Source organism: Bradyrhizobium sp. SZCCHNS1050 (assembly GCF_032484785.1).
Classification (GTDB): Bacteria; Pseudomonadota; Alphaproteobacteria; order Rhizobiales; family Xanthobacteraceae; genus Bradyrhizobium.
Map to the genome: position 1 here is coordinate 2,188,840 of NZ_JAUETR010000001.1, position 56,352 is coordinate 2,245,191.

At 65.8% G+C, this 56,352-nt stretch carries 53 protein-coding genes and 1 riboswitch (2 of these 54 cut by a window edge); of the genes, 27 read left to right on the forward strand and 26 right to left on the reverse strand.

All coding sequences use genetic code 11. The features are described from left to right. A protein-coding gene (locus tag QX094_RS09980; RefSeq protein WP_315717125.1) for a putative urea ABC transporter substrate-binding protein crosses the window boundary here: on the reverse strand, nt 1-529 show its start. The gene continues 542 nt to the left of window position 1, outside the view; the window shows 529 of its 1,071 coding nt (coding positions 1-529); it begins with the start codon at nt 527-529; its stop codon lies beyond the left edge, outside the window. A 74-nt stretch (nt 530-603) separates the two neighbouring features. Further along, a riboswitch (guanidine-I (ykkC/yxkD leader) is annotated at nt 604-705 on the reverse strand. 221 nt (nt 706-926) lie between these two features. Here QX094_RS09980 and QX094_RS09985 point away from each other — a divergent pair. After that, nucleotides 927-1,262: a hypothetical protein gene (locus tag QX094_RS09985; RefSeq protein WP_315717124.1), complete on the forward strand. Its 336-nt coding sequence runs from the start codon at nt 927-929 to the stop codon at nt 1,260-1,262. 342 nt (nt 1,263-1,604) lie between these two features. Here QX094_RS09985 and QX094_RS09990 read toward each other — a convergent pair whose 3' ends face one another. The 8 genes from QX094_RS09990 to QX094_RS10025 all read right to left on the reverse strand — a co-directional run bounded on the left by QX094_RS09990 (nt 1,605) and on the right by QX094_RS10025 (nt 9,530). Further along, nucleotides 1,605-2,309 (reverse strand): ABC transporter ATP-binding protein, encoded by a 705-nt coding sequence (locus tag QX094_RS09990; protein WP_315751202.1) that lies wholly within the window; start codon nt 2,307-2,309, stop codon nt 1,605-1,607. 16 nt (nt 2,310-2,325) lie between these two features. Further along, complete coding sequence (locus tag QX094_RS09995; RefSeq protein ID WP_315717123.1) at nt 2,326-3,096, reverse strand: ABC transporter ATP-binding protein; 771 nt, start codon at nt 3,094-3,096, stop codon at nt 2,326-2,328. Further along, nucleotides 3,089-4,036, reverse strand: a complete 948-nt coding sequence (locus QX094_RS10000) for a branched-chain amino acid ABC transporter permease (protein WP_315827950.1) — start codon at nt 4,034-4,036, stop codon at nt 3,089-3,091. The genes QX094_RS09995 and QX094_RS10000 overlap by 8 nt, the downstream gene beginning before the upstream one ends. After that, complete coding sequence (locus QX094_RS10005; RefSeq protein WP_315717121.1) at nt 4,033-4,950, reverse strand: branched-chain amino acid ABC transporter permease; 918 nt, start codon at nt 4,948-4,950, stop codon at nt 4,033-4,035. Before QX094_RS10005 ends, QX094_RS10000 begins: the two co-directional genes overlap by 4 nt. A 145-nt stretch (nt 4,951-5,095) precedes the next feature. Further along, a complete protein-coding gene (locus QX094_RS10010) occupies nt 5,096-6,265 on the reverse strand; it encodes an ABC transporter substrate-binding protein (RefSeq protein WP_315717120.1) in 1,170 nt (389 codons plus the stop codon). 418 nt (nt 6,266-6,683) lie between these two features. Then, the gene (locus QX094_RS10015) at nt 6,684-7,904 is read right to left on the reverse strand and encodes an ABC transporter substrate-binding protein (protein WP_315717119.1); all 1,221 of its coding nucleotides are present in this window, start codon (nt 7,902-7,904) and stop codon (nt 6,684-6,686) included. 70 nt (nt 7,905-7,974) lie between these two features. Next, nucleotides 7,975-8,298, reverse strand: a complete 324-nt coding sequence (locus QX094_RS10020) for a 2Fe-2S iron-sulfur cluster-binding protein (RefSeq protein WP_315717118.1) — start codon at nt 8,296-8,298, stop codon at nt 7,975-7,977. 8 nt (nt 8,299-8,306) lie between these two features. Continuing rightward, nucleotides 8,307-9,530: a cytochrome P450 gene (locus QX094_RS10025; RefSeq protein ID WP_315717117.1), complete on the reverse strand. Its 1,224-nt coding sequence runs from the start codon at nt 9,528-9,530 to the stop codon at nt 8,307-8,309. Between the two features lie 77 nt (nt 9,531-9,607). Between QX094_RS10025 and QX094_RS10030 the strand changes: the two genes are divergently transcribed. From QX094_RS10030 to atzF, 3 genes are all read left to right on the forward strand, one after another. After that, on the forward strand, nt 9,608-10,114 hold the full coding sequence (locus QX094_RS10030; RefSeq protein WP_315717116.1) for a MarR family winged helix-turn-helix transcriptional regulator: 507 nt from the start codon (nt 9,608-9,610) through the stop codon (nt 10,112-10,114). Between the two features lie 349 nt (nt 10,115-10,463). Next, nucleotides 10,464-11,003, forward strand: coding sequence for a DUF805 domain-containing protein (locus QX094_RS10035; protein ID WP_409977918.1), 540 nt, complete (start codon nt 10,464-10,466; stop codon nt 11,001-11,003). A 247-nt stretch (nt 11,004-11,250) separates the two neighbouring features. After that, nucleotides 11,251-13,038 carry an allophanate hydrolase gene (gene atzF, locus QX094_RS10040; RefSeq protein WP_315717112.1) on the forward strand — a complete coding sequence of 596 codons (1,788 nt, stop codon included), beginning with the start codon at nt 11,251-11,253 and terminating at the stop codon, nt 13,036-13,038. A 111-nt stretch (nt 13,039-13,149) separates the two neighbouring features. Here atzF and QX094_RS10045 read toward each other — a convergent pair whose 3' ends face one another. The 11 genes from QX094_RS10045 to ugpB all read right to left on the reverse strand — a co-directional run bounded on the left by QX094_RS10045 (nt 13,150) and on the right by ugpB (nt 24,098). Continuing rightward, nucleotides 13,150-13,881, reverse strand: coding sequence for a GntR family transcriptional regulator (locus QX094_RS10045; RefSeq protein ID WP_315717111.1), 732 nt, complete (start codon nt 13,879-13,881; stop codon nt 13,150-13,152). A 2-nt stretch (nt 13,882-13,883) separates the two neighbouring features. After that, a complete protein-coding gene (gene hpxZ / locus QX094_RS10050; protein WP_315717110.1) occupies nt 13,884-14,276 on the reverse strand; it encodes an oxalurate catabolism protein HpxZ in 393 nt (130 codons plus the stop codon). Then, nucleotides 14,257-15,657 (reverse strand): AtzE family amidohydrolase, encoded by a 1,401-nt coding sequence (locus QX094_RS10055; RefSeq protein WP_316173638.1) that lies wholly within the window; start codon nt 15,655-15,657, stop codon nt 14,257-14,259. Before QX094_RS10055 ends, hpxZ begins: the two co-directional genes overlap by 20 nt. 10 nt (nt 15,658-15,667) lie before the next feature. After that, nucleotides 15,668-15,847, reverse strand: a complete 180-nt coding sequence (locus QX094_RS10060) for a DUF4089 domain-containing protein (protein WP_316173232.1) — start codon at nt 15,845-15,847, stop codon at nt 15,668-15,670. Nucleotides 15,848-15,873: 26 nt separating this feature from the next. Then, a complete protein-coding gene (locus QX094_RS10065; protein ID WP_316173234.1) occupies nt 15,874-17,688 on the reverse strand; it encodes an ABC transporter ATP-binding protein in 1,815 nt (604 codons plus the stop codon). Next, nucleotides 17,685-17,861 (reverse strand): hypothetical protein, encoded by a 177-nt coding sequence (locus QX094_RS10070; protein ID WP_315751188.1) that lies wholly within the window; start codon nt 17,859-17,861, stop codon nt 17,685-17,687. The genes QX094_RS10065 and QX094_RS10070 overlap by 4 nt, the downstream gene beginning before the upstream one ends. A gap of 4 nt (nt 17,862-17,865) precedes the next feature. Continuing rightward, nucleotides 17,866-18,768, reverse strand: a complete 903-nt coding sequence (locus QX094_RS10075) for an ABC transporter permease (RefSeq protein ID WP_315717106.1) — start codon at nt 18,766-18,768, stop codon at nt 17,866-17,868. Continuing rightward, nucleotides 18,765-19,778 (reverse strand): ABC transporter permease, encoded by a 1,014-nt coding sequence (locus QX094_RS10080; protein WP_315717105.1) that lies wholly within the window; start codon nt 19,776-19,778, stop codon nt 18,765-18,767. Before QX094_RS10080 ends, QX094_RS10075 begins: the two co-directional genes overlap by 4 nt. 195 nt (nt 19,779-19,973) lie before the next feature. Continuing rightward, nucleotides 19,974-21,596, reverse strand: coding sequence for an ABC transporter substrate-binding protein (locus tag QX094_RS10085; RefSeq protein WP_316187879.1), 1,623 nt, complete (start codon nt 21,594-21,596; stop codon nt 19,974-19,976). A 223-nt stretch (nt 21,597-21,819) separates the two neighbouring features. After that, nucleotides 21,820-22,770: an aminoglycoside phosphotransferase family protein gene (locus QX094_RS10090; RefSeq protein ID WP_316187880.1), complete on the reverse strand. Its 951-nt coding sequence runs from the start codon at nt 22,768-22,770 to the stop codon at nt 21,820-21,822. Between the two features lie 2 nt (nt 22,771-22,772). Continuing rightward, nucleotides 22,773-24,098, reverse strand: coding sequence for a sn-glycerol-3-phosphate ABC transporter substrate-binding protein UgpB (ugpB, locus tag QX094_RS10095; RefSeq protein ID WP_316187881.1), 1,326 nt, complete (start codon nt 24,096-24,098; stop codon nt 22,773-22,775). A gap of 520 nt (nt 24,099-24,618) precedes the next feature. On the opposite strand from ugpB, the gene QX094_RS10100 reads away from it, so the two are divergent. The 10 genes from QX094_RS10100 to QX094_RS10145 all read left to right on the forward strand — a co-directional run bounded on the left by QX094_RS10100 (nt 24,619) and on the right by QX094_RS10145 (nt 36,139). Continuing rightward, nucleotides 24,619-26,604 (forward strand): ATP-binding protein, encoded by a 1,986-nt coding sequence (locus QX094_RS10100; protein ID WP_410052903.1) that lies wholly within the window; start codon nt 24,619-24,621, stop codon nt 26,602-26,604. Next, the gene (locus QX094_RS10105) at nt 26,574-28,319 is read left to right on the forward strand and encodes a DUF3369 domain-containing protein (protein ID WP_315717101.1); all 1,746 of its coding nucleotides are present in this window, start codon (nt 26,574-26,576) and stop codon (nt 28,317-28,319) included. Before QX094_RS10100 ends, QX094_RS10105 begins: the two co-directional genes overlap by 31 nt. After that, the gene (locus tag QX094_RS10110; RefSeq protein WP_315717100.1) at nt 28,316-29,059 is read left to right on the forward strand and encodes a response regulator; all 744 of its coding nucleotides are present in this window, start codon (nt 28,316-28,318) and stop codon (nt 29,057-29,059) included. The genes QX094_RS10105 and QX094_RS10110 overlap by 4 nt, the downstream gene beginning before the upstream one ends. 231 nt (nt 29,060-29,290) lie before the next feature. Continuing rightward, on the forward strand, nt 29,291-29,902 hold the full coding sequence (locus QX094_RS10115; RefSeq protein WP_315773723.1) for a sigma-70 family RNA polymerase sigma factor: 612 nt from the start codon (nt 29,291-29,293) through the stop codon (nt 29,900-29,902). Between the two features lie 368 nt (nt 29,903-30,270). Then, complete coding sequence (locus QX094_RS10120) at nt 30,271-31,677, forward strand: cytochrome ubiquinol oxidase subunit I (protein WP_315827940.1); 1,407 nt, start codon at nt 30,271-30,273, stop codon at nt 31,675-31,677. After that, nucleotides 31,674-32,684 (forward strand): cytochrome d ubiquinol oxidase subunit II, encoded by a 1,011-nt coding sequence (gene cydB / locus QX094_RS10125; RefSeq protein WP_315751177.1) that lies wholly within the window; start codon nt 31,674-31,676, stop codon nt 32,682-32,684. Before QX094_RS10120 ends, cydB begins: the two co-directional genes overlap by 4 nt. Further along, nucleotides 32,684-32,809 (forward strand): DUF2474 family protein, encoded by a 126-nt coding sequence (locus QX094_RS10130; RefSeq protein ID WP_315827939.1) that lies wholly within the window; start codon nt 32,684-32,686, stop codon nt 32,807-32,809. Before cydB ends, QX094_RS10130 begins: the two co-directional genes overlap by 1 nt. Nucleotides 32,810-32,920: 111 nt before the next feature. Then, the gene (locus QX094_RS10135; protein WP_315717095.1) at nt 32,921-33,514 is read left to right on the forward strand and encodes a L,D-transpeptidase; all 594 of its coding nucleotides are present in this window, start codon (nt 32,921-32,923) and stop codon (nt 33,512-33,514) included. A gap of 66 nt (nt 33,515-33,580) precedes the next feature. Then, nucleotides 33,581-34,618 carry an amino acid ABC transporter substrate-binding protein gene (locus tag QX094_RS10140; RefSeq protein ID WP_315827938.1) on the forward strand — a complete coding sequence of 346 codons (1,038 nt, stop codon included), beginning with the start codon at nt 33,581-33,583 and terminating at the stop codon, nt 34,616-34,618. A gap of 1,065 nt (nt 34,619-35,683) precedes the next feature. Then, on the forward strand, nt 35,684-36,139 hold the full coding sequence (locus QX094_RS10145; RefSeq protein ID WP_315717171.1) for a fasciclin domain-containing protein: 456 nt from the start codon (nt 35,684-35,686) through the stop codon (nt 36,137-36,139). Nucleotides 36,140-36,354: 215 nt separating this feature from the next. Here QX094_RS10145 and QX094_RS10150 read toward each other — a convergent pair whose 3' ends face one another. Then, a complete protein-coding gene (locus QX094_RS10150) occupies nt 36,355-37,494 on the reverse strand; it encodes an acyl-CoA dehydrogenase family protein (RefSeq protein WP_316187882.1) in 1,140 nt (379 codons plus the stop codon). A 152-nt stretch (nt 37,495-37,646) separates the two neighbouring features. Further along, nucleotides 37,647-38,831 carry an acyl-CoA dehydrogenase family protein gene (locus QX094_RS10155; protein WP_315717091.1) on the reverse strand — a complete coding sequence of 395 codons (1,185 nt, stop codon included), beginning with the start codon at nt 38,829-38,831 and terminating at the stop codon, nt 37,647-37,649. Nucleotides 38,832-38,984: 153 nt separating this feature from the next. On the opposite strand from QX094_RS10155, the gene QX094_RS10160 reads away from it, so the two are divergent. Then, complete coding sequence (locus QX094_RS10160; RefSeq protein ID WP_315827936.1) at nt 38,985-39,530, forward strand: carboxymuconolactone decarboxylase family protein; 546 nt, start codon at nt 38,985-38,987, stop codon at nt 39,528-39,530. A gap of 303 nt (nt 39,531-39,833) precedes the next feature. On the opposite strand, the gene QX094_RS10165 is transcribed toward QX094_RS10160, so the two are convergent. Then, nucleotides 39,834-41,051 (reverse strand): MFS transporter, encoded by a 1,218-nt coding sequence (locus tag QX094_RS10165; RefSeq protein ID WP_316187883.1) that lies wholly within the window; start codon nt 41,049-41,051, stop codon nt 39,834-39,836. 210 nt (nt 41,052-41,261) lie between these two features. Between QX094_RS10165 and QX094_RS10170 the strand changes: the two genes are divergently transcribed. Further along, nucleotides 41,262-43,328 carry a prolyl oligopeptidase family serine peptidase gene (locus QX094_RS10170; protein ID WP_316187884.1) on the forward strand — a complete coding sequence of 689 codons (2,067 nt, stop codon included), beginning with the start codon at nt 41,262-41,264 and terminating at the stop codon, nt 43,326-43,328. Between the two features lie 120 nt (nt 43,329-43,448). On the opposite strand, the gene QX094_RS10175 is transcribed toward QX094_RS10170, so the two are convergent. Continuing rightward, entirely contained in the window at nt 43,449-44,126 is a 678-nt protein-coding gene (locus tag QX094_RS10175; protein ID WP_316187885.1) for a DUF938 domain-containing protein, read from the reverse strand. 189 nt (nt 44,127-44,315) lie between these two features. Between QX094_RS10175 and soxX the strand changes: the two genes are divergently transcribed. From soxX to QX094_RS10220, 9 genes are all read left to right on the forward strand, one after another. Continuing rightward, nucleotides 44,316-44,609 carry a sulfur oxidation c-type cytochrome SoxX gene (gene soxX / locus QX094_RS10180; protein WP_315717170.1) on the forward strand — a complete coding sequence of 98 codons (294 nt, stop codon included), beginning with the start codon at nt 44,316-44,318 and terminating at the stop codon, nt 44,607-44,609. A gap of 18 nt (nt 44,610-44,627) precedes the next feature. After that, on the forward strand, nt 44,628-45,122 hold the full coding sequence (gene soxY / locus QX094_RS10185; protein ID WP_316173245.1) for a thiosulfate oxidation carrier protein SoxY: 495 nt from the start codon (nt 44,628-44,630) through the stop codon (nt 45,120-45,122). Between the two features lie 15 nt (nt 45,123-45,137). Further along, on the forward strand, nt 45,138-45,449 hold the full coding sequence (gene soxZ, locus QX094_RS10190; protein WP_316173247.1) for a thiosulfate oxidation carrier complex protein SoxZ: 312 nt from the start codon (nt 45,138-45,140) through the stop codon (nt 45,447-45,449). Beyond that, a complete protein-coding gene (gene soxA, locus QX094_RS10195; protein WP_315827932.1) occupies nt 45,446-46,294 on the forward strand; it encodes a sulfur oxidation c-type cytochrome SoxA in 849 nt (282 codons plus the stop codon). Before soxZ ends, soxA begins: the two co-directional genes overlap by 4 nt. Nucleotides 46,295-46,317: 23 nt before the next feature. Next, the gene (locus QX094_RS10200; RefSeq protein ID WP_409977916.1) at nt 46,318-46,620 is read left to right on the forward strand and encodes a hypothetical protein; all 303 of its coding nucleotides are present in this window, start codon (nt 46,318-46,320) and stop codon (nt 46,618-46,620) included. A gap of 137 nt (nt 46,621-46,757) precedes the next feature. Beyond that, nucleotides 46,758-48,506, forward strand: a complete 1,749-nt coding sequence (gene soxB, locus QX094_RS10205; RefSeq protein ID WP_316187886.1) for a thiosulfohydrolase SoxB — start codon at nt 46,758-46,760, stop codon at nt 48,504-48,506. 105 nt (nt 48,507-48,611) lie between these two features. After that, nucleotides 48,612-49,649: an MBL fold metallo-hydrolase gene (locus QX094_RS10210; RefSeq protein WP_316187887.1), complete on the forward strand. Its 1,038-nt coding sequence runs from the start codon at nt 48,612-48,614 to the stop codon at nt 49,647-49,649. Nucleotides 49,650-50,065: 416 nt separating this feature from the next. Then, entirely contained in the window at nt 50,066-51,283 is a 1,218-nt protein-coding gene (locus QX094_RS10215) for an MFS transporter (RefSeq protein ID WP_316187888.1), read from the forward strand. A gap of 176 nt (nt 51,284-51,459) precedes the next feature. Continuing rightward, nucleotides 51,460-53,175: an N-acyl-D-amino-acid deacylase family protein gene (locus QX094_RS10220; protein ID WP_316187889.1), complete on the forward strand. Its 1,716-nt coding sequence runs from the start codon at nt 51,460-51,462 to the stop codon at nt 53,173-53,175. A 4-nt stretch (nt 53,176-53,179) separates the two neighbouring features. Here the strand turns inward: QX094_RS10220 and QX094_RS10225 are convergent, their stop codons facing one another. Then, nucleotides 53,180-54,055, reverse strand: coding sequence for a tetratricopeptide repeat protein (locus QX094_RS10225; RefSeq protein WP_316187890.1), 876 nt, complete (start codon nt 54,053-54,055; stop codon nt 53,180-53,182). Between the two features lie 60 nt (nt 54,056-54,115). Continuing rightward, on the reverse strand, nt 54,116-55,420 hold the full coding sequence (locus QX094_RS10230; protein WP_315717076.1) for an MFS transporter: 1,305 nt from the start codon (nt 55,418-55,420) through the stop codon (nt 54,116-54,118). A gap of 256 nt (nt 55,421-55,676) precedes the next feature. On the opposite strand from QX094_RS10230, the gene QX094_RS10235 reads away from it, so the two are divergent. Both QX094_RS10235 and QX094_RS10240 read left to right on the forward strand, forming a co-directional pair. Beyond that, a complete protein-coding gene (locus QX094_RS10235) occupies nt 55,677-56,336 on the forward strand; it encodes an ABC transporter ATP-binding protein (RefSeq protein ID WP_316187891.1) in 660 nt (219 codons plus the stop codon). Next, nucleotides 56,333-56,352 carry the beginning of an ABC transporter permease gene (locus tag QX094_RS10240; protein WP_316187892.1) on the forward strand. It continues 2,443 nt past the right edge of the window, so only the first 20 of its 2,463 coding nucleotides appear in the window; it begins with the start codon at nt 56,333-56,335; its stop codon lies beyond the right edge, outside the window. The genes QX094_RS10235 and QX094_RS10240 overlap by 4 nt, the downstream gene beginning before the upstream one ends.

Consider the following 56,352-nt stretch of genomic DNA (forward strand, 5'->3'; position numbering starts at 1 on the left):
CGGCGACGATGTCGGCGTCCGAGGTGTTGACGGTCTTGATGTTCTTCTCGGACAGTTTCGCGGTCTCGAGGCCGCGCGCCAGCAGATAGTGCGACACCGAGAGCTCGACGAGGTTGACCTTCTGGCCCTTGATGTCGGCCATGGTCTTGCCCTTCTTCAGCACGACACCGTCATTGCCGTTGGAGTAGTCGCCCATGATGATGGCCGACGTGTCGACGCCGCCGGCAGCGGGGATGGTCAGCGCATCCATGTTGGTGACGGTGACGCCGTCGAACTTGCCGGCGGTGTACTGGTTGATCGACTCGACGTAGTCGTTGATCTGCGTGATCTTGATCGAGATGCCGTATTTGTCCGCCCACTTCTTGACGATGCCGGACTCGGCCGCATAGGGCCACGGCATCCAGCCGACATAGATCGTCCAGGCGATGTTGAATTCCTTCTTCTTCTCAGCTGACGCGGATGACAGCGATGCGGTCGCCAGCGTCGATGCAGCGAGCAGTGCAACAAACAGATTTCGCGCTTTTCCCATGTCCAGTCCCTCATCGGTTTTCTGACCGCGGACTGGCATGAAGAACCTCGTGCCTGCCAAGCGCGGCCACTGAGGTCTCCCGGGTTTTTATCCCGCCGTGCACCAGGGCTCTCCCCTGGCGGCTGCTCTCGGACCAGCATTCTCGATGGAGAACCGGAACCCTAGCTGCCAACTCTGAGCAACGAGGGGAGCAATCCGCGTGCCAGGGAAAAATGCTTGCGATTCAACGGAACCAGCGGCACGCTGTGCTCAAAAATTCGGCACACAGAATTCTTCTTGGGCGAGGTGGCGCGTCAGCCGACGCCGGCCATGCAACGACAGCATGAACCGTCCGGTGCACGGGGGGCGACATCATCAGGCAGGCCCGTCAGTCGCAGTGGCTTGGAGTCTCGTTGATATGATCAGGTCTTCCGGGATCGCATTGGCAACCATTCTGGCTCTCAGCCTCGCCGCCGAGGCAGCCTTCGCGCAGAGCGCGCCCGCTCCCGATGCGCCGGCGCAACCTGCTCCCGCCGCGAGCCCCACCCCGACAGCCACTCCGGCACCAGCCGCCTCGGCCGAGAAACCTGGCGACGCCAAGCCGGCCAGCGAGGCGGCCGCGCCGAAGAAGAAGCGGACGAGGACCAGCACGCGCAAGGAAGTCGAGGACTCCCTGCGCAGCGGCACGGTGCCGTCGCGCTATCGCAGCCGGGTGCCGAAGGAGTACCAGAAGTACATCCCGTTCCGTCGCTGAGGTCTAGAGTGGCGGTGTCATTTTCACGATGACTCCGACGATCAGCATGAAGGCGAGACACAGCCCCGTCTCAAGGTCGGAATGAACAGACCAGAAGCCGCGCAGGCCGGCCACGGCTTTCTGCGGTGATTCGATTCGGATACGAGGTGCACGCATTTGTTCAACCTCTGATAAAAGGAAAAACAAACTACTACCCTGGAAAAATAGTCCCGTCCAAGCCGCGCCTCAATGCGAAAAATCAGCGCATGTCGGGGCAGCTAGCAAAATCTACGCCCGACGCCCGACGCGATCTTGATTTGAGTCAATCCGCTTCCACGTCGGAATAGCCGGCAGCGCGCCGCCTCAAATACCCAGATAGCGGTGCTGCAGCTCCGGCTCGGCCATCAGTTGCTCCGACGTGCCATGCCACACGGTGCGGCCACGCTCGATGATGTAGTGGCGGTCGCAGATGCGGGTCAGATGCTCGACGTTCTTGTCGATCACCAGGATCGACTGCCCGCGCGATTTCAGCAGCGACAGGCAGTTCCAGATCTCCTCTCGGATCAACGGCGCCAGACCCTCGGTCGCCTCGTCGAGAATGAGGAGTTTCGGGTTGGTCATCAGCGCCCGGCCGATCGCCAGCATCTGCTGCTCGCCGCCGGAGAGCTGGTTGCCCATGTTGCTGCCGCGTTCGGCGAGCCGCGGAAACAAGGCGTGGATCTTGTCGAGCGTCCAGGGATCGGACGCGCCGAGCCGGTTGGCCGAGGCCGCCACGAGATTCTCGGTGACGGTCAGATTCGGAAAGATCTGCCGTCCCTCCGGCACCAGGCCGATGCCGAGCTGAGCGATCCTGTAGGACGGCAGCTTTCGTGTCTCCTGACCGCTGAAGCGGATCAGGCCGGCGCGCGCCTGGGTCAGACCCATGATCGAGCGGATCGTGGTGGTCTTGCCCATGCCGTTGCGGCCCATCAGCGAGACCATCTCGCCGGGACGGATCGCCAACGACAGGCCGAACAAGACCTGGCTCAGGCCGTAACAGGTCTCGATGCCGTCGACCTCGAGCAGCATGGCGCTTGTCCCCAGATCAACCATGGCCGACCACCACATGCTGATCGCCGAGATAGGCGCGCTTGACCTCCTCGTTCTGCCGGATCTCGTCCGGTCTGCCCGAGGCGATGATGCGGCCATAGACGAGGACCGAGATGCGGTCGGCGAGCGCGAACACCGCCTCCATGTCGTGCTCGACCAGCACGATCGACACTTCCTTGCGCAGCTCGTTCAGCAGCTTCACCATGCGCTGCGACTCGGTCACCCCCAGGCCGGCCATCGGCTCGTCGAGCAGCAGCAGTTGCGGCTTGGTCGCGAGCGCGACGGCGAGCTCCAGCTCGCGCTGCTCGCCATGGCTGAGCTTCGACACCAGCACGTCGGCGCGATGGCCGAGACCGACGCGCTCCAGCGCGGCCTGCGCGGCGGCACGCAGCGGCTTGTCCTTGCGCGCGGCGGCGAAGAAACGGAACGAGTGCTTGCCGTCATGGGCTTGCGCCGCAAGCGCGACATTGTCGGCTGCGGTGAAGTCGGTCAGCAGCGAGGTGATCTGGAACGAACGTGCCAGCCCCAGCGCGCTGCGCTTATAGGCGGGGAAATGCGAGATGTCGCGGCCCCCTAGGAAAATGCGACCCGCATGCGGCGCCAGGTGGCCGGTGAGCTGGCTGATCAGCGTGGTCTTACCGGCGCCGTTCGGCCCGATGATGGCGTGGATCTCGCCCTTGGCAACGTCGAGACAGACGTGATCAGTCGCGACGATGCCGCCGAACCGGCGCACGAGATTGTCGACGCGAAGCAGAGGTTCAGCCACGGTTCAACCTCCCGAGCATGCCCATGATGCCGCCGCGGCCGAACAGCACGATCAGGAGCAGCAGCGGCCCCATGATCAATGCCCAATATTCGGTGATCTGCGACAGCACCTCTTCCAGCACCAGGAACACGACCGAGCCGACGACCGGCCCCATCAGGGTGCCCATGCCGCCGAGGATGACCATCACCATGAGGTCGCCGGAGCGGGTCCAGTACATCACGGCAGGGCTGACGAAATCGGTGTTGTTGGCAAGCAGCGCGCCGGACAGGCCACAGAGCATGCCGGCGATGACGAAGCACGCCAGCTTGTAGCGCTTCGAGGGGAAGCCGATCGCCTGCATGCGCTGCTCGTTGGAGCGCAGGCCCTGCAGCACGAGGCCGAAGCGCGAATTGACGATCCGCCAGATCAGCACCACGACGGCAAGCAGGCAGAACAGGCAGAGATAATAGAACTGCACGCGGTTGCCGAGATTGATCAGGCCGCCGAAATCGCTGCGCTTGTAGACGGTGAGCCCGTCATCCCCGCCGTAACGGGCGAGGCCGGACGCGACATAGTAGGCCATCTGCGCAAAGGCCAGCGTGATCATGATGAAATAGACGCCGCGGGTACGCAAGGAGAGCGCGCCGATGACCAGCGCATAGAGCGCCGAAACCGCGATGGCGACCGCGAACTGGGCATAGCCGGAGCCGATGCCCTCCTGCGCCAGGATGCCGACGGCGTAGCCGCCGATGCCGAGATAGGCGGCATGGCCGAAGCTCATCATGCCGCCATAGCCCATGATCAGGTTGAGGCTGACGGCCGCCAGCGCCAGGATCACGATGCGGGTGAACAGCGTGAGGATGAAGATGTTGCCGGAGAGGTTCGAATAGACCGGCAGCAGCACCAGGCCGGCCACGACGATGATGGCCACGATGGTCGAAACGTTGAGCGAGGATTTCATCTGCGGTTGGCCGGAAACAGACCTTCAGGCCGCGCCACCAGCACGATCGCCATCAGGAGGTAGATCAGCATCGACGACATCGCCGGCGCCGCAGTGGAAGCTGCCGCCGAGTTCAGCACCTGGCGCAGCAGATTGGGCAGGAAGGCGCGGCCCATGGTATCGATCAGGCCGATCATGATCGCCGCGATGAAGGCGCCGCGGATCGAACCGATGCCGCCGATCACGATGACGACGAAGGCGAGGATCAGGATGTTCTCGCCCATGCCGATCTGCACCGTGAGGATCGGCGCCTGCATCAGCCCGGCCAGGCCGGCGAGCGCGGCGCCGAGGCCGAACACCAGCGTATAGAGCAGCTTGATGTTGATGCCGAGCGCACCGATCATCTCGCGGTTGGAGGCGCCGGCCCGGATCAGCATGCCGATCCGCGTCCGCATCACGCCGAGATAGAGCAGCAGCGCCACCAGCAGCGCCACGACGATGATCGCGAGCCGATAGGCGGGATATTGGATGCCGGGCAGGATCGTGACCGGGAAGGCGAGCCAGGACGGCAGCGGCAGCGCCAGTCCCGCCGGGCCCCAGATCAGCCGGACCGCCTCGTTGAAGAACAGGATCAGACCGAACGTCGCGAGCACGTGGTCGAGATGGTCGCGCCCATAGAGATGGCGCAGTGCCGTGAATTCGAGCACGATGCCGAGCAGAAGCGTGGCTCCCAGTGCCACGACGGCGCCGAGCACGAAGCTGCCGGTCCAGGCTACGAAGGTCGCCGCGAAATAGGCGCCCATCATGTAGAGCGAGCCGTGGGCCAGGTTCACGAAGTCCATGATGCCGAACACCAGCGTCAGGCCGGCGGCCAGCAGGAACAGCAGCAGTCCAAACTGCAGCCCGTTCAGGAATTGTTCGACGACGAGAAGCATGCCCCTCACTTCACGCTCAAAAAGACGGCGGCAGAACCCGTTCCAGGCGCTGCCGCCATGTCCGTCCCGATCTTAGGCCGGAGATGTTTTAAGCTTCAAGCAAATTCCAGGCCTGTTTCGTCCTCTGGCTCGGAATTCTTTTCGCTCACTTCATCGGGCACTTGTCGTGGAAGCGGTCCTGGTCGTTCTCGACGATGGTGGCGACCGTCTTCAGCGAGAGCTGGCCCTCGGTGTCCTTGACCACGTCCTGCAGGTAGAAGTTCTGGATCGGGATGTGATTGTTGCCGAACTTGAAGGAGCCGCGCAGCGACTTGAAGTTGGCCTTCTCCATCTCGGCCTTCATCGCGTCCTTCTTGGACGTGTCGCCCTTGACCGCAACCACGGCGCTGTTGATCAGCTGGGCCGCGTCGTAGGCCTGGGCGCCGTAATAGGTCGGACGCAGGCCGGTGTATTTCTTGCGGTAGTCGGCCACGAACTTCTTGTTCTGCTCGTTGGGCAGGTCGTTGACCCATTCCTGGGCGCCGGGCACGCCGATCGCATTGTCCTTCTGCAGCGGCAGCGACAATTCGTCGACGGTGAAGGCGGTGTAGAGCGGCATCTTCTCCTTGAGGCCGGCCTGCGAATATTGATTGAGGAATTGCACGCCGGCCGCGCCGGGATAGAACACGAAGATCGATTCGGCGCCCGAGGCGCGCGCCTTGGAGAGCTCGGCGGAGAAGTCGAGCTGGCTCGGCCATACCGTATATTCCTCGCCGACGACCTGGCCCTTGAAGGTGCTCTTCACGCCGGCCAGCATGTCCTTGCCGGCCGCATAGTTCGGCCCGATCAGGAACACCGACTTGACGCCCTTCTGGTTCATGTAGAGGCCCATCGCGGCGGGCGTCTGGTCGTTCTGCCAGGAGGTCGAGAACACGTAGGGCGAGCACAATTCGCCGGCGAGCTGCGACGGGCCGGCATTGGCCGAGATCAGGAAGGTCTGGGAATCCACCGCGGTCTTGAGCGAGGCCAGCAGCACGTTCGACCAGATGTAGCCGACGATGAAATCGACCTTGTCGGACTGCACCAGCTTCTCGGTCTTCTGCTTGCCGACGTCAGGCTTCTGCTGGTCGTCCTCGTAGATCACCTCGACCGGCTTGCCGTCGATCTTGCGGCCGAGATGGTCGAGCGCGAGCTCGAACGAGTTGCGCATGTCGTTGCCGATCACGGCGGTCGGACCGCTGAACGTCGAGACGAAGCCGATCTTGATGGTGTCGCCGGCAAAGGCGGTGCTCGAAAACAGCAGCGCTGCGGCGCTCGCCAGCCAGAAGCTCTTCATGGTCTTCCCTCCCCTCAAACAAATCGTTCTTATCGTTGTTTTGTCGCCGCCACGCAGCAGCACGACCAGCGGCGGCGTTTCGCCGCAGCATTCGTCGCGCGGTGCTGATCCTGCGCGCCATCGATCCATGCACCATAATTCCCGGAAACGGGCAAAGGCAAGAACTATAGTGCGTGTTAAGGATACTGCAGCACAGCAGACGGCAGGGTCGGGAAGAAGGTCATGAGAGGAAGTCGCCTTCCCCGCGCCGTCATGGCCGGCCTGTCCCGGCCATCCACGCGGCTCGATAGTCGCCGCTCGACGTGGATGCCCGGGACAAGCCCGGGCATGACGGAGCAACTGAAGAGCAGCGGCTCTCGCGGCATCTACTTCTAGATGTCACTCGTGGATATCACTTGCTCGCTACCCCACGAACGCATCACTTCACCAGCGCACACCCGCCATCGGCGATCGGGCGGAACGCCTGCTCGGCCGGAATCGTCGAGACCAGACGATAGTAGTCGTACGGATATTTCGACTCCTCCGGCTTCTTCACCTCGAACAGATACATCGGGTGCACCACGCGGCCGTCGGCCCGGATCGTCACATCGCCGAATAGTTTGTCCTTGCCCTTCACCGTCTTCATCTGCGGCACGACGTCCTTGGCATCATCGCTGCCGGTGGCGGCGACCGCGTTGAGATAGGCAAGCGTCGAGGCATAGACGCCGGCCTGGTTGCCGCTCGGCATCTTGCCGTTCATGCCGGGGCGCGCTGCGAAGCGCTTGGCGAAGGCGCGGGTATCGTCGTCCATGTCCCAGTAGAACGCTTCGAGCAGTTGCAGGCCCTGCGCCGCCTTCAAGCCCATGCCGTGGATATCGTTGATGAACAGCAGGAACGCGACCAGCGACTGGCCGCCCTGCTGGATGCCGAACTCGGACGCCTGCTTGACCGCATTGATGGTGTCGCCGCCGGCATTCGCCAGGCCGATCACCTTGGCCTTCGAGCCCTGCGCCTGAAGCAGGAACGAGGCGAAGTCCGTCGTGCCGAGCGGATGCTTCGCCGAGCCCAGCACCTTGCCGCCGTGCTTCTCGATGTAGTTGGTGGCCTCCGCCTCGATGCCCTGGCCGAGCGCATAGTTGACCGTGATGAAGTACCAGTCCTTGCCGCCGCGGCCCATCATCGCAGCCGCCGTGGTGTTGCCGGTCGCCCAGGCGTCGTTGACCCACTGGATGGTGTTCGGCGAGCAGGCCTTGCCGGTGAGATCGGAGCTCGCGGTCGACGACGCCAGGAACGTCATCCGGCTGTTGCGCAAGAGCTCGTTGACGGTGAGGCCCACGGCCGAGTTGGGCACGTCGACGACGGCATCGACCTTGTCGACATCGAGCCATTTGCGCGTGATCGCCGAGCCGACATCGGCCTTGTTCTGGTGATCGGCATAGACGATCTCGACCTTGATGCCTTTACCGCCGCCGTTGAAATCCTCCGCCGCCATGCGCGCGGCCTCGACCGAGCCCATGCCGTTGGTGTCCTGGAAGATGCCGGAGATGTCGTTGAGCACGCCGACGCGTACGACATTGTCCGAGATCTCGCCGGCCCGCGCCGCGCCTGCAAGGCAGACTATTGCGACCAGCGCCAGCGCGCACGAATTCAGCTGCTTCATGATGTCCTTCCCCGTGTGTTGCTTGTTTGATTGTTGTCGTTGCGGCTGGAGGTCGTCTCCAGTTGCGAAATCAGCTCTGCCGATCCGGAATGCGCACCACCAGTCCGGCCAGCGCCGGCTGCACCTTGATCTGACAGGACAGCCGGCTGTTCGGCCGCCGTTCGGCTGCGGTGCCGTCCAGCAGCGCATCCTCATCGTCGGACACGGGATCGAGCTTCCCGGTCCAGGCGTCGTCGACATAGACGTGGCAGGTGGCGCAGACGGCGTTTCCGCCGCATTCGGCGACGATGCCGTCGATGCCGTGGGTCAGCGCCGCCAGCATGACGCTGGCGCCGTCCTCGGCCTCCACGCTTTCGCTGCGGTTGTCGGGATGGATGAAGGTGATCGTGGTCATGGTATAGCTCAGGCTGGAGTAAAGGTGACCGGCAGGCTCTCCAGCCCGCGCAGCGTGTTGTTGTAGCGGCGCTTCGGCTCGCCGCTCATCGTGACGCTCCCGACCTTGCGGGCGAGCGCCGTCAGCACCGCCTCGCCTTCGAGCCGCGCGACGAGCTGGCCGACGCACATGTGGATGCCCGAGCCGAAGCCGACATGGCCGGATACTTTTCGGGTGATGTCGTAGCTGTCCGGCTGCTCCCAGCGGCGCGGGTCGCGATTGGCGCTACCTAAGAACATCAGCACCTTCTCGCCCTCGGGAATCGTGACGCCGCCGAGTTCGACGTCACGCGTGGTGGTTCGGAAGAAGGTCTGCACCGGGCTTTCGAACCGCACGGCCTCCTCGAACGCGTTGCGCGCCAGCGACGGATCGGCGCGCAGCCGCGCCCATTGATCGGGGAAGCGCGCCAGGCAATACACCGCGGCGCCGATGCCGTAGACGGTGGTGTCGAGGCCGGCCGACAGCAGCGAGCGCACCAGCAACGGCGCCTCGGCCGGCGTGATCTCGCCGCTGTCGCTGAAGGCGTGGATGCAGGAACCGAAGCCGCCGGGCGTGAGATTGTCGCGCTGGCACTGCTCCGTGACATAGGCCTGGTGTGGCGCCGAGCGCTCGATCGCCTGCTGGCGCAGCTCATTCGGCGGACCGAACGCGTTGAACACCAGGCTCGCATAGGGAATGAGATGCTCGCGCCCCTCCGGCTTCAGCCCGAGCGCATCGGGAAACACCGACAGCGGATAGGCCTCGGCGAGATCGGGGATGGCATCGAACGAGCCCCGGCCTACAAGCTCGTCGATCTTGGCCTCGGCCGCCACCATGAAGCCGTCGCGCAGCCGCTTCATGACGGCGGGCGACAGCACCTTGCTCAGCACGGCGCGGGTGCGCGTATGCGCCGGCGGATCCGCCTCGAGGATCAGGCTCGGCGGCCGCCACGGCTTCTCCTTGGCGAAGTCGCTCAAGCCCACGCCGCGGCTGGAGCAGAACGTCTGGGGATCGTTGAGGACGGCATAGACCTCGGCGTAGCGGGCGACGCCGTAGACGTTCCATGCGTCCAGATGGATGACGGGGCCGGCCTCGCGCATCTCCTGATGCGCTGGATAGGGATCGTCGAAGAATTCATATGAGAACGGGTCGATGGCGAGGTGCGGGATGACCGGCGCCACGCCGGCAGCGGGGGAAAGACCTGTTGGGTTCATGCGGAGCTCCCGAAGTTTGGCCTTGTCATGCGGCTTTTCGTATCCGTATGAGTGGCGATGCATGGACGCTGGGGATCATGAGCGAGAAATCCGGGACGCCGCGCAAGGCGCAGCCGCGCGAAGCTGAGGGGCACGGCCTCACGCTCGATCTCGACCGCTATGTGCCGGCCTTCATCACCTTCATCGCCAACAAGCTGTCGAACAGCGCCACCGCGTTCTATCAGCGCAATTTCGGCGTCAACGTCACCGAATGGCGGATCATGTCGCTGCTGGCGATCGAGCCGGGCATCCCGGCCTCGCGCATCTGCAGCGTGATCGGCTTCGACAAGGGGCCGGTCAGCCGCACCCTGGCGCTGATGAAGAGCCGCGGCCTGATCGCGATCCGCAACGACCCGGAGGACGGCCGCAGCCATTCGATTTCGTTGACGGCCAAGGGCCGCGCGACCCACGACAAGGTCATCGTCGCCGCGCTGGAACGCGAGCGGCGTCTGCTCGCCTGTCTCGACAAGGATGAGCGGGAAGTCCTGATCACCCTGCTGCGCCGAATCCACGACAATCTCGACGCCGTCACGGGCGCGAGCTGAGCCACTCAGGCACGAGCCGCCGAACGGCTGACCCGTCCGCTGCGGCAATCTGTTGGCGCGCGCGCAAGCGGCCGCGCCTGCGGCGAGCAGGCTGCGCATGACGTTCCCGTCCCTTCTTCGAGACGCGGATCATCCCGCGCCTCCGTTGCTGATCGGGTCGATCGTTCCACAGATTAGTTGCTTTAGCAACGATATATTTTCGAATGCATGAGATCCCGCAGCGCGAAAGCGCCGCCGCACTCGGTCCTTCAAATCCTAACTACCGGCGAAGGCGCGCGGCAATTTCGCCCTGATATGCCGTGTCGGCTGCGCTCCCGATTGCGGCGCGGCCTGCGGGGAGAGGCGGATGTTGGGGTTCATTTTCGGTTTCAATGCGCGTCTCGGCCGTCTGCAATATTTTCTCGCCTCGCTCGGTCTTGCGCTGGTTTCGGTGGTCCTGATCGTGGTTGTGGCCGTCGGTCTTGCCGCCCTCGCCCCGCAGACGTCGGAGCTGACGGTGAGCCTGCCGATCGTGGTGCTGATCGGTCTGTGCCTGGTGGCGAACCTGATGCTGCAGGCGATGCGCTTTCGCGACATCGGCTGGGACCCGGTCTGTGTGATCCCGGCCTGGATCGCCGTCATGGTGCTGGACTACGTGATCGCCGGCCGATTTCCCGAATACGCGGCGACATCATCGCACCACGGCACGTGGGTGGGCGCCCTGGTCAATCTCGGCCTCAGCGTTGCGCTGCTGTTCTTCCCCAGCGGGGCTGACGACGCGCCATCGTCGGGAGCCACGGTGACCCGCCCGACGTCTGCATCGTTCCGGACAGCCCGTGGCGCCAGCTCGGCCACCGAGGCACGACTTGCGCGCATCACGGGCGGGGATGCCGATCGGCGCGGGTACTAGGCGGCTGCGGCGCCCGGCCTGCTCACCAATTAGGCAAATCGCCTTCGGCAACCACATCCGACCGCCCGACGGCCTGTCGGATGGCACAGCAACCCACTGACTCTCAAGATTTTTCCTTATCAGGCCCGCATCCTCGCCGTGTACACAATGGCACATGGCTTGCTACGTTCGCAGCCGGATTGGGCGAAGCGGAGCGCAAGGAAATGGCAGGCCAGAGTTTGGGCTCGGACGAGACGCGGAGCGCCGCGTGACCGAGACCATTGCCGAGATCGTCGCCGCCCATCGCGCCGGCCTGACAACGCCAAGCGACACGATCGCGCGCTGCTACGCCGGGATCCGCGCGCACAACGACCCCGCCATCTTCATCAGCCTGCGCGGCGAGAAGGACGCGCTCGCGGAGGCCGAAACCCTCGCCGACCGGGACAGATCGCTGCCGCTCTACGGCGTGCCCGTCGCGGTGAAGGACAATATCGACGTGGCGGGCCTGCCGACCACCGCCGCCTGCCCCGCCTTCGCCTACACGCCATCTCGCGATTCCACCGCGGTGGCGCGGCTGCGCGCGGCCGGCGCGATCATCATCGGCAAGACCAATCTCGACCAGTTCGCCACCGGCCTCGTCGGCGTGCGCTCGCCCTACGGCATTCCGAAAAATCCGGTGCGCGCCGATCTCGTTCCGGGCGGATCGAGCTCGGGCTCGGCGGTCGCCGTCTCCGCGGGTCTCGTGCCGCTCGCACTCGGGACGGATACTGCGGGCTCCGGCCGCGTGCCGGCAATGCTCAACAACATCGTCGGCCTGAAGCCGAGCCTCGGCATGATCTCGACGTCCGGCCTGGTGCCGGCCTGCCGCACGCTCGACTGCATTTCGGTGTTCTCGCTGACGGTCGACGACGCCGTCGCGGCGCTCTCGGTGCTGGCGGCGCCGGATCCGCTCGATCCGTTCTCGCGCGACCGGCCGCTTGGGGCCGTGACGGCATTTCCCGAGGGCGTGAAGCTCGGCATTCCCCGCCCCGGGCAGTTGATCTTCTTCGGCGACAAGGCGGCGGACGCCGCCTATGGCGCTGCCGCCGCGCGCTTCGTCAAGCTTGGCGCCGAGCTGGTCGAGTTCGACCTCGAGCCGTTCTACGAGACCGCGCGGCTGCTCTATGAAGGCCCCTGGGTCGCCGAGCGCTATCTCGTGATCCGCGATCTGCTCGCCTCCGATCCCGATGCGATCCACCCCGTGACGCGCGAGATCACCATCGGCGGCGCGCGCGGCAGCGCGGCCGACACCTTTGCCGCGCTTTATCGTCTGCAGGCGCTGCGCAAGGTGGCCGAGCGTACCTTCGCCGATATCGACGCGCTGGTGCTGCCGACGGCGCCGACCGCCTACACCACCGCGGATGTGCTCGCCAATCCGATCGAGCTCAACAGCCGGCTCGGCACCTACACCAACTTCGTCAACCTGCTCGATCTCTGCGGGCTTGCGGTGCCGGCTGCGATGCGCAGCGACGGCGTCCCGTTCGGCATCACCCTACTGGCGCCAGCCGGCCGCGATGCGGCGCTCGCCAGTCTCGGGCGCGCCTTCCATGCCGACACGGCGCTGCCGGTCGGCGCCAAGCCGGTCCCGCTGCCGCCGCTCGCTCCCGTGTCTCCGGCACTGCATGGCGACGAGATCGCCGTCGTCGTCGTCGGCGCGCATCTCTCAGGGATGGCATTGAACCACGAGCTGACGAGCCTCGGCGGACGTATGCTCGAGGCGACGACCACCGCGCCTGACTACAAGCTCTACGCGCTGTCGACCACGCCGCCCAAGCCCGGCATGCTGCGGATCGACGACGGCCAGGGCACGGCAATGGCCGTCGAGCTCTGGGCGCTGTCGGCCGCGAGCTTCGGCAAATTCGTCAACCTCATCCCGCCGCCATTGTCGATCGGCACCATCCGGCTCGCCAACGGCCGCAGCGCCAAGGGCTTCCTTGTCGAGCCTGCCGCCCTCGATGGCGCGCGCGACATCTCGGAGTTCGGCGGCTGGCGCGCGTATATGGCGCAGAAAAGCTGATCGCCTCGCGACTTCGTCACTGCGAGCGCAGCGAAGCAATCCCAGAGCTGCGGTCAGGCCTCTGGATTGCTGCGCGGGCAATGACGGCAACCCGGAAGACGGCGAGCTTAGCTATACCGACACCGCGTAGATCTCGTATTCGCCGCGCACCAGCTCGATGTGCGCCTTCATGGCACTCGCCGCGCCGGCCTTGTCGCCGCGCAGGATGGCCACGACGACGCGGTCGTGCTCGGCATGCGACTTGGCGAGGCGGCCGAGATTGCGGAACTGGGCGCGGCGGAACGGCTGCACGCGCACCCGCGTCGCCAAGGTGATCTCGGCGATGTAGGCATTGTGCGCGCCGGCATAGATCGCGTTGTGGAAGCGCTCGTTCACCTCGTGGAAGCGCTCGGGGTTGCCGGCGTGGCTGAGATTGCGCAGCTCCTCGTGGATGGCTTCCAGCCGCTGCCGCTCGACCGGCGTCATGCGCTGCGCCGCGAGACCAGCGCACAGGCCCTCGAGCTCGGCCATCGCCTCGAACATGCCGGTGAGACGGTCGGCCGACGGCCGCGCCACGACAGCGCCGCGATGTGCACGCGCCTCGATCAGCCCGGAAGTCGCCAATTGACGCAGCGCTTCGCGCACCGGCGTGCGCGAGACGTTGAAGCGCTTGGCGATCTCGGTCTCGTCCAGCGGCGCGCCCGGCGCCAGCGCGCCGCGCACGATCTCATCGGCCAGCTGCAGGCGCAGCTCCTCGGCGCGCGTGATTTTCGCGACGGCAGGCGGCGCGCGGTCGATGCGCTTGATCTCCGAGTCGCGGGCGGACCGCTGGCGCGTTCGCGGCGGTAGATCGTCCAGGCTCATCCTTAGCCGCCCTTTGCTTCATCGATGATGCTGACATGGGCAGCAACGATTCTCCAGCCTTCAGGAAACCGGACCCAGGTCTGCATCTGGCGTCCGACCTTGCCGGGCGCGGTGTCGCGATAGAACAGCGTCGAGGCGACCGCGGCGTCACGGCCGTAAGTGGTGATCACGGTGCGCGCGGTCCGCCGCATCAGTCCAGCCGGCGAGCGCGCGGCGCGAAATGCAGCGATCTCGCCGTAGCCATAGAGGTTCTCGCCGATGCCGTAGCGCAGCGTACGGGAGTCCTGCTTGAACAGCTCGTCGAGCACGGCAACGTCGTTGCCGACCAGCGCCTGTTCGTAGCGCTGGAACTGCGCGGTGACTTCCGCGACGACGTCAGGCAGATCGACTTCCATTCTCCAGAACTCCTCGCGGGGCCGGCGCAGCGGCGACGCCAAGCTGTTGCAAGGCGTGGGCCACACGCAATGCGACATGTTCGCACCAGGGCGCCGCGATGATCTGCACGCCGATGGGCATCGGCGCGAGCGGAATCGGGACGGCGACGACGGGAAGCCCGATGAACGAGATCGGCTGGGTATGAATGCCGATATTGGCACGCACCGGCAGCTCGACGCCGTCGAGCACGAAGGTCGCCTGCCCGAGCTTGGGTGCAACGCAGGGCGTTGCGGGCGCGATCAGCACGTCGACGGACTTGAACAGCTCCAGCACCCGGGCGCGGTACCAGCGGCGAAACTTCTGCGCGCGGTCGACCATCGGTGCCGGAATCATCGCCCCCGCAATCAGCCGATCGCGCACCGCCGGATCGAAATCCTGCGGCTGCTTGCGCAAGCGGTCGAGATGCAGCGAGGCGCCTTCGGTCGTGCTGATGACATAGGCCGCGGCGCGAGCACGCGCGGCTTCGGGCACCTCGACGACGTCGGTCGCCTTGAGCGCGGTCGCCACGCGGCTGACCGCCTCGGCGGCCTCCGGAAACAGGTTCTTCTGAAAGTGGCCGCCGGCAATGGCGATGCGCAGGCCATCGAGCCCTTGCGACAGCGAAGCTGAGACCGGCTCCGGCGCACGCGTGGTGCACGCGGCATCGTCGGCATCGGGCCCCTGCATCACGTCGTAGGCAAGCGCGAGATCCTCGACCGAGCGTGCGAACGGACCGAGATGATCCAGGCTCATGACGAACGGAAACGAGCGCGCCCGCGACAGCCGGCCATAGGTCGGCTTGAGGCCGAAGATGCCGCAGAACGACGACGGCACACGGATCGAGCCGTTGGTGTCGGAGCCCAGCGCGATCGGCACCAGGCCGCCGCCGACGGCGCTGCCCGAGCCGCCCGACGAGCCGCCGCTCATCCGCGTCGGATCATGCGGATTGCGCGACGGGCCGTCGTGCACGTTCTCGCCGGTGAAGTCGTAGGCGTATTCGCCCATGTTGAGCGCACCGACGAGGACGGCGCCGGCCGCCTCCATGCGCTCGATCAGCGTCGCGTCGCGCGTCGCGGGCGCTCGATCACGGTTGATCTTGGAGCCGGCGCGGGTCGACAGCCCCGCGACGTCGAACAGGTTCTTCACCGCGAACGGCACGCCGGCGAGCGGACCGACGGGCTTGCCCGCCGCGATGTCGGCATCCACCGCACGCGCCTTCGCACGCGCCCGCTCGGCGGTCACGTCCGTGAACGAGTTGAGCACACCATCGCGGACCGCAATCCGCGCCAGCGCGGCGTCGGTAGCCTCGACGGCCGAGAGCTTGCGGGTGGCGACCGCGGAGGCGATGGCGCTCGCGGTCATCTCGGGAGAACTAAGCGGTGAAGACACTGGCAGGCTCGGCTTCATCAGGCAGGGAGAATTCGTCGACCAGCTCCGCCATCTTCAGCGAGACCTCGAGATTGGCGCGGATGGCCGGGCGCCACGCGTCCTCGATCGGCAGAGCCAATGCACGCCCGACGGCGTCGATGTAATCGTCCAATGGCTCCGCCATCAGCTTTTCTCCTCAAGCTTTCACGCTCAATGCGCCGGCAATGGCGGGTGCGGAATCGCCGTCAGCAACTCCCGCGTATAGTCATCCTGCGGATGACCTAGCACACGTTCGGAGGTGCCTTCCTCGACGATTCGACCCGACCGCATCACGATCACACGATCGCACAACAGCCGCACGACATTCAAATCATGGGAGACGAACAGATAGCTCATACCTAACTGCCGCTTGAGGTCCTGCAGGAGATTGAGCACGACCGCCTGCACGGAGACGTCGAGCGCCGCCGTGGGCTCGTCGAGGATGACGAGCTTCGGGTGCAGTGCGATGGCGCGCGCGATACCGACGCGCGCCTTCTGGCCGCCCGACAATTGGTGCGGAAAACGGTCGAGCAGATTGAGCGGCAGGCCGACCATGGTGGCGAGCTCCTCGCAGCGGGCACGAAGCGCGTCGCGGCCCTTGATGTCGCCGAGCTGCAGGATCGGATCGGCGATGGCACGCGCCGCGGTGAAGCGCGGATTGAGGCTGTCGGTCGGATCCTGGAACACCATCTGGATCCGGCTGCGCAGCGGCAGCCGGGCAAAGGCCTGCGGCAGGATGTTGCCGATCTCCTCGCCATCGAAGCTGATGCGCCCCGAGGTCTGGTCGAGCAGCCGCATCACCATCATCGACGCCGTCGACTTGCCGCAGCCGGATTCGCCGACCAGGCCAACGCTTTCGCCATGACCGACCGTGAAGCTGATGCCGTCGACGGCGCGGAACATCTCCGGCTCGACCGCCGGCCTCCGTCCGAACAGTTTCGACAATGTCGCCGAGGCGCCCTGGCGCGGATATTCCTTAACCAGCTTGTCGACGAGGAGAAGCGGCTTGGCGCTGCTCGCACTCCGCTCGCCCTCCGCACTCCGCTCGTCACCCCCGGGCTTGACCCGGGGGTTCATCACCTGGAGCGACTCTTGCGAAGATGGATGGATGGCCGGGTCAAGCCCGGCCATGACGGAGGCTGTGTGTGACGGGGCTGCCACATCCTCCTCCGGCAGCAGATCGCGCAAGGACACGCCGAGGCGCGGCGTCGCGCGCATCAGCTTGCGTGTATAGGGATGCTGCGGGTTGGCGAAGATGTCGGCGGCCCTGGCGGTCTCGACCACCCGGCCCTTCTCCATCACCACGACGCGATCGCAATAGGCAGCGGCGAGACCCAGATCATGCGTGATCAGGATCGTCGACATGCCCCGGCTCTTGGTCAGCTCGAGGACCAGGTCCATCACCGCCTTCTGCGTGGTGACGTCGAGGCCGGTGGTCGGCTCGTCGGCGATCAGGAGCTGCGGGTTGCAGGCCAGCGCCAGCGCGATGACGACGCGCTGGCACATGCCGCCGGACAATTCGAACGGATAGGCGTGGTAGCGCTCGCGCGGACGCGCGATCTTGACCTGCTCGAGCGCGGCGATCGCCTTCTCGGCGCGATCGGTCGCGGCCGCCTGGACGTGCTGCTTCAGCACATCCTCGATCTGCTGGCCCACTTTCCGGATCGGATTGAGCGCCGCGCGCGGGTTCTGGAAGATCATCGAGATTTCGCGGCCGCGCAGATCGCGCATCGCGCTTTCCTCGGCCGCCCTGACGTCCACGCCGGAGAACATCACCGATCCCTCGGCGATGCGCCCGGCGCGGTCGAGGATGCGCATCACCGCATAGGACGTCACCGACTTGCCCGAGCCGGATTCGCCGACGATCGCGAGCGTCTCGCCCTTGGCGACGGAGATGTCGACATGCTGCACCGCCTTGACGATACCGCGGCGGGTGGAGAATTCGACCGTGAGATCGCGAACGTCGAGCAGCGGCTGGGCGGTCATCCGTGGCTCCGCTTGTTACGACCGTCATGCGCGGGCTTGACCCGCCTGCGGGGCCGAAGCCCCTTCGGCGCGGCGAAGGCCCGCGCGTCCATCACACTGACGAAGGTGTTCTTGAAGGGATGGATTGCCGGGTCAAGCCCGGCAATGACGGAGTCGTTTTGTGGTGCGCTCATCGCCTTACGTCCTGCGCTGCGGGTCGACGATGTCGCGCAGGCCGTCGCCGAGCAGGTTGAAGCAGAACACCGCGATCATCAGCGCGAGACCCGGGAACAGCGCGATCCACCATTCGCCCGACACCATGAACGAGGCGCCCTCGGCAACCATGATGCCCCATTCCGCCGTCGGCGGCCGCACGCCGAGGCCGATGAACGACAGGCCTGCGGCATTGAGGATGGCGTAGCCCATGGTCAGCGACATCTGCACGATCATGATCGGCATGATGTTCGGCAGGATGTGGCCGAGCAGGATGCGCAGCTCGCTGTTGCCCGACAGCCGTGCCGCCTGCACGAAGCCGGCGTTGCGGCGGACATTGGCCTCGGCGCGTGCCACGCGCGCATAGAGCGGGAAATTCACGATCGCGGTGGCGATGATGATGTTCTGCACGGTGTTGCCGAGCGCGGCGACGATGCCCATCGCCAGTACGAACAGCGGGAACGCCATGATCGTGTCGGCGATGCGGCCGACGATGCGATCGGTCCAGCCGCCGAAGAAGCCGGCGGCGACGCCGGCGAGACCGCCCAGGAAGAACACCAGCGCGACCGAGGCGATCGCGATGAAGGTGTCGAGCCGGGTCGCGACCACAACGCGGCTGAAGATGTCGCGGCCGAGCTGATCGGTGCCGAACCAATGCGCCGCCGACGGCGGCTTTAGCGCGGACGCGGTGTCGCTGGCCAGCGGATCATAGGGCACGATCCACGGGCCGAAGATGGCTGCAAACAGGATCACGACCAGGAGGCCGAAGGCGAAGCCCGTCACCTTGTTCTCGGCCAGGACATAGCGCGTGTGGCCGATCAGGGCTGTCAGTCCCGACGTCCGCGAGGGAACGGCGGCAGGCTCGACGGTCGGCGCGACAGTGCTCATCCTTCCAGCCTCACGCGGGGATCGATGACGCCATAGAGAATGTCGATGACGAGGTTGAGGACGACGTACATGATCGCCATCGTCAGCACGAAGCCCTGCACCGGCGCGAAGTCGGAGGCGATCAGCGCCTCGACCGCATAGGAGCCGATGCCGGGCCAGGCGAACACCTTCTCCACCAGCACGTTGGCGCCGAGCAGGAAGGAGAACACCATCGATAGCGTGGTGATGACCGGCAGCATGGCGTTGCGGAACGCATAGGTCACGGTGACAGTCGCGGGCGACAGGCCCGAGGCGCGCGCCGTGCGGACGAATTCCGACGACAGCACCGACAGCATCGAGGCCCGCGTCATGCGCGCGATCGGAGCCAGCGAGAAGATCGCCAGCGTCGCGGCGGGCAGGATCAACTGGCTCAGCGCCGAGCGGAACGCCTCGCCGTCACGCGCGATCAGCGTATCGATGAGGTAGAAGCCGGTCACGGGGTTCGGCGCGCTATAAAACACGTCGAGCCGGCCGAGCGGCGCCGGTGACCAGCCGAGCCGGAAGTAGAACACATACACCAGCACCACCCCGGTGAAGAACACCGGCAGCGAGACGCCCGCGGTCGTGACGATACGGCAGGTATGGTCGATCCACGACCCCGGCCGCGTCGCCGCGAGCACACCGAGCGGCAGCGCGATCGCGACGGATACCAACAGACCGAGCAAGGTCAGCTCGGCCGAGGCCGGCAGGCGGTTGCGAATCTCGCTGGCGACCGGCTGGCCTGTGGTCAGCGAACTGCCGAGATCGCCATGGGCGAGATCGACGGTGTAGCGGAAGAACTGCTCGACCAGCGGCTTGTCGAAGCCGAGCTTCTTGCGGATCTGCTCCACCGCCTCCTTGGTGGCGGCGGGGCCGGCAAAATACGCCGCGGGATCGCCGGGCAAGGCGCGCGTGAGCAGGAAGGTGACGATCACGACGCCGATCAGCGACGGGATCGCGAACGCGAGGCGCTTGGCGATGAGGCTCAGCATGAGCAGCCCCCTGCCCGAATTGGCCCAGACCTGTCCGCGCGGCGCACTCGGCTCCCTCCCCCCTTGTGGGGGAGGGCTGGGGAGGGGGGTGGACCCAGACGGCAGTGGGTGTGGCTACCCCCCTCCCTGCCCCTCCCCCACAAGGGGGGAGGGAATGAGAGAGCTCGGCCCATATTACATCCCCCCATCACTGTCTCACCCCTTCACCAGAGCCCGATAGTCGAGCCTACGGTGGAACCAGTACTGATAGCCGGAGATGTTCTTCTGCATCGCGACGTTGACGAACGGCTGATACAGCGGAATGCGTGGCACCTCGGCGAAGGCGAGATCGACGAAGCCCTTCACGTCGGCATCGTACGTCGCCTTGTCCCCGGCCGCGGCGGCGTCACGCGCGCCGTTGATGAGCTTGTCCATCTCGGGCGACTTGTAGCTCATCGTGTTGAACACGGAATTGTTGCCGTGATAGCACCAGTAGAAGAAGTATTCGGGGTAATCGAGCCAGCCCGAGAAGATGTTGGTGAAGAGCGGCATCTCCTTCTTGTTCAGCTCGGTGCGCCAGTTCGCGCCGGGCACCTTGTTGATGGTGGTCTTGATGCCGAGCTGGGCGAGGCTCTCCTGCACCAACACGCACAAGGGCTCGTTGACCTGTGCGAAATTGAGATCGAAGGAGATCGTGGTTTCGAAGCCGTTGGGGTAGCCGGCTTCCGCCAGCAGCGCTTTTGCCTTCTCCATGTCGGTGAAGTACTTGGTCGGCTGCGGCCACGCCACCTCGGTCGCCTTATCCGCCGGCGCACCGAACATCGGATTGGCAAGGCCGAACATCACGGCATCGATGATCTTCTGATAGGGCATTGCATAGGCGAGCGCCTGCCGGACCTTGGGATTGTCGAACGGCGGCTTGGTGACGTTCATGCCGATATACTGGATGCCGTTCGAGATCGGCAGCGAGATCACGGTATGCTTGCCGTTCGACTTCATCTCCTGGAAGTCCTTGTTCGGCAGCTCATAGGAGATGTCGGCATCCCCGCGCTCGAGCAGCGCGCGCCGGTTGCCGGCCTGCGGCACCATGCGCCAGATCACACGCTTGATTTTCGGCAGCGGACCGCACACCCAGTCGTCGTTGCGCTCCATGATCACTTCGGTACCGGCGGTCCACTTCGTCACCTTGTAGGCGCCGGAACCAGCGGTCTGCTGCTTGGTATATTCGAGCCCCCACGGGTCTTTGTCGGTCGCGTTCTTCTTCACGAGCTCCGAGTTGACCACGCAGGGGACGATGACGGCGAGATCGGGGATCGTCAGGCGGTCCTTCTTCAGAAAGTCGACGCGCAGGGTGTGGTCATCGACGATGACGAACTGCTCGGTCTTGGTCAGCGAGCCGGCGCTCATCTGGAAGGTCGGGAAGCCACCGACGCTGACGGCACGATCGAGCGACCACTTCACGTCCTTGGCCGTGACCGGCGTGCCGTCGTGGAATTTGGCGTTCTTGCGCAGCTTGAAGGTGGCGGACATGTCGCCGATGGTCATGTCCTCGGCGAGTTCGGGCTTGAACTTGTCGCGGTCGTAGTACGGCACCCCGCCCGGGCCGCTCTTCATCTCGTGGCTGATCAGGCGGTCATAGCAGTTCCAGGACACCTCGTAGCCCGGCACGTTGGTGCCGACGCCGTGGATGTCGAGGTTGTTGGGACCGCCTTCGGACACGATCAGCAGCGTCTCGGACCGCGCGTCGGCCTTGGCGGAAGACATGATGGCCGGCGCCATTGGCAGCGCCGCCCCCGCAGCCAGACCGGACACGGATTTCAGAAAATCGCGACGCTTCATCAAATGCTCCCGAGGATAACGACTGTCGGGAACAGTGGTCGCAAGCTTCGTGCCAAGCCCGGCCGAAAGCTAAGCTATTGAAATATCGAGGGGCCTTCACCGAGCGGCACAGCTCAGCGCCCCCAATTGCATACAAAGCTGCATATTTGCTGAGTTTATAATCACCTCAGCTGGCCTGCGACAGATTTACGCAACGCCTGTTGGACCGCCGCCCCGGTTGGGATCACTCCGGCCAGATCAGCGCCTGCAGCTCGTCGAAGTCGCGGACCTTGGCCGGCCAATCCGGAATGCAGATGTGGCGGAGCGGATCGCTGTACTGGTGCAGCAACAGCAGGACCAGCAGCCGTCGCTTCAGCTGCCGGTCGATGTCCTCCAGCGCAAATCCGTAGCCGTCGAACAAGGCACGCACGCGCCCGGGATGACCCGCTGCCATGAAGGCGCTCGGCCCGAGCAGATCATACTCGCCAAAACCGGTCATGACGTCGCCGAAGTCGAACAGCCCGCTCAGCTGCCAGCCATCACCGCTGCGCGTGACGAGTAAGTTCTCCGGAATGTATTCACCGGTCAGGATGACCGGCGGCGGATCCTGCGGCAGCAGTGCTGCGGCCTCGCGCAGGAGATCGTCCAGCCCGGCGAGAAGCGTCGGCGGCAAGCCGAGCCGCTGATGGCGTGCATGACATCCGGCCATCTGCATCCGCAAGAAATCCGACCAGCGCGGACCGAGCGCCAGCAGCTCGCCAGGCGGGACCCGCTGCACGGCGGCGATCAGACGACCGACCTGCCTGAGCAAGAGCTGCTTGTCCCACTCCGGGAGTTGCCGCCACACATCCGAAGCAGGCATGCCGCCGAGCCTGGTCATGATCAGATAGCACCAGCCGTCGCGCTCCCCTTCGTGTCGAAGGTCGGGGGTACGGACGTCGCCGACGCCACCGGCGAGCACGCGCAAGGCCGCCCGCTCGGACTGAAACTTGCCGCGATGAAACGGCGGGAAGACCTTCAGGATCAGTCCGTCGTTCAGCGCGAGGACCAGATTGGTGCCCGCCGCGAACGGAACCAGCCGCGCGTCGTCGTAGCCATGGCCGCGCGCAATATCGCGTGCAGCCGGCAGCCAGCGCGTCACGTCGGCACGGAGGCGCCGGAGCTGCGCGCCATCGGCGACCGGTGGCAACGTCATTTTCAGCGATCCGGGCTCGCGCGCTCGAACTGGCGCAGCAGACGGTTGCCGCGGTCGACGGCGGCATCGAGCGCCGCCTGCGCCGGTTTGCGGCCGCTGAAGGCCTGCTCCATCTCGTCCTCGATGGCATCACGGATCAGCACGAACGAGCCGAGCCGCAGTCCGCGCGAATTCTCCGTGGGTGGGTTGAGCGTCACCTGCTCGATCGAGATCGCGGCTCCTGGATTGCGGTCGTAGAAGCCCTGCGCGCGCGTCAGATCGAAGGCCGCCTGCGTGATCGGCAAATAGCCCGTATTCTGGTGCCAAGCGGCCTGAACATCGGGCCGCGACAGATAGACGAAGAACTTGGCCACGCCCTTGTACTCGGCCGCGGGACGGTCGCGGAGCACCCACAACGTCGCGCCGCCGATGATCGAATTCTGCGGCGCGGCCGCAACGTCAGGCCAGTACGGCATCATGCCGTAGCCGACCTCGAACTTCGAATTCGCCTTGATGTCGGCGCGCGTTGCCGAGGAGCCGATGAAGATGCCGCACTCGCCCTTCTGGAAACGCGGCTCGGCAGCCTGACCGCGGCCGCCATAGTCGAACACCTTGCTCTTCTGCCATTCCGCGAGCTGGGCGATGTGCCGCGTGACCTGCGGATTGTTGAACGTCAGCACGGCGTCCAGTCCGGCAAAGCCGTTGGCCCGCGTGGCGATCGGCAGATTGTGGAAGGCCGAGAAATTCTCCACGTTGATCCAGGCCGGCCACGACGTCGTGAAGCCGCAGGCGACGCCGTTGTCGCGCAGCCGCCGGGCAGCCTTGCCGAGCTCGGACCAGGTCTTCGGCGCCACGCCCGGATCGAGCCCGGCCGCGCGAAACTGATCCTTGTTGTAGTAGAGGATGGGCGTGGAGGCGTTGAACGGAAACGACAGCATGTTGCCGTCGGCGTCGGCATAGGTGCCGGCGATCGCGGGCAGATAGGCCGACGGCGAAAAGCTCTCCTGCTCGTCGCGCATCAACTCGTAAACGGGATAGATCGCGCCCTTGGCCGCCGTCATCGTCGCGGTCGCGATCTCATTGACCTGCACGATCGCCGGCTGGCTGCGCGAGCGGAACGCGAAGATGGCCGCCGTCACGGTCTCCGTATAGCTGCCCTTGTAGCTCGGCACGATGCGGTAGTCGGACTGCGACGCGTTGAAGTCGGCCGCCAGCCTGTCGACCTGCCTGCCGAGCTCGCCCGACATCGCATGCCACCACACGATCTCGGTCGCGGCCTTGGCCGTGCTTGCGCCAACAACCGTCCAGAGCAGGATTGCAAACGAAACAGAACGCAGAAGGACCGTCACCAGGAGGCAACTCCAATCCGATGAATGAATAGGCCCGGGCTGAGATCGCAATCGGACCGAAAAATCAGGCCCAGCAACCCAAGGCTGCAACAAACTATCAGCAAACCATTGACGCGTATCGCTTTGGCGTCAGAATGGCCTTATAGCACCTGTTCGGGAGTGCATTGAACCTTTTCATGTCCGGGCCGACCTCATCATCAGGGGGAAAAGTGTTGCCTGTGTACCGCGCCCATCTTTCGTCGATCTCGAGAGTGGACGTCACGCCGGTGCTGATGCGCGCTGAGGCGGGCGCGCGGTACCGCTCGTCCCTTTCACGCCCATCATGCTCGGCGGCGCGACTGGCTGCGCCGCAGCATACAGGCCCGGCTGCGCGCGGCAGAGCGGACGCAGGCAGGCTCCGCACGACCGGCCCGAGGTAGCGATCGTGGCGCGATCCGAGCAGCGGAAATCCGTCGCGCGGCCGCTCGGTCTGGCGGTCCTGGGGCGGGCACGGATCGTTCGCGCGCTGCGGGCGGTTCCGATTCGCTGGCGCATCCTCTCGATCGCCGCGCTCAACTCGGCTGTCGTCATCGTTCTGGCGGCGCTGATCTGGAACGGCGCGACGGTGCTGGGCACGGCCTGGGACGACGTTCGCCAGGTCCGGGAATCCGACAAGGTGCTGGCCCTGCTCGAAAGCGAGACGAGCCGGCTGCAGAACCTCATTCATCGCTACATCAATCAGCCGAGCCCGGAGCTGTTCGCCGAGATCCTGCTGCTGCGCGAGGCCGTGCTCGGGACGCTCACGACGCGCGCCTCGACCGACCCGATGCTGTCGGGGTCGGTCGAGGAGCTGGAGCGCGTCACCGTGCGTTTCCTGGACGGCTTCGGCGAGCTGCGCAGTCTGCAGGGGACGATCTCCAAGACCTATGACGAAGAGGTTCTCGGCCCCGCCCGCGACATCGCCGGGCTCTATTCGGTGATCGAAGGCGCGACCGGCCATCGCGACGCGCAGATCTGGCCGTCACTCGGCAAGTCGCGCGAGGCCTTCACCGCCATGCTGGTCGCGGCCAACTCCTACTACCTGTCGCTCGCGCCCGCCTCCGCCGAGGACGCGCGCCGCAACACGGAGACGATCGAGAAGACCATTCCGGTGATGTCGAGCCTTGCGGACAATGATCTGCAGCGGCTGGCGCTGCAGCGGCTGTCGGCCCGGACCGCGGCGCTGCGCGCGGGATTCTCCAAGCTCACCGATCAGCTCACCAACCGCACCGAACTGCTGCGCAACACCATCGATGCGAGCCAGGCCGAAACCATCGGCGCCATCGACGGCCTGTCGGTGAAGATGCGCCAGCACGAGCAGAAGGCGCAGGCGACGTTCGATCGGACGTTGAAGGACATCTCGCGCCGCGTCCTCTCGATCGCGGTGATCTTCCTGGGAGTCATCCTGTCCGCGGGCGTGCTGATCGCCTTGTCGATCCGGCTGCCGCTGCAGCAGATCATGGCCTCGATGCGCGCAATCATGCTGGGCGACTACGACCGCGAGGTCCAGGGCACCGAGGCGCGCGACGAGGTCGGCGCGATGGCCCGCGCCGTCGAGACCTTCCGCGAGAACGCGATCGCCAAGCGCAAGACCGAGGACGAGTTGCGCACCGCGAAGGAAAAGGCCGAGAGCGCGCTGCTCGAGCTCAATGCCGCGCAACGGAATCTCATCGATGCCGAGCGGCTGGCGGCGCTGGGCGGGCTGGTCGCCGGCGTCGCCCACGAGGTGAACAACCCGATCGGCATCAGCCTGACGGTGGCCTCCAGCTTCGCACGCCGCGTCGAGATGTTCGAGGCCGCGCTGCGGTCGCCCGAAGGCGGCCTGCGCCGGTCGCAACTGGAGGAGTTCGTGCGTTCGTCGCGCGATGCGTCCGAGCAACTGGTCGCCAACCTGCAGCGCGCCGGCGAGTTGATCCAGTCGTTCAAGCAGGTCGCGGTCGACCGCTCCCATGCGGAGCGACGGGCCTTTGTCCTGAGCGAGGCGACCGATCAGATCATCACCAGCCTCAAGCCGGTGCTCAAGCGCGCGCCGATCACGCTGGCGGTCGATGTCCCCGAGGGGCTTTTCATCGACGGCTATCCCGGGTTCTACGGTCAGATTCTCACCAACCTGTTCCTCAACGCCGTCAACCACGCCTTTGCCGACGGCCGCGCGGGCACCATCTCGATCACGGCGCGGCCGCGCGGCGCGGATGACATCGAGATCATTTTCGCCGATAACGGGGCCGGCATGCCCCCCGACGTGCAGCGCCAGGCCTTCGATCCGTTCTTCACGACACGCCGCAACGAAGGGGGAACGGGTCTCGGGCTGCATATCGTCTACAATCTGGTGACGCAGCAGCTCGGTGGCCGCATGATGCTGGAATCCCGCGAGGGACAAGGCACCACCTTTCGGATTATCATGCCGCGGGTCGCCAAGGGCGGCGCCGAGACAGCAATGGGTGACGGAACGACGCAATGGCCGAACAGGACGATGTCCTCCAACTGATCGAGGATACCGGTTTCGACGAGGACGACGGTTCGGCCCGGAAATGGAAGATCGCCGTCATCGACGACGACCATGCCGTGCACGAGGGCACCCGCTTTGCGCTGTCGGATTACAGCCTGAACGGCCAGGGGCTCGAAATCCTGTCCGCCTATTCGGCGGCCGAAGGCCGCGCGCTGATGCGGGAGCACACCGACATCGCGGCCGTGCTGCTCGACGTCATCATGGAGACCGACGTCGCCGGGCTCGAGCTCGTCGAATACATCCGCAACGAGATCAAGAACGAGACCGTCCGCATCATCCTGCGGACCGGGCAGCCGGGCCAGGCGCCGGAGCGGCGCGTCATCGTCCAGTACGACATCAACGACTACAAGGCCAAGACCGAGCTCACCGCCGACAAGCTGTTCACCTCGCTGACGGCAGCGCTGCGCAGCTACCAGCAGCTCGAGCGCATGGTGCAGACCCGCCGCGGCCTCGAGATCATCATCGACGCCGCGTCGACGCTGTATGATTTCAAGTCGATGCAGCGGCTGGCCGAGGGCGTGCTGACCCAGATCGCGTCGCTGCTGAACGTGGATTGCGCGGGGATCCTGGTGCTGCGCGACGACGGCAGCCAGACCGACGATTTTTCGGTGCTGGCCGGCTCCGGCTGCTACAGCCGCTTCTCCGGCGCCGTCACCTCGCGCTCGCTCGATCCGGATCTGCGCGACATGGTCGAGGCCGCCTTCAGGCAGCGCAGCAACGAATTCGCAGACCACCGCACCGTGCTCTATGTCCGCACCGGCTCGGGGCGCGAAGTCGTGGTGCTGCTGCAGGCGGAGCGGCCGCTGTCCGAGACCGACCGTTCGCTGGTAGAGATCTTCTCCAGCCGGCTGTCGATCGCCTTCGACAACGTGATCCTGTATCAGCAGCTGCATGAGGCCAACACCCAGCTCGAGGACCGCGTCGCCCAGCGCACCCGCGCGCTGATGCAGGCCAACCGGCGGCTGTCGGCGCAATGGCTGCGGCTGCAGCGCGCCAACGGCTTCAAGAACGAGATTTTGGGCACCGTCGCCCACGACCTGAAGAATCCGCTCGGCGTCATCCTCGGCCGCACGGAGATGCTGACCGAGCTGATCGCGACCGGCGCCTCCGCCGACGGCATCACCAGCCAGGTCGGACATATCCGAGATGCTGCCAGGCGGCTGACGTCGATGGTCGACCACCTGATCTCGGATGCGATGGCCGACGCCTTCGACATCACCATCCGCCGTGAGCCGGTCGACATCGCTGCCCTGGTCCACGAGGTGGTCGAAGCCAACCAGCCGCTCGCGCTCAACAAGCAGCAGGTCATTGCCGTGTCGGCGCCGCCGCATCTGTCGACCATGTGCGACATCGACCGGATCCGCGAGGCGATCGACAACCTCCTGAGCAACGCGATCAAGTACAGCCCGATCGGTGGCAGGATCACCGTGAACGCCGCCGATGACGGCGACAACACCATCATCGCCGTCACCGACCAGGGCGCCGGGCTGTCGCCGGAGGATCTCGGCCGCCTGTTCGGCCGGTTCCAGCGGCTGTCGGCCAAACCGACCGCGGGCGAGAGCTCGACCGGGCTCGGCCTGTCGATTGTCAAACGCATCGTCGACATGCATGGTGGCGAGGTGACGGCCAGGAGCGAAGGGCCGGGATCCGGATCGACCTTCACCATCACACTGCCGGCGGCCGAATTGTCATGAGTCAGAGCCAGCACATCATCATCGTCGACGACGAGGCCCCTGCCCGCGAAATGGTGGGTGATTACCTCAAGATGCACGGCTTCAGCGTGACGCTGTGCGATGGCGGCAAGAGCCTGCGCAGCGCCATCGAGACCGGCCCCGCAGATCTCGTCGTGCTCGACCTCAACATGCCCGAAGAAGACGGCCTGTCGATCATTCGCGATCTCAAGGGCCGCACCAACATCCCGGTGATCATGCTGACGGCCACCGCCAGCCCGATCGACCGCGTGGTCGGGCTTGAGCTTGGCGCCGACGATTACGTCGCCAAGCCGTGCGAATTGCGCGAATTGATGGCCCGGATCCGCTCCGTGCTGCGCCGCAGCGGACCGGCCAAGGCTGCGGCGGCCGTCACGGAGACCGCTCCGGCCCAGGCCAAGGACCCGCAATTGGTGCGGTTCGGCACCAAATGGCTGGATCTCGATGCCCAGGCGCTGCGCGATGACGAAGGCAACGAGCACCCGCTGACGGCGTCCGAGTTCGGCCTGCTCAAAGTCTTCGCCGCCAACCCGAAGCGGGTGCTGTCGCGCGAGCGGCTGCTGGAGCTCGCCAATGCCCGCGATGCGGAGGCGTTCGATCGCGCCGTGGATCTTAGAATCATGCGCATCCGTCGCAAAATCGAGCCCGATCCGACCAAACCGGCCGTGATCCGGACCATTCGCGGCGGCGGCTACCTGTTCTCCCCGGCCGGCGAGAAGGCCTGAGGACAGCCGGCCGGCGGCGGCGAAAGCAGCCTCTGTACCCGCATTCCGTTCCGTCTCTTGGAATTGGGCACAATTCCGCCACGACTGTTTCGCGATGTGCGGCGCGACGAAACATTTCCGCAGGCGCACGAAACCATTTTCCTGTTTTCGTGCAGACGTCCCGAAACGGGCACTCCTTAACAATCCATCCCGTCGAAACGCCGCAAGGGGGCGGCGGAACGGGAGAGTGCCATGCAGAACGTCGTTGCCATCAATTCCGCAGCCAGCCAGGGCATCATCGCCGCCCAGGCGACCACGGACGGCATGCTCCTGGAGAGCATTGCCGATGGCGATCGCACCGCGATGCACACGCTTTATGCGCGTCACAATGTGCGGGTCTATCGCTTCATCCTGCGCATCGTCCGCGACACCACGATCGCCGAGGACCTCGTCAGCCAGGTGTTCCTGGACGTCTGGCGCACCGCCAAGCAGTTCGAGGGCCGCTCGCAGGTCTCGACCTGGCTGCTGTCGATCGCCCGCTTCAAGGCGCTGACCGCGCTGCGCCAGCGCCGCTTCGAGGACATCGACCAGGACGAGGTGCGCGAGATCGCCGACGACTCCGACACCCCGGAGACCTCGCTCGAGCGCTCCACCACCAGCGCCATCCTGCGCGCCTGCGTCGCCAAGCTGTCGCCGGCGCATCGCGAGATCATCACCCTGATCTACTACCATGAGAAGTCGGTGGAGGAGGTCGGGCAGATCATCGGCATTCCGCAGAGCACGGTGAAGACGCGCATGTTCTATGCCCGCAAGCACCTGGCCGAGCTCCTGCGCTGTGCCGGCGTCCACAGCCTCGCCGCCTGACCAAGCTTCATTCTCGTCGGGGCTGCGGTCCCGGCGGGTTCCAAAGACGACGACGCACGAAAATCGCCGAACGAAACAATTGAAACAATCGGCGAAATCACCTGGAAAATTTCCGCCGCTAGAACGTTATCCATCAGCCGAGCCTCAGTCCCCCAGCTGATCTCGGTTTGGAGCGAGCAAATTCAAGGATACCTCCACCTTCCAAGGTTGCTCCGAAGACCCGGCGGATGCCCCCGCCGGGTCTTCGTCGTTTGGGACCGCTCACCCCGCCAATAGGGCGATTTGACCATTTGATATCGCGCGTTGCCGGTGCAATCTTCCGTCATGGGGCGGTGCTACAAGCCCCACGGCAATGACGGACGGTGCTGATGTTCGGTTTGGATGCGGTTGAGCTGGCGCGCGCGCAGTTCGCCTTCACGGTCACCTTCCACATCATCTTCCCCGCCTTCTCGATCGGGCTCGCGTCCTACCTCGCCGTGCTCGAGGCGCTGTGGCTGTGGACCGGCCGCGACGTCTATCTCAACGTCTTCAATTACTGGCTCAAGATCTTCGCCATTACCTTCGCCATGGGCGTCGTCTCCGGCATCGTGATGTCCTACCAGTTCGGCACCAACTGGTCGGTCTATTCCGACAAGGTCGGACCGGTGATCGGCCCGCTGATGGCCTATGAAGTGCTGACGGCGTTCTTCCTCGAGGCCGGCTTTCTCGGCGTCATGCTGTTCGGCCTGAAGCGCGTCGGCCCGAAGCTGCATTTCCTGGCCACCCTGATGGTCGCCGTGGGCACGCTGATCTCGGCATTCTGGATTCTCTCGGCCAATTCCTGGATGCAGACGCCGGCGGGCTATGCCGTCAACGCCGACGGCCAGTTCGTCTCGGTCGACTGGCTCGCAGTCATCTTCAATCCGTCCTTCCCCTACCGCCTCGTGCACATGGTGCTGGCGGCCTATCTCACCACCTCGCTCGTGGTCGGCGCGGTCGGCGCCTGGCATCTGCTGCGCAATCCGCATCTGCCGGGCCCGCGCGTGATGTTCTCGATGGCGATGTGGATGGCGGCGCTGGTGGCGCCGCTGCAGATCCTGGTCGGCGATCAGCACGGCCTCAACACGCTCGAACACCAGCCGGTGAAGATCATGGCCATGGAAGGCCATTTCGAGAGCCACAAGGACGGCGCGCCGCTATACCTGTTCGGCTGGCCCGACCAGGCCAAGGGCGAACTGAAATGGGCGCTCGGGATCCCCAAGTTCGGCTCGCTGATCCTCAAGCACCAGATCGACGCGCCGATGGCCGGGCTCGACACCGTGCCGCGGCAGGACTGGCCGCCGGTGCCGATCACCTTCTGGTCGTTCCGCATCATGGTCGGCCTGGGCCTGCTGATGCTGGCGCTCGGCCTGTTCAGCCTGTGGGAGCGCTGGCGCGGGCGGCTGTACATCAATCGCGGCCTGCACCGCTTCGCGATTGCGATGGGACCTGCGGGATTCATGGCCGTCATGGCCGGCTGGATCACCACCGAGACCGGCCGGCAGCCGTTCACCGTATACGGGCTGCTGCGCACCACCGATTCCGTTTCGCCGCTCGCGGCCCCGGCCGTGGGTGCCTCGCTGCTCGCCTTCATCATCGTGTATTTCATCATCTTCGCTGCCGGCGTGCTGTACATCCTGCGCCTGATGGCCGAGCCGCCGCATCCCGGCGAGCCGGGCCCGAGCAGCGAGCAGCCGGTCCGCACTGCCGGCATCACGCCGGCCGCCGGCGTCGTGCAGGGAGTGGTCGGATCATGAGCGTCGCCATCGATCTCGCCACCCTCTGGGCCTTCATCATCGCGCTCGCCGTGTTCATCTACGTCGTGATGGACGGCTTCGATCTCGGCCTCGGCATCCTCTTCCCGCTGTTTCCAGGCAAGCAGGACCGCGACGTCATCACCAACACCGTCGCGCCGGTGTGGGACGGCAACGAGACCTGGCTGGTGCTCGGCGGCGGTGGCCTGATGGCCGCGTTCCCGCTCGCTTATTCCATCCTGATGCCGGCGCTGTATGCGCCGCTGATCGCGATGCTGGTCGGCCTGATCTTCCGCGGCGTCGCCTTCGAATTCCGCTGGCGCACCCGCGCCACACGCAATCTGTGGGACATCGCCTTTGCCGGCGGGTCATGGGTCGCGGCGCTCGCGCAGGGCATCGCGCTCGGCGCCATCCTGCAGGGCGTGCATGTCGAGGGCCGGCACTATGCCGGCGGCTGGTGGGACTGGCTGACGCCGTTCAGCCTCCTCACCGGCGTCTCGCTCGTGGTCGGCTACGCGCTGCTCGGCGCAACCTGGCTGATCCTGAAGACAGAGGGCGACCTGCGCGACAAGGCCTATCGCATCAGCTGGGTCCTGCTGTTCGCGATGCTGCTCGCCATTGCCGCCGTCAGTCTGTGGACGCCGCTGCTCACGATCCAATATTCGGACCGCTGGTTCAGGTGGCCGGCGATCATTCTCACCGCGCCGGTGCCGCTCGCCGTCGTCGGCGTCACCGTGCTGATGATGAAGAACCTCGCCCAGAGGCACGATAGCTGGCCGTTCTTTCTCGCACTCGCGCTGTTCTTCCTCTCCTACGCGGGCCTCGGCATCAGCATGTATCCCTACGTCGTGCCGCAGAGCATCACGATCTGGCAGGCGGCAGCACCCGAACGCAGCCAACTGATCATGCTGCCCGGCGTGCTGGTGCTGGTGCCGCTGATCCTCGGCTACACCGGCTGGGCCTATTGGGTGTTTCGCGGCAAGGTCGGGCACGACAGCGGCTATCATTGATGCCCGCTCCCGAGCCCGCGTCCCTCGCGAAGCGCCTCGCCTGGTTCGTTGCGCTCTGGCTCGCCGGCGTGGCGACCGTCGGCGCGGTGGCCTTCCTGCTGCGGCTCTGGATGAAGCTCGGATGACAACGGGTGCGCCCTGCGCTCACCTTGACTTTGCTGCGAATATGCTCCTGAAATTTGACGGGTGGATTTGATCGGGCAAGCTTCGCAGGGGTCCGTTGAGGAGAGCTTTGAATGCCGAGTTTCCGTCGCCTGCTTTGTGCGGCCAGCGCCATCATCGCGCTGGCGCTGTCCACATCGCATAGTTTTGCCCAGTCCGAGGACCCCGGCGATCAGCCCGGTCTCGTCGCCGATGACGGCTACGAGCTCGATCCCGAATGGCGCAAGCAGGTGGTCTATTTCCGCACCACCGAGCCGCCGGGCACCATCATCGTGTCCACCGCCGAACGCCACCTCTATCTGGTGCAGCCGGGCGGACGTGCCATCCGCTACGGCATCGGCGTCGGCCGTGACGGCTTCCAGTGGCAGGGGCTGCTGTCGATCACCAAGAAGGCCGAGTGGCCGGATTGGACGCCGCCGCCGGAGATGATCCAGCGCCAGCCCTATCTGCCGCGCTTCATGGCCGGCGGCCCCGGCAATCCCTTGGGCGCGCGCGCGATGTATCTGGGCACCACCGTGTACCGCATCCACGGCACCAACCAGCCCTGGACGATCGGCAGCAAGATTTCCTCCGGCTGCTTCCGGCTGGTGAATGCCGATGTCGCCGACCTGTTCGACCGCGTCCCGGTCGGCACCAAGGTGGTCGTGCGGCAGAAGCCGGAACTGTGACGCCGGCGCCCGCCGCCGGACATTCAGCCATCGCTTTGTCCTGAGATTTTTCGAAAGAGATTGACCATGCGCACTTTCCGAGGCGGCCTGCTGATCGGGCTCGCCGTCGCCGTCCTCGTCGCGGCGCTCGCCGTCACCTATGAGATGTACGACACCCGCACCTTGAAGCGGACCATCCGCCGCGGCGAGGTGTTGTGCGGCGTCAATGCCGGCCTGCCCGGCTTCTCGATTCCCGATGACAAGGGCAATTGGAGCGGCTTCGACGTCGACTTCTGCCGCGCCGTGGCGGCCGCGATCTTCGATGATCCGAAGAAGGCGAAGTTCGTGCCGCTCGACGCCAATGAGCGCTTCAAGGAGCTGCAGAGCCGCAAGGTCGATATCCTGTCGCGCAACACCACCTGGTCGATGGCGCGCGAGCAGAACTACGACCTGTATTTCCCGGCGGTCGCCTATTACGACGGCCAGGGCTTCATGGTGCCGCGGTCGCGCAAGCTGGAGACGGCGCTCGACCTCAACGGCAGCAGGGTCTGCGTGCAGGATTCCACCACCAACGCGCTTAACCTCGGCGACTATTTCCGCACCAACAACATGAAGTACGAGGAGGTGAAGTTTCCCAAGCTCGACGACGTCATCAAGGCGTATGACAGTGGCAAGTGCGACACCTTCACCGCCGACGTCTCGCAGCTCTACGCGCTGCGCCTGACGCTGTCGAAGCCCGGCGATCACGACATCCTGCCCGACCTGATCTCCAAGGAGCCGCTCGCGCCCGTGGTGCGCCAGCGCGACGACGACTGGATGATGATCGTGAAGTGGACGCTGTACGCGATGATCAATGCCGAGGAACTCGGCGTCACCTCCAAGAACATCGACGAGGCGCTGAAGTCGAAGAAGCCGGACGTGATGCGGCTGGTCGGCAACGAGGGCAGCTACGGCGAGGATCTCGGGCTGACGAAGGACTGGGCGGCGCGAATCATCCGCCACGTCGGCAATTACGGCGAGGTCTATGAGCGCAACGTCGGCAGCGAGTCGAAGCTGAAGATCCCGCGCGGCATGAACCAGCTGTGGAACGCCGGCGGCGTCCAGTACGCGCCGCCGATCAGGTAGGACGCCGGTCGGAATTGTCGGCTTCGCTTCGACGGGTCTCACACCTCTCGCGACACGAACGGTGCACCCTCTCTCCTTGTGGGAGAGGGTGGTTTCGATGCGCAGCATCGAAACCGGGTGAGGGGTTGCCACGAACTCAGACCTGCATTTGCCGCACCAGGCCCTTACCCAAGCAAGCTTGGAGTTGGCTTCTGTGTAGCCCTCTCCCACAAGGGGAGAGGCGCATTCATATGCACCGCGAGGGCTGATTTTCCGGTGCTTAGAGCAGAACAAACATCATCATCCCCGCGACGTCTTCCGCGCCCGAGCTTTGCCAAATTCTCCACCCTCCGAAAATCGAGGGCGCAGGGAAGGCCAGGTGCCGACTGGCACCTGCGGTCCGCCTGCTTAAAAAAATGCAGGCGGCAGAACCACAGGCTCAGCCGGGACAACCCGGCCTTCCCTGCGCGATGGTGTTAACGCTTATGGCGCGCTCTCCTCGGTGTCCGGCTTGTTAGCCACCGTCGCCGCCCGGGATCATCCCCCGTCGACTTGACGCCAGCATCGGGGCGCCAGGACCACGCGCTTTCACGTCCGCATCGCTATCGTTCGTCGGCGCGATCACTCGCGCTGCGATCCGATGCGTCCATCGCGTCACTGGCCCACGTTTCGTAACGATCGCGAAGCGTCCCTCTTGCGGGCCGTGACGGCGGGGAATGTGCGGCTGATTTGCCCGACGAGACAACGCCCGTCGGGTTGCGACAAAATGGCCCGACGGGCACTGCGGATGCTCCCGCAAAGCAATTAGTCCCGCGGATTCATGGCTCTCGCGCGATCTGTCCGGGAGGCTCGGGGAGCCGCTCACGAGTTCGTGAACTCATTCTCAAATCCAGCCAATCGCAGCGATCGTAACGAGCCTGACCAATCCGGTCGGGTGATGCGCCCCTGCACAACAGGGAGAACAAGGGGGACCAAAATCCCTTTGCGCATCAGCCAACTCATCAGTTCAGTTCACAGGGAAAAACTCGAATGACGCTGGGATTCCGTTCGTTCGTGGCCGGCGCGTTGATGCTGGGCGCGCTCTCCATGTCAGCAGCCGCGGCACGTGCCGCCGATATCGTCGACACCGCCGTCGGCGCCGGTCAGTTCAAGACGCTCGTCGCCGCCGCCAAGGCCGCAGGTGTCGTGCCGGTGCTGAAGAGCAAGGGTCCCTTCACCGTATTCGCACCGACCGACGCGGCGTTCGCCGCGCTGCCGCCGGGCACCGTCGAGGATCTGCTCAAGCCGAAGAACAAGGGCAAGCTCGCCGCGATCCTGAAGTATCACGTGATCCCCGGCGCGGTGAAGGCCGGCGACGTCGCCGGCAAGAAGCTGAGCGTGAAGACGGCGCAAGGCCAGCCGGTGGCCGTCGACGGCACCTTCTTCGGCGTGCAGGTCAACGACGCGCATGTGGTGCAGGCCGACGTCATGGCCTCGAACGGCGTCATCCACGTCATCGACAAGGTGCTGCTGCCACCGGCCAAGACCGCGATGCATCATTGATCGAATGAGAGCGCGCCATCGGTGATGGCGCGCTCCTTTTTTGCAAACTCTGCTGTTGTCGTCGATAGTTACTGTCGTACGCCGCGAAGGCGGGGTACCCAGTACGCTGCGGCTTGTCGGTCAATCACAACTCTCTCAGCGTACTGGATCGCCCACCTTCGCGGACGATGACAGCTGAGCGTGGGGAGACGGCAGGTGCCGACAAGCGGCCTTGCTTAGTACCCCCTGAGCTGAGCCAGCTGCGCTGCGTGATAGTTCGCATCGCCGAGCAGCTCCTCACAGACGCGGGCGCGCTTCATGAAGAAGCCGATGTCGAACTGGTCGGTCATGCCCATGCCGCCATGCATCTGCACGCCCTCCTGCACCGCGCGGGTCGCGGTCGCGCCCGCGCGGGCCTTGGCGACGGCCACGGCGGCCGTCGCGCCGGCGGAATCGGCGTCGAGCGTCTGCAGCGCCTTCAGCACCGCGGCGCGGGTGATCTCGATCTCGATATAGAGCTGCGCGGCACGGTGCTGCAGCGCCTGGAATTCGCCGATGGCCTTGCCAAACTGCTTGCGTTCCTTGAGATAGGCAACGGTGCGGCCGAACACCTCCTCGCTCAGTCCCACCATCTCGGAGGCAACCGCGCCCCGGCCGAGATCGAGTACGGCGCTGAGCGTGGCCGCGCCACCATCGACCTCGCCGAGCACGTGATCCGCGGTGACCTCGACGTTGTCGAGCGTGACCCGCGCGGCGTTGTGCGCGTCGACCATGATGGTGCGTTCGATCGCCACGCCCTTGGCCTTGGGATAGACCAGGAACAGCGTGAGGCCATCGCGATCGCCAGGCGCGCCCGCACTGCGCGCGACGACGAGCAGGAGATCAGCGACGTGGCCGTCGACCACCATCGCCTTGGCGCCGTTCAGTTTGAAGCCGTTGCCGGAGCGCACGGCCTGCAGGGCGGTGTGCAAAGGACGATGCTTGGCGCCTTCGTCGAGCGCCAGCGCGGCGAGCAGCGCGCCGCTGGCGATCTTCGGCAGATACTCGGATTTCTGCGCCGCCGAGCCGGCGCGGGCGAGCGCCGAGGCTGACAGCACCGACGTCGCCAGAAACGGCGACGGCATCAAGGTGCGGCCGATTTCCTCCATCACGACGCCGGCTTCGACCGCGCCGAGGCCGGAGCCGCCGTGCTCCTCCGGCACGAGCAGTCCGGCAAAGCCCATCTCGGCGAAGGTGGCCCAGAGCTGGCGCGAGAAGCCGGTCGCGTCGCGATCATCGCGCAGCTTGCGCAGGTGCGCGATCGGTGCGTGATCGCTGATGAGGCCGCGCGCGCTGTCGCGCAGCATGGATTGTTCTTCGGTGAGGAGGAGAGGCATGGGAGATCCCGTTGCAACGATGGCAATCAATTTTGGTCTTGTCATTCCGGGATGGCCCGAAGGGCCGGGCCCGGAATCCATACTCACGATCGTGGTTATGGATTCCGGGCTCGCCGCGTCGCGGCGCCCCGGAATGACGGCGTGGGTGCGAACTACGCCCCCGGCAGATCGAGGATGCGCTTGGCGACGATGCCGAGCATGACCTCGGAGGTGCCGCCTTCGATCGAGTTGGCCTTGGTGCGCAGCCAGGCGCGGGGACGCGCGCCTTCGTGGGAGCGCTCGCTCTCCCATTCGAGCGCGTCGATGCCGCCGGCCGCCATCAGCAGCTCGTGGCGACGCTTGTTGAGCTCGGTGCCGTAGTACTTCATCGCCGACGAGAACGCCGGATGCCCCTGTCCCGCCTTGGCGAGATCGACCATGCGCTCGGCGGCGGCGGCAAGCGCGGCCTCGTCGACGTCGAAGGTCGCGATGTCCGCACGTAAGAGCGCGTCGTCGAGTCGCCCCTGCGCATCGCTGCCGACGGAATCCGCCGCGACCTGGCCGAGCGGCCGGCTGCCGCCGCGCTCGCCCATGCCGGAAATCATCGCGCGCTCGTGCTGCAGCAGGTACTTCGCAACGTCCCAACCACGGTTGACGGTACCCAGCACGTTCGCCTTGGGCACGCGGACATTGTCGAAGAAGGTCTCGCAGAATGGCGAGCGGCCGGAGATCAGGAGGATCGGCTTGGTCGACACGCCCTTCGACGTCATGTCGAACAGGATGAAGCTGATGCCGTCATGCTTCTTCGCCGCCGGATCGGTGCGCACCAGGCAGAAGATCCAGTCGGCGTAGTTGGCATAGGAGGTCCAGATCTTCTGGCCGTTGATGATGTAGTCGTCGCCGTCGCTCTCGGCCCGCGTCTGCAAGGAGGCGAGATCGGAGCCGGCGTTCGGCTCGGAATAGCCCTGGCACCAGCGGATGAGACCGGCGGTGATCTTCGGCAGGTGCTCGCGCTTCTGGTCGTCCGTGCCGTATTTCAGCAGCGCCGGCCCGAGCATCGAGATGCCGAACGAGGTGATCGGCGCGCGCGCCCCGATCGCCGCCATCTCCTGGCGCACGATCTTGGCCTCCTCGCCGTCGAGACCGCCGCCGCCATATTCCCTGGGCCAGTGCGGCACGGTCCAGCCCTTGTCGCGCATGCGCTCGAACCAGACGCGCTGCGGCTCAGAGGAGAATTTTGCATTGCGGCCGCCCCAGAACGTGTCCTCCTCGGAGGTCATCGGCCGGCGCATCTCCGGCGGGCAATTGGCCTCCAGCCAGGCCCTGGTTTCGCGGCGGAATGTGTCGAGATCGGCCATGCCAAGTCCTCACGCGTTTCCATGATTGCTGTCTTTGAAACGACCTAACCTCAGCCCGTCAGTGAATTCAACATCGATGTCGCCGCGGGCGCCCTCGCCTTGCCAAGCGTTCTATGGTCATGATGCCGCCGCGTGAAATACGAGGAAACGAACATGCGCCTGAAACTTCTTTCGCCTGGCGAAATGAGCGCCGACCAGCGCCAGACCTATGACGAGTCGATCGCCAGCAAGCGCGGCTCGCCGCCGCCGCCGATGATCGCCTGGCTGAACAGCCCGGAGATGGCGCGGCACGCGACGCGGCTCGGCGCCTTCCTGCGCTACGACACGGTGTTTCCGGCAGCACTCTCGGAGATCGCGATCCTGGTGACGGCGCGGCATTGGACCGCGCATTACGAATGGTACGCGCATAAGCGTCTGGCGCTGGCCGGCGGGCTCGACATCAAGATCATCGAGGACATCCGCGACCGTCGCACGCCGGAATTCTCCGAGCCCAAGGCACAGATGATCTACGACGTCGCCAAGTCGCTGCATGAGGGTCATGGACTGACGGATGCGCTCTACAAGGAGGCGATCGCGCTGCTCGGCGAACGCGGCCTGGTCGAGATCATCGGCCTGTGCGGCTACTACACGATGGTGTCGATGACGCTGAACGCGTTCGAGTTCGACCTGCCGGAGGGCGAGGTGTCGGAGTTGAAGTGAGAAGCGCGTGAGCTGCGATGCGCCGCTGTCGCCACGATGCCGGTGCACTCCCCTCCCCCTTGCGGGGAGGGGTCGGGGGTGGGGGTCTCCGGGCGCTGCGCGAAGTGAGGTGCGACCTTATCAATCTGCACTGCTATCGGCTCTCAAGGCTGGGCATCCACCGCTCGGCCGAGCGAGAGACTTTGATCCTTGTAATCTGAGAGAGCACGGTTCGTGGACCCCCACCCCCGCCCCCTCCCCGCAAGGGGGAGGGGAGCGCACCGTGGGTGCGGCGCGACCTCGTTACTACTACGCCCGTTTTAGTCAGCCCGCCGCTGCCTCGCGCCGCTTCGACGACCACACCAGTGCAAGCACGCACAATCCCAGCAGCACCGGCGGGAACACCACGAGGTTCACCGCCGACCAGCCGAAATTGGCGAGCAGTTGGCCCGAGGAGAACGAGCCCAGCGCCATCAGGCCGAAGATCAGGAAATCGTTGAACGCCTGCACCTTGTTGCGCTCGGCGGATGTATGTGTCTCCAGCACCAGCGCGGAGGCGCCGACGAAGCCGAAATTCCAGCCGACGCCGAGCATGACCAGGGTGGCCCAGAAGTGCATCGCGGTCAGGCCGGACAGGCCGATGACGGCCGCGACCGCTTCAAGCCCCAGCCCCACCGCGACGATGGCAGGCGCACCAAAGCGCGCGATCAGCGATCCCGTGAAGAAGCTCGGGCCGTACATCGCGACGATGTGCCATTGCAGGCCGAAATTGGAATCCGACACCGTGAGCCCGCACATCTGCATCGCCAAAGGTGCCGAGGTCATCACCAGGTTCATCACCGGATAGGCGATGGTGCCGCACAGGGCAGCTGCGATGAAGCGCGGCTGGCGCACGATCTCGGACAGCGGCCGGCCGCCATGGAGATCGGCAGCTTCAGGCTTCGGCAGATCGACGCCGGCGACGATCCCCATCGCGACCAGCGCGACCGCCGCCTGGACCAGATAGCTGAACGCGAACAGATAGGGTTGCCAGACGTCCATGGTCCATTGCACGAGCTGTGGACCGAGCAGACCGGCGAAGATGCCGCCCGCCATCACCCACGACACCGCCTTGGGCCGGAACGTCGCGCTGGCGCCATCGGCCGCCGCGAAGCGATAGGATTGCGCGACGGCGCCATAGACGCCGCCGAGGAACGTCGCCAGGCAGAACAGTGCGAACGAGCCGCGCAGAATCGCGAGGCAGCCGAGCGCGCCGGTGACGGCGCCGCAGCCGGTACCGATCAGGAAGGCCGCCCGGCGGCCATAGCGGCGCGAGATCGCGCCGGTCGGCAAGGTGCCGGCGGCGAGGCCAACGACGTACATCGAGATCGGTACCGTCGCGAGCCCGATGTTCGGGGCAATGGTGACACCGACGATCGCGCCGGTGGCGAAGATCACGGCCGAGTTGGCGCCGGTCAGCGCCTGGGCGGCCGCGAGCCGCGCCACGTTACGGCGAGCGCGGGCATCATCGGAGGTGTCTTCGCTCACGGTCAGATCGATCATCTCAGGTATCCGGAGGCGTGGGGCGCACGCTCCCGCCTTGCTGGTTCAGCCGCACTATTGCGGGAAGCGCGCGCCCGAGGCAACGGGCGCGAACGGAGACAAGCCATGCGGCAGCGAACGCGCCACGGAGCGTGATTCGACACTCCCGACCTGCCCGGCTAATCAAGCCGGCGGTATTCTCGCGTCAACGGCGCCCGCGGAGCTTGAGCCATGTCAATCGACGATCGTCCGACCATCGCGGCGCCTGATGACGATCCGTATCTGTGGCTCGAGGAGATCGACGGCGAGCGCGCGCTCGCCTTCGTCGCGGCGCAGAACCAGCGCACGCTCGCCGCGTTCGGCGATGCGGCCTTCGAACGCGACCGCGACACGCTGGCCGCCATCCTGGATCGGCCGGACAACATCCCGTTCGTCAGCCGCCGCGGCGGGCTGCTGTACAATCAATGGAAGGACGCGGCGCATCCGCGCGGCTTGTGGCGGCGCACGACGATGGCGGAGTTCCGCAAGGCGCAACCGCAATGGGAGGACCTGCTCGACATCGACCGACTCGCTGCCGACGAAGGCGAGGACTGGGCGCTGAACGGGGTCTCGAGCCTGCCGCCGGCGCATGAGCGCGCCATCCTGAGCCTGTCGCGGGGCGGCAGCGACGCCGTGGTGCTGCGCGAGTTCGACCTCGCGACGAAGCGCTTCGTGACGGGCGGCTTCACGCTCTCGGAGGCCAAGGGCGGCGCCGCCTGGCTCGATGCCGACACCCTGCTGCTGGCGAGCGCGTTCGGCGTGGGCATGGCGACGCCGTCGGGCTACGCGCGGACGGTGCGGCGCTGGCGGCGCGGCCAGCCGGTCGAGCAGGCGGAGGTGATCTTCGCCGCCGAAGGCAGTCAGTCGACATGGGTGCATGTCGGTGTCGATCGCAGCGTCGCGCCGGCGCGGGTGTGGTTTGCCGAGGGCATCGACTTCTTCAACCAATATCTATGGCTCGGTGACGGCGGCGGGGCGCGGACCAGGCTCGACCTGCCGACCGACTGCTGGATGTCAGCGCATGGCGACTGGATGGCCATCAAGCTGCGCCAGCCCTGGACCGTCGGCGAGGTCACCCATCCCGCGGATGTGGTGCTCGGTCTCCAGCTCTCGGCATTCCTTGCCGGGCGCCGCGATTTCACCCGCGTGTTCGAGCCCGCGCCGCGACGCGCGCTGCAGGGCCTGTCCTGGGCCGGCGACCGGCTGGTGCTGTCGATCCTCGACGAGCTCAGGGCAAGGTTCGAGGTGTGGACGCCGTCACCGGGGGAGTGGAGCTGCGAGCGGCTTCCCGGCCTGCCGGAGATCGCGACGGTGGACGTCTGGCGTCTCGACACCGACGAGGCCGAAAGCAACGGCGACCTGCTCGCCAACATCCAGGATCCGCTGACGCCGCCGTCGCTGCTACTGATCGAGGGCTTGGCCGCGCCGATCGTGCTGAAGCAGGCGCCTCGCACCTTCAGCGCCGAGGGGCACGTCGTCACGCGACACGAGGCGATCTCGGTGGATGGCGAGCGCATTCCCTACACCCAGACCGGGCCGGCCGAGCTGACAGGCGACGCGCCGGTGCACATGAGCGCCTATGGCGGCTTCGGTCACACGCTCCGTCCGGCCTACAATGCGGCGCTGGGCAAGCTGTGGCTCGAGCGTGGCGGCACGCTCGTGGAGGCCAACATCCGCGGCGGCGGCGAGTTCGGCACCGCCTGGCACGATGCCGGCCGCTATGCGGGCAAGCGGCTCGCGCATGATGATTTCGCAGCGGTCGCCGCCGACCTCGTCCGCCGCGGCGTCACGGTGCCGAAGCGCATCGCGGCGCAAGGCGGCTCCAATGGCGGCATCCTGATCACCAACATGCTGGTGCGCTACCCCGAGCGCTTCGGCGCATTGTTCTGCACCATCCCGCTGATCGACATGCGCCGCTACACCAAGCTGCTCGCCGGCGCGAGCTGGATCGCCGAATATGGCGATCCCGACAGCGACCAGGATTGGAGCTGGTTGTCGACCTACTCGGCCTATCACACCGCAACGCCCGGCCAGCCCTATCCGCCGATCCTGATCGCGACCACGCGGCGCGACGACCGCGTCCATCCCGGCCACGCGCGCAAGATGACCGCCAAGCTGCTGGCCATGGGCTACGACGCCTGGTTCTACGAACCCGCCGCCGGCGGCCATGGCTACGGCACCGACAACCGTGAGCGCGCCAGCTTCATCACGCTGGGCACGCGGTTTCTGGCGCGGCATGTCGGGTTGGAGGCGAAGTGAGCGGCCCATCTTCCGTCATTGCGAGGAGCGAAGCGACGAAGCAATCCAGAGTCCCAACGCGGCCCTGGATTGCTTCGCTTCGCTCGCAATGACGGAGATCGGCGAGGCGCCGTCGCAAACCTACGAAGTCCGACCGAACACCAGGATCATGTTGTTGGCCGGCATCTCCACCCTCTCGCGCAAGACGAGCCCGTGGCGCGCGGCGAGCGCCTCGAGGTCGGTGATGTCGCGCACGCCCCACTCCGGATTGCGCTCGCGCAGCGACGTATCGAACACGGCATTGCTCACCGCCGTGTGCTTGCCGTCGCGCTTGAACGGGCCGTAGAGCACCAGTGCGCCGTCCGCCGACAGCGCCTGCCCGGCGCCGGCGAACAGTCCCTCCGCCACCGACCACGGCGCGATGTGAATCACGTTGGCGCAGAAGATCGCGGCGAGCTGCGACGGCCCGCCCGCGGCGCGGAACGCCGCCGGCCAGCCGGGATCTGACAGGTCGATGCGCTGGGCATCACGGATGTTGGACAACCCGGCATGGCTGCGCCACGCCGCAATGCTGGCGAGGTGGTTGGCGTTGAGATCGCTCGGCCACCACGTCATGTCCGGCCGCTGCGAGGCGAAATGCACGACGTGCTGGCCGGTGCCGCTGCCGGCCTCCAGCACATCGCCGGTCTTGCCCGCGAGCAACCGTTCCAGCACCGTCCAGATCGGCTGATGGTTGCGGTGGAACGCGGCCGCGTCCAGCCGTCCGTCCGGTTCCACCGGCCGGCCGTCCCGGCCGAACTCCACGACATATTCCGCCATGACCATTCTCCCGGCCGCCCCATGGACGGCCCTCGTTAACCGCGTTGCGGCGGCCACCATAGCTGCATTGTCAGCCGATGGTCTTTATGCTTTGCAGCGCCTATATTGCCGAGATCACCGAGACATCGGAACTCCACCTTGATCACACCTGTCCTGCGTACCGCCCTGGCGATGGGGCTCTCGCTCGCCATGTCCATGGCCGCTCACGCCCAGTCCGGTGCCGTCGACGGCCAGAAGCTCGCCTTCGACCGCGGCAAGGGCAACTGCCTGACCTGCCACGAGATCAAGGGCGGCGACCTGCCGGGCTCGATCGGCCCGAAGCTGGAGAACCTCAAGGCGAGATACGACCGCGCCGAGCTGATCGCGATTCTCAACGACGAGACCAGGCGCAATCCGCTGACGGTGATGCCGCCGTTCGGCCGCAACCGCATCCTGACCGAGCAGGAAATCAGCGCCATCGTCGACTTCCTGCAGACCCTCTGATTCCGTTTGGAGACCGCCATGACTGCCTCGTTCGGCCCGTTGGCCCACCGCCGCCTGTTCCTGAAGGGCGCCGGCCTCGTCGCGCTGATCGGCCTCGGCAACGCCGTGCTGCACGCGACCCCCGTGTTTGCCGCGACCAATGACAACAAATATCCGGAAGACGCCTTCAAGCAGAAGAATGCGGGCGACGCGGTCAAGGCGCTGTACGGCCGCGACCACGAGGCGTCCGACAAGATCAAGCTCGACGCGCCGGAGATCGCCGAGAACGGCGGCGTGGTGCCGATCGCGGTGACGACGTCGCTGCCGAACGTCACCTCGATTGCCTTCATCGTCAGCGAGAATCCGTTCGCGCTGGCGGCGTCGTACCACATCCCCGAGGGCACCGTGCCCGCGGTGGCGAACCGGCTCAAGATGGCCAAGACCTCCAACGTGATCGCGCTCGTCGAATCCGACGGCAAGCTCTACAGCGCGACCAAGGAGGTCAAGGTCACCGTCGGCGGCTGCGGCGGCTAAGGTCAGGAGATCATCATGGCATCGAGCATCCGCGTCCGCGCCGTCCTGAATGGCGACATCGCCGAGGTCCAGACACTGATCCAGCACCCGATGGATACGGGCCTGGTCAGGGACGCCAAGGGCGAAGTGATCCCGGCGCACTACATCCAGCAGGTCACCTTCGTGCACAAGGACAAGACGGTGTTCCTGGCCGATTGGGGCACCGCGGTGTCGAAGGACCCCTATGTCAAGTTCGCCTTCAAGGGCGCGGCCAAGGGCGACGAGCTCAAGGTGAGCTGGGTCGACAGCAAGGGCGCGACCGACAGCCTGACGGCGACGATCCAATGAGGGTGCCGCGCCTCGCGCTGACCGTGGCGGCCGCGCTCGCTCTCGGCGCCTCCGGCGCCGCGGCCGCGGACAAGCCGAACCCGGCGGCCGACGCCAAGGCGTTCCAGGATTACTTCGTCAAGAAGTTTCCGAAGGTGGCGTTCGACGATTTCGTCAACGGGCCGTATTCGATGAACGCCGACATGCGCAAGCAATGGGAGGAGAAGGAGCAGTTTCCGCCCTACGAGTTCGCGCTCGATGCCGGCAAGGAGATGTTCGCCAAGCCGTTCAAGAACGGCAAGACCTATGCCGACTGCTTCCCGAACGGCGGCATCGGCATCCGCCAGAACTATCCCACTTTCGACGACAAGGAAGGCAAGGTCATCACCCTCGAGCTGGCGCTGAACCGCTGCCGCGAGGCCAATGGCGAGCAGCCCTACTCCTACGTCAAGGACGAGATGGCGTCGCTGACCGCCTACATGGCGTACACGTCGCGCGGCAAGCGCTTCGACATCAAGATCCCCGACGACCCGCGTGCGCTCGAGGCCTTCGAAAAGGGCAAGGAGTATTTCTACACCCGCCGCGGCCAGTTGAACTTCTCCTGCGCGAGCTGCCACGTGCAGAGCCCGGGGGAACGAATCCGCGCCGAGATCCTGGCGCCGGCGCTCGGCATCCTCAACGCGATGCCGATCTACCGCTCGGAATGGAGCGGCATGGGCACGATCAGCCGGCGCTTCGTCACCTGCAACAGCCAGACACGCGCCGTGCCGCTGGAGCCGCAATCGGACGAATACCGCAACCTCGAATATTACCTGTCCTACGTGTCGAACGGCCTGCCGGTTTCAGGACCTGGAGCACGGCCATGAAAAACGTCACGACAGCAAGCGTCATGAAAAAGATCGTGTTCGCCATGATGGTATCAGCGGTCGGCGCCGGCTCCGCGCGGGCCGCGTCGGAGGCCGACTATCTCGCGGCTGTCGCGGCGGCCGAGAGCGCCAACAAGGAAGCCGGACGTCTGCGCAACCAATGGACCGTGACCCAGGCCGCACTCACCGCTGCGAAGAAGGCAGCGGATTCCGGCAATTTCGATTCTGCGCTGAAGTCGGCGCAGGAGGCCGAGGCGCTCGCCAAGGCCTCGGTCGTCCAGGCCACCAGCGAGAAGCAGCGCTGGAAGGACATGGAGATCCGCTAGAGCATGATCCGGAAAAGTGGCAACCGGTTTTCCCTCGCGACGAACGCCGAAGGCGTTTGTGCGGAGATCATGCTCAAACAAAGGGATGGATCATGATGCGATTCCGTGGAATCGCATCATGATCTAGGACGCGAGCCATGATTCGGCGCCGGGACTTTCTGAAGGCATCAGTTGTCGCCACGCTCGCCGCGCCGGCGTTGCTGCGCAGCGCCCGCGCCGCTGACACCGTCAGCCTTTACGACATCGAGAAGTTCGGCAACGCGCGCATCCTGCACATCACGGACACGCACGCGCAGTTGCGGCCGCTGTTGTTCCGCGAGCCCAGCGTCAATCTCGGCATCGGCGAAATGTGGGGACGGCCGCCGCATCTGGTCGAGCGCGCCTTCCTCGACCGCTACGGCATCCGGCCCGACAGCGCCGAGGCCTATGCGTTCACCTCGTTCGAGTTCGAGAAGTACGCCGTCCGCTTCGGCCGGATGGGTGGATTCGCGCATCTGAAGACCCTGGTCGACAAGCTGCGCGCCGATGCCGGCGACCATCGCTCGGTGCTGCTCGATGGCGGCGACCTCTGGCAGGGCACCGGGCTCGCCAATGCGATGCGCGGCGCCGACATGGTGAGCGCCGCCAACCTGCTCGGCATCGACGCCATGACCGGGCATTGGGAGTTCACCTATGGCGAGGAGGCGCTGCGCACCAACCTCGCCCGCTTCAAGGGCGAATTCCTGGCGCAGAACGTGTTCCTGACGGAGGAGGCGGCGTTCAACGACGCCAAGGCGTTCGATCCCGGCTCCGGCCGCGTGTTCAAGCCGGCCACCATCAAGGAGATCGGCGGCGCCCGCATTGCCGTGATCGGCCAGGCCTTTCCCTACGTGCCGATCGCGCATCCGCGCCGCTTCACGCCGGACTGGACGTTCGGCATCCGCGAGGAGGAGCTGCAGAAGCTGGTCGATGGCCTCCGCGGCGCCGACAAGGTCGATGCCGTGATCCTGCTGTCGCATAACGGCATGGATGTCGACCTCAAGCTGGCGAGCCGCGTCACCGGCATCGACGTCATCCTCGGCGGCCATACCCATGACGCGGTTCCGCAGCCGGTCGCGGTCAGCAATTCCAAGGGCGCGACGCTCGTCACCAATGCCGGCTCCAACGGCAAATTCCTCGCCGTGCTCGATCTCGACGTCGGCAAGGGCCGCGTCGCCGATGTGCGCTACCGGCTGCTGCCCGTCTACTCGGAGCTGCTGAAGCCGGACCCGGCAATGCAGGCGCTGATCGATCAGACGCAGCAGCCGCAGGTCGCGGCCTGGAGCGAGAAGCTCGCGACGTCCGACCGGCTGCTTTACCGGCGCGGCAATTTCGAAGGCGCGACCGACGACCTGATCTGCGCGGCGCTGCGCCGCGAGCTCGATGCCGAGATCGCGCTGTCGCCCGGATTCCGCTGGGGCCCGACCTTGCTCGCGAACCAATCCATCCTGCTCGAGGACGTGCTGGCGCAGACCGCCATCACCTATCCCGAGACCTATGTGCAGCGGATGTCCGGCGCAGAGATCAAGGACGTGCTCGAGGACGTCTGCGACAACCTGTTCAACGCCGACCCCTATCTGCAGCAGGGCGGCGACATGGTGCGAACCGGAGGGCTATCCTACCGCTGCGCGCCCGCCGAGCCGATCGGCCGCCGCATCTCCGATCTCACGCTCGACGATGGCCGGCCGCTGGACGCCCGCAAGAGCTACAAGGTCGCCGGCTGGGCCTCGATGAACGCGCAGGACGGCAAGCCGGTGTGGGACGTGGTGGCCAACCACCTGCGCAACGGCCAACTGGTGCTGGTCGGAACGAACAAGGTCACGCTCTCGGGTGTCGACGGCAATCCCGGATTTGCATCGCAATCGTGACAGCGGATTGCGCGATGCAATCCGACCTACCGAGCGTTCGCCGCATTGGTGACATCGGGCCGGTCGTGCTAATGCCACGATGATCCAGATCGGAAGGAGGCGCTGATGATCTTCCGCCAATTGTTCGACAGCGTCTCCGGCACCTACAGCTACATCCTCGCCAGCCGCAGCGGCGGCGAGGCCGTCATCATCGATCCGGTGCTGGAGAAGGTCGAGCGCTATTGCCAGCTTTTGCGCGAGCTCGATTTGCGCCTGGTGAAGGCCGTCGACACCCACCTGCATGCGGATCACGTCACCGGCCTCGGCGCTTTGCGCGACCGAACCCATTGCGTCACCATCATGGGCGAGCAGACCAAGGCCGACGTGGTGGCGATGCGCGTCAGCGAGGGCGACCGGATCGCCATCGAGGGCATCAGCCTGGACGTGATGTACACGCCCGGGCACACTGACGATTCCTATAGTTTCTCGCTGGGCGACCGCGTCTTCACCGGCGACACGCTGCTGATCCGAGGGACCGGCCGCACCGATTTCCAGAACGGTGATGCGCGGCAGCAGCACGACTCCATCTTCAACAAGCTGCTGCGGCTGCCCGACGACACGCTGGTCTATCCCGCACACGACTACAAAGGCGACACCGTCTCCACGATCGGCGAGGAGCGCCGCTACAATCCGCGCCTGCAGGTCAAGTCGGTCGACGACTACGTCGCGCTAATGGCGAATCTGAAGTTGCCGAACCCGAAGATGATGGATGTCGCGGTGCCCGCCAACATGCGCGTCGGGCTGCATCAGGAGGAGTTGGCGAAGCGGGGCCTGTCGCTGTCGGCACGCGAGGCGATCGAGTGCCTGGGACGCCCCGACGTGCTGCTGGTCGATTTGCGCGAGGCCGCGGAGCGCGCCAAGCACGGCACGCTGTCCGGCGCACTGCACGCGCCCTATCCTGCGATCGAGGACAATCTCAAGCCGGGCGGCATGCTGCGCGAGGTCGCCGCCGCCACCGGCCGCCGCATCGTGTTCTTCTGCGCCTATGGCGAGCGCTCGGCGATGGCCGTGCAGACGGCGCAGGCGGCGGGGTTGGCGAATACGGCGCATATTGAAGGCGGGTTGGACGCGTGGAAGAAGGCCGGCGGGCCGGTGGTGCCGTAGGAGGTCACGCTCTCTCGCTGTCGTCCTGGGCAAGCCCGTTGACGCGAAGCGTCAGCGGGCGCCGACCCGGCCATACCGCGTGATCTCACTTGAGGCAGGCTGCCCGTTGCACGAGTCGCGCAACAAACGTCCGCCGGTGGTTATGGGTCCCTGCGTTCGCAGGGACGACACCGGTGTTGGAGCTGCCACCCTACATCTCCGCCCCACGTCATCTGGAACGTCATCCGCGGAGGGAAGCCGCCCCTCGGCCGCCGGCCATCCCGCGCAGGTGCCATGCGCGGGCGTTCATGGACAATGAACCGCATTACGATAGTGTGGCGTTGTGTCGCGCGCGCCCCTGATTTCGGGAGCATCGGCGGTTTGCCGGCAACGCGCCCTCCTTTCCATCGCTGACGCCGGGGGCCAACGGATCGACCATGGCTGACGTTCTCGCCGCACCGCAACATGCTCCGGTCCGGGCCGCCTCGCCGCTGCGCACATTGGCGCTGATCTCGCTGGCGCACTGGGTCAGCCATCTGCACATGCTGGTGCTGCCGATGCTGTTTCCCTACCTGAAGGAGAAGCTCGGCGTCGGCTACATCGAGCTCGGCTTTCCGCTCACCGTGTTCGCGGTCGTCTCGGCCCTGACCCAGGCGCCCGTCGGCTATCTGGTCGACCGCGCCGGTGCCCGCCGCATCCTGCTGATCGGCCTGACGCTCGGTGGCCTGTCGCTGGCGATGCTCGGCGTCTACCTGAGCTATGCCAGCCTTGTCGTCTCGGCGGTGCTGCTCGGCCTCGCCAACGCGGTCTACCATCCTTCCGACTACGCGCTGCTGGCCGCACACATGGACGAGAAGCGCATGGGCCGCGCGTTCGGTGTGCATACCTTCGCCGGCTATCTCGGCGGCGCCGTCGCGCCCGCCGTGATGGCGGCGCTGGTCACCACCGTCGGCGGCTCCGGCGCGCTGATCGCGGCCGGCCTGGTCGGACCGCTCGCCGCGCTGCTGCTGCTCGTCGGCAACGTGCCCGAGGTGCCGCCGCATCCGCATCACGCCAGCGCCGACGGCAGCAAGGTCAAACAGCCCAGCCTGCTGACGCCGATGCTGATGCTGCTGACCGTGTTCTTCATGCTGCTCAGCCTGTCCAACGCCGGCATCGCCAGCTTCGGCGTTGTCGCGCTCATGAACGGCTACGGCATCTCGTTCTCGACCGCCAACATCGCACTGACCGCGTTCCTCGGCGCCAGCGCCGTCGGCGTGCTCGCCGGCGGCCAGCTCGCCGACCGCATCCGCCATCACAACCTGGTCGCGGCCGTCGCCTATGCGATCAACGCCGTGCTGGTGCTGATGATCACTTTCATCAACCTGCCGACCGTGCTGCTCACGGCGATCATGCTGGTCGCGGGCTTCATGAGCGGCGTGATCGCGCCGTCGCGCGACATGCTGGTGCGCAACGCCGCCCCTCCGGGTGCCGCCGGCCGCGCCTTCGGCATCGTGTCGACCGGCTTCAACTTCGCCGGCGTGGTCAGCCCGCTGCTGTTCGGCTGGATCATGGACATGAACGCACCGCGCTGGGTGTTCGGCACCTCCGTCGTGTTCATGCTGCTGACGATCGTGCTCGCGTTCTTCACCGAGCCGAAGAAGGCCAAGGCGTAGCTGTTAGTCGCAACTATCAAGCTTATCGTCAAAGCGCCCGGACACAGGAGATGAGCGCAGTCCCCATGACTGCGGCGGTGGCTTCTCTCGCAACGCTGCCCCCACTTCCGGCGTGTTGACATCACCGTTCCCTGGCCGATGATGCGGCCAACAACAACACCCGGGGAAGACACGCCATGACGCAGCCAGATCTCGTGATCCGCGGCGGAACCATTGCCGATGGCTCGGGCGGCGAACTCTACGAAGCTGATGTGGCGATTGCGGACGGCTGCATCGTCGAGGTCGGCAAGGTCAACGCATCCGGCCGCGAGGAGATCGACGCACGCGGCAAACTCGTGACACCAGGCTTCGTCGACGTCCACACCCATTACGACGGCCAGGTGACCTGGAGCCATGACATCTCGCCGTCGTCGCAGAACGGCGTCACCACCGCGATCATGGGCAATTGCGGCGTCGGCTTCGCGCCGTGCCGGCCGGCCGATCATCAGCGGCTGATCCAGTTGATGGAGGGCGTCGAGGACATCCCCGAACCGGTGCTCGAAGCCGGCATTCCCTGGGAATGGGAGAGCTTTCCGGATTACATGGAGTGGCTCGGCAAGCGTGAATTCGATCTCGACATCGGCGCGCAGCTGCCGCATGCAGCGCTGCGCGTCTATGTCATGGGCGAGCGCGGCGCGCGCCGCGATCCGGCCACCGCCGACGACAACCGCGCCATGGCGGCGCTGGCACGCGATGCGGTCAAGGCCGGCGCGCTCGGCTTCTCGACCTCGCGCACGCTCAACCATCGGACATCGACCGGTGACTACACGCCGACGCTCAAGGCGGGCGAGGACGAGTTGACGACGATCGCGCAGGCCATGCACGGCGCCGGCCGCAGCGTGCTGCAATTCGTGCTCGACATCTCCACCATCCACGAAGACCTGCCGATGATGCTGCGCATCGCCGACACGACGAAATGCCCGATCTCGTTCTCGGTGACGCAGAACGACCGCGCGCCGCAACGCTGGCGGCAGACGCTGGCCGAAATCAACGCCGCCGCCGCGCGCGGCCTGTCGGTGACGGCGCAGATCGCGGCGCGCCCGGTTGGGCTGCTGCTTGGGCTGGAGTTGTCGCGCAACCCGCTGCAGACGCATCCGAGCTACCAGGCGATCGCGCATCTGCCGCTGGATGAGCGCGTCGCGCGGATGCGCGATCCGGCGCTGCGCGCGGCCATCCTAGGCGAGCAGGCCAGCGCGACCGACGACCCGCTGTTCTTCAAGCCGAACTACGACAAGATGTATCTGCTCGGCGATCCGCCGGACTATGAGCAGCCGCCGGCGCGGTCACTCGGCGCCCAGGCCCGCGCGCGCGGCTGTCGTCCCGAGGAACTGGCCTATGACGCGATGCTCACGGATGGCGGGCGCGGCATGCTCTACGTGCCGTTCCTCAACTATTCCGACGGCAATCTCGATGCCACCTACGAGATGCTGCGCGACCCGCGCAGCGTGCCCGGCCTCAGCGACGGCGGCGCGCATTGCGGCATCATCTGCGACGCCAGCTTCCCGACCTATCTGCTGACGCACTGGACCCGCGACCGCAGGCGCGGTGACAAGCTCTCCATTCCGTTCGTCGTCGCCGCGCAGTCGCGCAAGACCGCGCTCTCCGTCGGCCTCGACGATCGCGGCCTGCTCGCGCCAGGCTACAAGGCCGACGTGAACGTCATCGACTACGACCGGCTGCATCTGCATCCGCCGAAGGTGCACTACGACCTGCCGGTCGGCGGCCGCCGCCTGATGCAGGAGGTCGACGGCTATGAGGCGACGATCGTATCGGGCGTGGTGACACGCCGGCATGGCGAAGCCACCGGCGCACGGCCCGGGCGGCTGGTGAGGGGTGCGCGCCAGCTGAGCTGAGACGTCAACTGGCCGCGGCGACTGTCTCGGCAAGCCTTGCAAGCTCGGCTTGCGCGGCGGGATGCTCGTTGAACCAGGGTGGCAACGAGCGCAGCGCGATCTCGAGTGCCCTGCCGGCCTCGTCTTTGCGGCCGTGCAGGAGATGCCACTCACCGATGTAGAAATAGGCTTCAGCCTGTTCTGGAGCCGTTGCCGCCGCGTTCAACAGCTGCTGCGCCGTCGAACGCTCCATGAGAAGATCGAACACGGGCCAGGGCCACTGCCCCGCCGCCCAGTACGCCGCGAAAGAAGCGAGATCTGGCTTGGCGCGCCCCGGCAACCGAGCCAGCGACAGGTAACGAAACAGGGCCGCATAGGGCTCGAACTGGAGCGCGAGCGATCGTTCCATGTCAGCTGCCGCGGCTTCGAACCTGCCGCGGCAGAACTGAATATAGCCACGTCCCCGATGCATGACCGGGTCTTTGGGCGCGAGGCCGACTGCTGTCGTGCTCTGGGCGATCGCGCGATCCAGATCGCCCTTCACATGATGAAGGTACGCGAGCTCGCCATGAGCCGCCGCGAGCCTGGGCTCGAGCGCGAGAGCGCGCGTCTGGTCGTCAATGGCGCCGTCGAAGTCGCCGAGGAATTTGCGTGACACGCCGCGGGCGCCGTAGGTCTGCGCGTTGGGCTTGAGCTTGAGCGCGAGACCAAGATCCTCGATCGAGCTGGCGTAGCTGCCCATGCCCTGGAGCGCCACGCCGCGATTGTGGTAAGCGTAATGGTTGCGCGGATTGAGCTGAACCACCTTGCTGAAGTGGAAGATGGCGCCCGAGAAGTCCTCGATCGTCAGGCATCGCACGCCGCGCCAGTACTGCAGCATATGAGAGAACAGGCGCATCATGCGGGACCTCACGCGGGTGAATGCGAGGCCGCCTCCTGATGACCCCGGGCGGGGGTTGTATCACGCAAATTCCGGCGCCACACCCTGCTGCGCCTGCAGGCGCGCACGCTCGCTGTTGGGCCAGAGCAGCGCCAGACCCAGCAGGCCGGAGATCACCATGATGACAGCATTGATGGTGAAGCCGGACATGTAGCCTTCGAGCAGGCTGCCAGAGGCCTGGATCATCTTGCCCATCACGAGGGGCGCAACGATGCCGGCGAGCGTATAGAGCGCGCCGTAGATCGCCATGGCGGCGCCGCGCTGCGTGACCGGGGTGAACTCGCCGATCATCGGCGGGCAGACGACGTAGATCGAGCCGCACAATCCTGATCCGACCACGAGCAGCGCGATCTTTGCCGAAGCGGCGTCGACATGCGGCATCATCGCCATCAGCCCGCCGCCGATCACGAGCGGCGTCGCGCCGACCACGCCACGGGCCATGCGTGTGGAGACGCCACGCGCCATCAGCGTCTGCGACACAAAGCCCGTGGTCAGCACCACGCACGCGCCGAAGATCCAGGGCAGGATCGAGATGAAGCCGGCCTGCTGCTGCGAGAAGCCGAGGCCTTTCACCAGGAACGGCGTGAACCAGGTCAGCCCGAGCGACAGCGCCCAATAGGCGCCGAAGGTCGCGGCGACGCAGCCGACGAAGGTCCGCGACGTCAGCAGTTGCAGATAGGGAACGCGCCGCTCGCGCAAGCCGGCGAGCTCGACCTCCGCCAGCGGCCCTTCCTTGCCCAGCCACAGCCACGCCACGCTCCACATCAGCCCGACCACGCCGAGTGCGCCGAAGGCATAGTGCCAGCCGTGATTCACGATGATCCAGTTCAGCGCGGGCACGGCGAGGATGACGCCGAAGGCGGATCCCTGTGACAGGATCGCGGTCGGCATCGCCCGCTTCTCATCGGGGAACCATTTGTAGACCGCGTGAACGGCGACGGACGCCGCGGGACCTTCGCCGGCGCCGAGAATGATGCGGCAGATCAGCAGCGTGGTGAAGCCGACGGTGCCCACCATCGGGAATTGCGCGAGCGCCCAGATCAGCGCCAGCACCAGCAGCACCCAGCGCGTCGGCACCTTGTTGACGACGAAGCCGACGACGATCGCCGAGATCGAGAACAGGAAGAAGAAGGATGATCCAAGCAGGCCGAACTGCTCGGCGTTCAGATTGAGCTCGGTCATGATCGGCACGCCGGCGAGCCCGACCACGATCTTGTCGGCGAAGTTCACCAGCATGAACAGGAACAGCAGGAAGGTGATCTTCCAGGCGCCTTTCGGCGTCGCGCTTGCGCGGGATGTGCCCTTCAGCGTCGTTGGCGCGGCCATGGTCCTTCCCCATTCTGTCATGATCCGCCCCTGTCGTCCGGGCGTTTTGACGATGCTACCCACGAAGCGGCTTCGCAGGCAACCGGCTGGCGCGCTAAGTTATTGCTGCAACGCGGGAATCCGCCCTCTTGGGCTGCATCGCGATACCCTCGCAACCTGATTGCGCGCGGCCGGCATCACATCAGGGGCGTCATGAAGAACGAGCGCGTGATGTTCGCGCTGGCCCTTGTTATGTTGTGACGCAACAACCCCGATCATGCTCGTGCTCAGCGTCCGTCATCTCACCAAGTCCTATCGATCCGGCGGCGAGCCGATCCACGTCCTGCGTGGCGTCGACCTCGACGTCTCCTCCGGCGAGCGCGTCGCGCTGACCGGCGAATCCGGCTCCGGCAAGAGCACGCTGCTGCATCTCATCGCCGGGCTCGATGCCGCCGACAGCGGCGACATCCTGCTCGACGGCGTTTCGGTCGGGGCGCTCGACGATTCGGCACGCGCGGCGGTCCGGCGCGAGCGGCTCGGCCTCGTGTTCCAGCAGTTCAATCTGGTGCCGAGCCTGTCGGTTCAGGACAATCTCAGTTTCCAGGCGCGGCTGGCCGGTCGGCACGATCCGGCGTGGCACGCCGAGCTTGTCGAGCGGCTCGGGCTGAAGTCGCTGCTCAAGCGCTATCCGGAGCAACTGTCGGGCGGACAGCAGCAGCGCGTCGCGATCGGCCGCGCGCTGGCGGTCAAGCCGGCCCTGCTGCTCGCGGACGAGCCGACCGGCAATCTCGACGAGGACACCGCCGACGAGGTGATGGCGCTGACGCGCGACCTCGTCGCGCGCACCGGCTGCGGCTTCCTGATGGTGACGCACAGCGCGCGGCTCGCGGCGATGCTCGACCGCCGCGTCCACCTGCATGGCGGGCGCATCGCATGAGGCGCGCGCTGTGGAT

What these genes read in the sequence shown, in the direction of transcription:
- QX094_RS09985 (WP_315717124.1), top strand. Translation starts at nt 927, where the DNA reads ATGATCAGGTCTTCCGGGATCGCATTGGCAACCATTCTGGCTCTCAGC.
- QX094_RS09990 (WP_315751202.1), bottom strand. Translation starts at nt 2,309, where the DNA reads ATGCTGCTCGAGGTCGACGGCATCGAGACCTGTTACGGCCTGAGCCAG.
- QX094_RS10000 (WP_315827950.1), bottom strand. Translation starts at nt 4,036, where the DNA reads ATGAAATCCTCGCTCAACGTTTCGACCATCGTGGCCATCATCGTCGTG.
- QX094_RS10005 (WP_315717121.1), bottom strand. Translation starts at nt 4,950, where the DNA reads ATGCTTCTCGTCGTCGAACAATTCCTGAACGGGCTGCAGTTTGGACTG.
- QX094_RS10010 (WP_315717120.1), bottom strand. Translation starts at nt 6,265, where the DNA reads ATGAAGAGCTTCTGGCTGGCGAGCGCCGCAGCGCTGCTGTTTTCGAGC.
- QX094_RS10015 (WP_315717119.1), bottom strand. Translation starts at nt 7,904, where the DNA reads ATGAAGCAGCTGAATTCGTGCGCGCTGGCGCTGGTCGCAATAGTCTGC.
- QX094_RS10020 (WP_315717118.1), bottom strand. Translation starts at nt 8,298, where the DNA reads ATGACCACGATCACCTTCATCCATCCCGACAACCGCAGCGAAAGCGTG.
- QX094_RS10025 (WP_315717117.1), bottom strand. Translation starts at nt 9,530, where the DNA reads ATGAACCCAACAGGTCTTTCCCCCGCTGCCGGCGTGGCGCCGGTCATC.
- QX094_RS10030 (WP_315717116.1), top strand. Translation starts at nt 9,608, where the DNA reads ATGAGCGAGAAATCCGGGACGCCGCGCAAGGCGCAGCCGCGCGAAGCT.
- QX094_RS10045 (WP_315717111.1), bottom strand. Translation starts at nt 13,881, where the DNA reads ATGAGCCTGGACGATCTACCGCCGCGAACGCGCCAGCGGTCCGCCCGC.
- hpxZ (WP_315717110.1), bottom strand. Translation starts at nt 14,276, where the DNA reads ATGGAAGTCGATCTGCCTGACGTCGTCGCGGAAGTCACCGCGCAGTTC.
- QX094_RS10055 (WP_316173638.1), bottom strand. Translation starts at nt 15,657, where the DNA reads ATGACCGCGAGCGCCATCGCCTCCGCGGTCGCCACCCGCAAGCTCTCG.
- QX094_RS10060 (WP_316173232.1), bottom strand. Translation starts at nt 15,847, where the DNA reads ATGGCGGAGCCATTGGACGATTACATCGACGCCGTCGGGCGTGCATTG.
- QX094_RS10065 (WP_316173234.1), bottom strand. Translation starts at nt 17,688, where the DNA reads ATGACCGCCCAGCCGCTGCTCGACGTTCGCGATCTCACGGTCGAATTC.
- QX094_RS10070 (WP_315751188.1), bottom strand. Translation starts at nt 17,861, where the DNA reads ATGAGCGCACCACAAAACGACTCCGTCATTGCCGGGCTTGACCCGGCA.
- QX094_RS10075 (WP_315717106.1), bottom strand. Translation starts at nt 18,768, where the DNA reads ATGAGCACTGTCGCGCCGACCGTCGAGCCTGCCGCCGTTCCCTCGCGG.
- QX094_RS10080 (WP_315717105.1), bottom strand. Translation starts at nt 19,778, where the DNA reads ATGCTGAGCCTCATCGCCAAGCGCCTCGCGTTCGCGATCCCGTCGCTG.
- QX094_RS10085 (WP_316187879.1), bottom strand. Translation starts at nt 21,596, where the DNA reads ATGAAGCGTCGCGATTTTCTGAAATCCGTGTCCGGTCTGGCTGCGGGG.
- QX094_RS10090 (WP_316187880.1), bottom strand. Translation starts at nt 22,770, where the DNA reads ATGACGTTGCCACCGGTCGCCGATGGCGCGCAGCTCCGGCGCCTCCGT.
- QX094_RS10105 (WP_315717101.1), top strand. Translation starts at nt 26,574, where the DNA reads ATGGCCGAACAGGACGATGTCCTCCAACTGATCGAGGATACCGGTTTC.
- QX094_RS10110 (WP_315717100.1), top strand. Translation starts at nt 28,316, where the DNA reads ATGAGTCAGAGCCAGCACATCATCATCGTCGACGACGAGGCCCCTGCC.
- QX094_RS10115 (WP_315773723.1), top strand. Translation starts at nt 29,291, where the DNA reads ATGCAGAACGTCGTTGCCATCAATTCCGCAGCCAGCCAGGGCATCATC.
- QX094_RS10120 (WP_315827940.1), top strand. Translation starts at nt 30,271, where the DNA reads ATGTTCGGTTTGGATGCGGTTGAGCTGGCGCGCGCGCAGTTCGCCTTC.
- cydB (WP_315751177.1), top strand. Translation starts at nt 31,674, where the DNA reads ATGAGCGTCGCCATCGATCTCGCCACCCTCTGGGCCTTCATCATCGCG.
- QX094_RS10130 (WP_315827939.1), top strand. Translation starts at nt 32,684, where the DNA reads ATGCCCGCTCCCGAGCCCGCGTCCCTCGCGAAGCGCCTCGCCTGGTTC.
- QX094_RS10135 (WP_315717095.1), top strand. Translation starts at nt 32,921, where the DNA reads ATGCCGAGTTTCCGTCGCCTGCTTTGTGCGGCCAGCGCCATCATCGCG.
- QX094_RS10140 (WP_315827938.1), top strand. Translation starts at nt 33,581, where the DNA reads ATGCGCACTTTCCGAGGCGGCCTGCTGATCGGGCTCGCCGTCGCCGTC.
- QX094_RS10145 (WP_315717171.1), top strand. Translation starts at nt 35,684, where the DNA reads ATGTCAGCAGCCGCGGCACGTGCCGCCGATATCGTCGACACCGCCGTC.
- QX094_RS10150 (WP_316187882.1), bottom strand. Translation starts at nt 37,494, where the DNA reads ATGCCTCTCCTCCTCACCGAAGAACAATCCATGCTGCGCGACAGCGCG.
- QX094_RS10155 (WP_315717091.1), bottom strand. Translation starts at nt 38,831, where the DNA reads ATGGCCGATCTCGACACATTCCGCCGCGAAACCAGGGCCTGGCTGGAG.
- QX094_RS10160 (WP_315827936.1), top strand. Translation starts at nt 38,985, where the DNA reads ATGCGCCTGAAACTTCTTTCGCCTGGCGAAATGAGCGCCGACCAGCGC.
- QX094_RS10165 (WP_316187883.1), bottom strand. Translation starts at nt 41,051, where the DNA reads ATGATCGATCTGACCGTGAGCGAAGACACCTCCGATGATGCCCGCGCT.
- QX094_RS10170 (WP_316187884.1), top strand. Translation starts at nt 41,262, where the DNA reads ATGTCAATCGACGATCGTCCGACCATCGCGGCGCCTGATGACGATCCG.
- QX094_RS10175 (WP_316187885.1), bottom strand. Translation starts at nt 44,126, where the DNA reads ATGGCGGAATATGTCGTGGAGTTCGGCCGGGACGGCCGGCCGGTGGAA.
- soxX (WP_315717170.1), top strand. Translation starts at nt 44,316, where the DNA reads ATGTCCATGGCCGCTCACGCCCAGTCCGGTGCCGTCGACGGCCAGAAG.
- soxY (WP_316173245.1), top strand. Translation starts at nt 44,628, where the DNA reads ATGACTGCCTCGTTCGGCCCGTTGGCCCACCGCCGCCTGTTCCTGAAG.
- soxZ (WP_316173247.1), top strand. Translation starts at nt 45,138, where the DNA reads ATGGCATCGAGCATCCGCGTCCGCGCCGTCCTGAATGGCGACATCGCC.
- soxA (WP_315827932.1), top strand. Translation starts at nt 45,446, where the DNA reads ATGAGGGTGCCGCGCCTCGCGCTGACCGTGGCGGCCGCGCTCGCTCTC.
- QX094_RS10200 (WP_409977916.1), top strand. Translation starts at nt 46,318, where the DNA reads ATGAAAAAGATCGTGTTCGCCATGATGGTATCAGCGGTCGGCGCCGGC.
- soxB (WP_316187886.1), top strand. Translation starts at nt 46,758, where the DNA reads ATGATTCGGCGCCGGGACTTTCTGAAGGCATCAGTTGTCGCCACGCTC.
- QX094_RS10210 (WP_316187887.1), top strand. Translation starts at nt 48,612, where the DNA reads ATGATCTTCCGCCAATTGTTCGACAGCGTCTCCGGCACCTACAGCTAC.
- QX094_RS10215 (WP_316187888.1), top strand. Translation starts at nt 50,066, where the DNA reads ATGGCTGACGTTCTCGCCGCACCGCAACATGCTCCGGTCCGGGCCGCC.
- QX094_RS10220 (WP_316187889.1), top strand. Translation starts at nt 51,460, where the DNA reads ATGACGCAGCCAGATCTCGTGATCCGCGGCGGAACCATTGCCGATGGC.
- QX094_RS10225 (WP_316187890.1), bottom strand. Translation starts at nt 54,055, where the DNA reads ATGATGCGCCTGTTCTCTCATATGCTGCAGTACTGGCGCGGCGTGCGA.
- QX094_RS10230 (WP_315717076.1), bottom strand. Translation starts at nt 55,420, where the DNA reads ATGGCCGCGCCAACGACGCTGAAGGGCACATCCCGCGCAAGCGCGACG.
- QX094_RS10235 (WP_316187891.1), top strand. Translation starts at nt 55,677, where the DNA reads ATGCTCGTGCTCAGCGTCCGTCATCTCACCAAGTCCTATCGATCCGGC.